Raw genomic sequence first — 56708 nt, 5'->3', positions numbered from 1 at the left:
GGCCGATGCGGTTCAAAGGCAAGCACCTGAGGGCGATGGACTCCACCGTGATGGACGATGCGGTGGCCACCCAGGACACCGTCACCCAGATCATCGGCTGCCGTCCTCGCGGTGATCCGCGCGGCCGAGGCCGCTGCCGTGCAATGCACCGCGCACGTCTACACCGCCCCTGGCAAACCCCGGGTCGCCTGGAACGACGAACAGTCCCGCGCCCAACTGGTCGACGGTCTGGTCAGCGACGCGCTGCGGCTGCTCGGTCACCTGGCCTTGGTCGCCAGCCAGGACGTGGAGCCGGCGGAGTACTCCGACGGGCGGTAGAGGCGGTTACGCCAGCGCAGAACCATCGCGATCAGCTGCGCGGACTGACCGAGCGCAGCAAGACGACAACCAGTCAGGCCCGGCGACCGCCCGAACGGGGACGCCAGGTTGAACGCGCGATTGTCGGGGTGCCACAACCATCGCTCCCCTGTAAACGCATTGCGATACACAGACCGCACATGCCCGATTGGCCCGAATTCCAAGGTCAGTAAAAACAGGAAACCCCCAGGTCAGAGGCCTAACCTGGGGTTCACCATGGAGCCGCCTTCGGGATTCGAACCCGAGACCTACGCATTACGAGTGCGTTGCTCTGGCCATCTGAGCTAAGGCGGCGCGCTGCCTGCACTATGGTGCGATCAGCAACGACGGTAAGTCTACACAGTTTCCGAGGGTGCTCCGCACCAGCCCCGGAGGCAGCCGTTCCGGGGCTGGGGGCAGGGTTATGAGCAGCGCTTTCCGTCCGTGGGCGGGGTGCCTCGGAGGAGGTAGGCGTTGATCGTCCGGTCGATGCAGGAGCTGCCGCGGCCGTAGGCCGTGTGGCCGTCGCCCTCGTAGGTGAGTAGGCGTGCCGAGGAGAGCTGGCCGGACAGGGCCTGCGCCCAACGGTACGGGGTCGCGGGGTCCCGGGTCGTGCCGACCACGACGATGGGCGCCGCGCCCTTCGCCTCGATGCGGTGCGGCTCGCCCGTGGCGTGCACCGGCCAGTACGCGCAGTTCAGCGCGGCCCACGCGAGGCCCTCGCCGAAGACCGGCGACGCCTTCTCGAACTCGGGCAGCACCTTGCGCACCTGGTCGGGGGTGTCGAAGGAGGGGGGCAGGTCCAGGCAGTTCACCGCCGCGTTGGCGAACATCAGGTTGCTGTAGGCGCCGTCGGCGTCCCGCTCGTAGTAGCCGTCGGACAGGAGAAGGAGTCCGGAGCCGTCGTTCTCCTTCATCGCGGACGTCAGCGCCTCGCGCAGCTGGTCCCAGGCACCCTCGTCGTACATGGCCGCGATCACGCCCGTCGTGGCGAGCGACTCGGTGAGCTTGCGGCCGTCGGCGTTGCCGGTGCGGACGGGCCGCGCGTCCAGCTTTTCGAAGAACGCCTTGAGGTTTTCGCCGACCTTCTCGGGCGAGGTGCCCCGGCCGCCCAGCGGACAGTCGGCCTGCCGTACGCAGTCCTTCGCGAACGACCGGAACGCCGTCTCGAAGCCCGCCGTCTGTTCGAGGTTCAGACGCCGGGCCGGCAGCGACGGGTCCATCGCGCCGTCCAGCACCAGCCGTCCCGCCCGCTGTGGGAAGAGCCCGGCGTACGTTGCCCCGAGGAAGGTGCCGTACGAGGCGCCGACGAAGTTCAGCTTCTCGTCGCCGAGCACCGCCCGCACGATGTCCATGTCCCGGGCCGCCTCCACCGTGGACACATGGCGCAGCAGCCGGGGCGCGTCCGCGCCGCAGCCCTCGGCGAACGTCCGGTACGCCGCGACCAGCCCGTCCGTCTCCTTCCCGTCGTCAGGCGTGGCGTCCGTCTGCGTGTACGTGTCCATCTCCGGCCCGTCCAGACACTCGACGGGCTCGCTGCGGGCCACGCCGCGCGGGTCGACCGCCACCATGTCGTAGCGGGCACGCACCTCGGCCGGGTAGCCGATGCCCGCGTACGCCTGGACGTAGCCGATCGCCGAGCCGCCCGGCCCGCCGGGGTTCACGAGCAGGGAGCCCAGCCGCTTGCCGGGCCCCGTGGCCTTTTTGCGGGTGAGGGCGAGCCGGACGTCGCCCGAGGACGGCTTGGCGTAGTCCAGCGGCGCCTTGAGGGTGGCGCACTCGAAGCCGGGGACACCGCAGCCGCGCCAGGCCGGCTTCTGCCCGTAGTACGACGAGAGCGCCGCGGGCGTGGCCTGCGGCAGTGCGACCAGTGCCGCCTCCGGCGCCGCGGGGGCGGCTGACGTCGTCGCGCTTCCGGAGGAGCAGGCGGAGACGAGCAGCGCGGCCGTGGCGAGGAGACCGGCGGCGGTCTTGGCACGGTTTCGTGTCTTGCGGTGGAGGCCGCCCGAGCCGGAGGCGGAGCGGGGGGTGCGCCGTGTGTACATCCAGCGAGCGTAACTCTGCGCGACGAAATGGGTGCCGTGCGTGCGTGTCGTGCCTCGTACGAGTTACGGCGTCAACGTAGGTCCGAACCGCTGTCCTGCCGGCCTTGTCAGCCCGCTCTGAGCGCCATCGTCATCGCCTCCACCGCGAGCAGCGGCGCCACGTTGCGGTCGAGGGCGTCGCGGCAGGCGGCGATCGCCTCGATGCGGCGGAGCGTGGACTCCGGGGAGCTGCCGCGGGCGAGGCGCTCCAGGGCGTCCTGGGCGTCCGCGTTGGCGATGGCCACGCGTGAACCGAGCTGGAGGGCGAGGACGTCGCGGTAGAAGGCCGTCAGGTCGGTCAGGGCGATGTCGAGGCTGTCACGCTGCGTGCGCGTTCTGCGGCGCTTCTGCTTGTCCTCCAGGTCCTTCATCACACCCGCGGTGCCCCGGGGCATGCGGCCGCCCTGGACAGCGCCGAGGGCGGCCTTCAGCTCCTCGGTCTCCTTGGAGTCCGTCCTCTCCGCGAGCTGCTTGGCGTCCTCGGCGGCCGCGTCGACGAGTTCCTGGGCGGCCTTGAGCGCGCTGCCGATCTCCTCGACGCGCAGCGGCAGCCTCAGCACGGCGGCGCGGCGCTCACGCGCGGCCGGGTCGGTGGCCAGGCGGCGCGCCCGGTCGACGTGGCCCTGGGTCGCGCGGGCCGCCGCGGCGGCGACGTCCGGCTCGATGCCCTCGCGGCGGACGAGCATGTCGGCGATGGCGTCGACCCTCGGCGTGCTCAGGTTCAGGTGGCGGCAGCGGGAGCGGATGGTCGGCAGGACGTCCTCGATGGAGGGGGCGCACAGGAGCCATACCGTGCGGGGCGCGGGTTCCTCCACGGCCTTGAGGACGGCGTTGGCCGATTTCTCGTTCAGCCGCTCGGCGTCCTCGACGAGGATGATCTGCCAGCGCCCGTTCGCCGGCGATGTGAACGACTTGCGGACGGTGTCGCGCATGTCGTCGGCGAGGATCTGCGTGCCGACGGCCGCGACGGTGGTGACGTCGGCGTGCGTGCCGATCAGTGCCGTGTGGCAGCCGTCGCAGAAGCCGCAGCCGGGGGAGCCGCCGAGGGCGCGGTCGGGGCTGACGCACTGCAGCGCCGCCGCGAACGCCCGCGCCGCCTGGTTGCGCCCGGCTCCCGGAGGGCCCGTGAACAGCCACGCGTGCGTCATCTTCGACGCCTCGGGTGGCGGGGCGTGGGTGGAGGCCGCCGTGACCAGGGCGTCGGCGTCCCGGGCGGCAGCGGCCAGCTGCTCGCTCACCCTCTCCTGCCCGACGAGGTCGTCCCACACGGTCATGGGTCACGCCGCCCTTCCGTCACGTTCCGCGTTGCCAGATCCATTGTGGGGGCGACCACTGACAACGCCTGCCGCCCCCACCCGACCTCGCAGTCCGGGGCCCGGGCTCCTACGTCCGTCCGCCGGGAGGCGTCAGCGGCCCCGGCCGCCCCTGCCCCGGCGTCCGCGCCCCTCGTCCGGCTCGTCGTCGTGCGGTCCGAGCAGCTCGTCCGCCAGCGAGGGCAGGTCGTCCAGCGGCGTCTCCTCGGCCCAGTCGGACCGGCGGCGGCGCGGCGCCCCGTCGGCGTCGACCTGGGGCATCTCCCGCGTACGGTCCTCGGTGCCGTCGGGGCGGGTGGCCGGGGTGTCCTTCCGGAAGTACCCGGGCGGAACCCGGTCCGCCGGTTCGTCCCCGCGCACCGGCGGGAGTACGGCCGTGTCCTCGGCGTCTGCCGGCGGGACCGGAGGCAGTACCGCCGTGTCCTCGGCGTCCCCCGGCCGGACCGGTGGCAGCACCGCCGTCTCGTCGCCCGCACCGGAGGCGTCCCGGTCGCGTACCCGCGGCAGCACCTCGGTCTCGTCCCCGGCGCGAGGCGAAACCGGCGGCAGGACTTCCGTCTCCTCCGGCGGAACCGGCGGTTTCGGCAGCTCGGCCGTCACCTCGGCATCGGATTCACCGGAGGTCCGGCCCCGGCCCGAGCCCTGCTCCGCGTCCCGCACCGGGCGCAGCACGGTCGTGTCGTCCCCCGCGCCACCCGGTGTCACCACCGGCGTGGGCACGGTCGCCGCGTCCTGAGCGGCCGCAGAAGGCGCGGCACCCTTCGGAGGGGAGGTCCTGGGAGCGGAGCTCTTCGGCCCGGCCTCGGCAGCTGCGGCCGCCGCCTCCGCGAGGCGCCGCGCCTCCTCGGCCCGCAGCAGCGCCTGCTCGGCCTTGCGCTGCTTGTCCAGGCGGAGCGCCTCGGCCTCGGCCCGCAGTCGCGCCTCCTCCTCGGCCTGCTTGCGGCGCCGCTCCTCGTCCGCCTTGCGGCGGGCCTCCTCCTCGGCGCGGGCCTTCTCCTCCGCGAGGAGCCGGGCCCGCTCCTCCTCGGCCTTCTTGCGCGCTTCCTCGGCCCGGCGCCGGGCCTCCTCCGCCTGCCGTTCGGCCTCGCGCCGCTGCGCCTCCTCCAGCTCGCGCCGCTTGCGCTCCTCCTCCTCGGCGCGCAGCTTGGCCAGCTGCTCCTGGCGCTCCCGCTCCAGGCGCTCCTCCTCGGCCTTGCGGGCGGCCTCCTCCTCGGCCTTGCGGCGGGCTTCCTCCTCCGCCTTCTTCCGCGCCTCCTCCTGGGCCTTGATCTCGGCCTCGGACAGCGGCAGCACCTGGTCGAGCCGGTGCCGGATGACCGTCGTGACGGCCTCGGGCTCCTGGCCGGCGTCCACCACCAGGTACCGCCCGGCGTCGGCGGCGGCCAGGGTGAGGAAACCGGCCCGCACGCGCGCGTGGAACTCGGCGGGTTCCGACTCCAGCCGGTCCGGTGCCTCGGTGAACCGCTCACGCGCGGTCTCCGGCACGACGTCCAGCAGGACGGTCAGATGCGGCACCAGCCCGTTCGTCGCCCAGCGGTTGATACGGGCGATCTCGGTCGGCGACAGGTCGCGGCCCGCTCCCTGGTAGGCCACGGAGGAGTCGATGTACCGGTCGGAGATGACGACCGCGCCGCGCTCCAGGGCGGGCCGTACGACGGTGTCGACGTGCTCGGCACGGTCGGCCGCGTACAGCAGCGCCTCCGCGCGGTGGGACAGGCCCGCGCTCGACACGTCCAGCAGGATCGACCGCAGCCGCTTGCCCACCGGCGTCGCCCCCGGCTCGCGCGTCAGCACGACCTCGTGGCCCTTGGCGCGGATCCACTCGGCGAGCGCCTCGGCCTGCGTGGACTTGCCGGCCCCGTCGCCGCCCTCCAGCGCGATGAAGAAGCCGGCGGCCGCGGTCCCCTGCTCCGGGTCGTCGCCGCCGAGCAGCGCGTCCTTGAGGTCCTGACGCAGCGGCACACCGGAACGGTCGTCGACCTTGGCCAGCACCAGCGCGGCGACCGGCAGCAGCAGGGCGCCGGTCAGCATCAGCGTGAAGGCCGCGCCGCCGTGCGCGAAGACGAACTTGCCGCTCTCCAGCCGGTGCGGCCCGATCGCCGCCGCCACCAGCGGGGCGAGCACCGCGCCGAGCGCCACGCAGACCCGGACGACCGCGTGCAGGTGCTCCGTCGTGCGGGAGCGCCGGTACTCCTCGGTCTCCTGGTCGAGCAGGGTGTGCCCGATGTTGGCGGACATGCCCGCGCCGACGCCGGCCAGCGCGAGGATCAGCAGCACGGTGGTGACGTCCGGGACCAGCCCGGCGGCCAGCAGGGCGACCCCGGTGAAGGCGATCGTCAGCGCGAGCAGCCGGCGGCGCGACAGGGCGGGCATGAGGGCGGGCGCCATACGGATGCCGACGACGACACCGCCGGTCAGCGCGGCCACGAACAGGCCGTAGAGCACCGGGCCGCCGCCCAGGTCCTTGGCGTGCAGCACGGCCACGGCGACGGCGGCGGACACCGCGGCGGCGACGGCCGCGCAGGACAGGACCAGCAGCGGCATCGCGCCGGTGCGGCCCTTGTCGGTGCCGCTGCCGGTCTTGGGGCGGCGCAGCCCTTCGAGCGGCGACCGCGCGCGCGGGGTGCGCGTGCCGGGCAGCTCCAGGAAGGTCAGCACGGACAGGGACGCGGCGAACAGCCCGGCGGCCACGTAGGAGGCGAGGGCCGCCTGGTGCTGGCCGAACCAGTCGATGCCGGTGCCCAGCAGGTTGTTGAACAGGGCCGCGACGACCAGTGCGACGGCCGCGAGGGGGATCGCCACGAAGCCGGTGCGCAGCGACAGGCGGCGCAGGGCGTCCATGTGGTCGGGCAGCGGCCGGACCGTCGCGCCCTCCGGCGGCGGGGCGGGGAGCAGCGCGGGGGCCGCGCTCTCGCGGCACACCGTCCAGAACCGCTCTGCGACCCCCGTCACGAAGGCCGTGACGAGCAGGATGGCCAGTGCGTTCTCGGGCGTCCAGTCGATCCACAGGGGCGCGACGATGAGCAGCACCGCGCGCAGCCCGTCGGCTCCCACCATGGTCCAGCGGCGGTCGAGCGGGCCGTCCTGCGAGGTGAGCGCGGTGAGCGGGCCGAGCAGAACGGCGCCGAACAGGAGCGTCGCGAGGATGCGCACCCCGAAAACGGTCGCCACTGCGAACGCCACGCCTCGGTAGCCGCCCCCGAACGAACCCTCGGCGACGGCCGTCTGGAGGGTGAGGAGGACCAGCACGAGGAGCGCGAGGGTGTCCCCCACGCCGCCCACGAGTTGTGCGCTCCACAACCGCTTCAGCTGCGGTCGTCGCAGCAGGGCGCGGACGGCACGCTCGCGGGAGTCCGCGACCAGGGCGTCGTCGGGGGCGGGCTGAGGGGCCGTTGGGTGGTCGGCTCGCGTCATGCGTTCAGCCTATCGGGAGCCGCCGACACCCTGGGGGGCGCGGGCTGGCATGCGCACGCCCCGACACCGAAGTGTTGCCGGGGCGTTCGCTTTCCGAACCCTGGGCGAAGATCCGTACGCGGCGGTCCGGGTCCCTCACAGGGCTCGAACGGCCTCAGTCCTCCGCGGACTTGGTAGCGGTCGCCGTCTTGGCGGCCGTCTTCTTCGCCGTGGTGGTCTTCTTCGCCGTCGTCTTCTTCGCGGTCGTGGTCTTCTTCGCCGCGGTCTTCTTGGCCGTCGTCGTCTTCTTCGCCGGCGCCTTCTTGGCCGCCTTCTTCGCGGTCTTCTTCGCCGGCGTCTTGGCTCGCTTCTCGGCGAGCAGCTCGAAACCGCGCTCCGGGGTGATCTCCTCGACGCTGTCGCCGGAGCGCAGGGTCGCGTTGGTCTCGCCGTCGGTGACGTACGGGCCGAAGCGGCCGTCCTTGACCACGACCGGCTTCTCGCTGACCGGGTCGGTGCCCAGTTCCTTCAGCGGCGGCTTGGCCGCGGCCCGGCCACGCTGCTTGGGCTGGGCGTAGATCGCCAGCGCCTCCTCCAGCGTGATCGTGAAGAGCTGCTCCTCGGCCTGGAGCGAGCGCGAGTCCGCGCCCTTCTTCAGGTACGGACCGTAGCGGCCGTTCTGCGCGGTGATCTCCTGGCCCTCGGCGTCGGCGCCGACCACGCGCGGCAGCGACATCAGCTTCAGGGCCTCGTCGAGGGTCACCGTGTCCAGGGACATCGTCTTGAACAAGGACGCCGTGCGCGGCTTGACCGCGTTCTTGCCCGTCTTCGGGGTGCCCTCGGGGAGGATCTCCGTCACATACGGGCCGTAACGGCCGTCCTTGGCGACGATCGTGTGGCCGGTGGCCGGGTCCGTGCCCAGCTCGTAGTCACCGCTCGGCTTGGCGAGCAGTTCCTCCGCGAGGTCGGCGGTCAGCTCGTCGGGCGCCAGGTCGTCGGGGATGTCGGCGCGCTGGTGCTGCTCGGTGTCCTTCTCGCCGCGCTCGATGTACGGCCCGTAGCGGCCGACGCGCAGCACGATGCCGTTGGCCACCGGGAACGACGACACCTCGCGCGCGTCGATCGCGCCCAGGTCCGTCACCAGCTCCTTGAGGCCGCCGAGGTGGTCCCCGTCGCCGTTGCCGGCGTCGGCCGCGGCGCCGCCGACCCCCGCGGCGGAGCCGCTGTCGGGCTCTGTCTCGCCGAAGTAGAACCGCTTCAGCCACGGCACGGACTTGGCCTCGCCGCGGGCGATGCGGTCGAGGTCGTCCTCCATCCTGGCGGTGAAGTCGTAGTCGACGAGCCGCCCGAAGTGCTTCTCCAGGAGGTTGACCACGGCGAAGCTCAGGAAGGACGGCACCAGGGCCGTGCCCTTCTTGAAAACGTAGCCGCGGTCGAGGATCGTGCCGATGATCGACGCGTACGTCGACGGGCGGCCGATCTCGCGCTCTTCGAGCTCCTTGACCAGAGAGGCCTCGGTGTAGCGGGCCGGGGGCTTGGTGGCGTGCCCGTCGACCGTGATCTCCCGAGCGCTCAGGGCGTCGCCCTCGGAGACCTGGGGCAGCCGGCGCTCGCGGTCGTCCAGCTCGGCGTTCGGGTCGTCGGCGCCCTCGACGTAGGCCTTGAGGAAGCCGTGGAAGGTGATCGTCTTGCCGGACGCGCTGAACTCGACGTCCCGGCCGTCGGCCGCCGTGCCGCCGATCTTCACCGTGACGCTGTTGCCGGTCGCGTCCTTCATCTGGGAGGCGACGGTCCGCTTCCAGATCAGCTCGTAGAGCTTGAACTGGTCACCGGTCAGTCCGGTCTCGGCGGGAGTGCGGAAACGATCACCCGAGGGGCGGATCGCCTCGTGGGCCTCCTGCGCGTTCTTGACCTTCCCGGCGTACGTCCTCGGCTGCGGCGGCAGGTAGTCGGCGCCGTACAGCTGCGTGACCTGGGCGCGGGCGGCGGCGACCGCCGTGTCGCTCAGGGTCGTGGAGTCCGTACGCATGTAGGTGATGTAGCCGTTCTCGTACAGCTTCTGCGCGACCTGCATGGTGGCCTTCGCGCCGAAGCCGAGCTTGCGGCTGGCCTCCTGCTGCAGCGTCGTCGTACGGAACGGGGCGTACGGCGAGCGGCGGTACGGCTTGGACTCGACGGAGCGCACCGCGAACCGCGTGTCCTCGAGGGCGGCGGCCAGGGCGCGGGCGTTCGCCTCGTCGAGGTGGAGGGTGTTCGCGCTCTTCAGTTGTCCCAGGGAGTCGAAGTCGCGGCCCTGCGCGACCCGCCTGCCGTCGACGGTCTGCAGGCGCGCGACCAGCGACGACGGGTCCGACGAGTCTCCCTCGCGGCCGGTCGCGAAGGTGCCCGTCAGGTCCCAGTACTCAGCCGAGCGAAAGGCGATGCGCTCGCGTTCCCGCTCCACGACGAGTCGTGTGGCGACCGACTGGACACGGCCCGCGGACAGCCGCGGCATGACCTTCTTCCACAGGACCGGCGAGACCTCGTAGCCGTAGAGGCGGTCGAGGATGCGGCGGGTCTCCTGGGCGTCGACGAGCTTCTGGTTCAGCTCGCGCGGGTTGGCGACGGCGGCCTGGATCGCGGCCTTGGTGATCTCGTGGAAGACCATCCGCTTGACCGGGACCTTGGGCTTGAGCACCTCCTGGAGATGCCACGCGATGGCCTCGCCCTCGCGGTCCTCATCGGTGGCGAGGAAGAGCTCGTCGGACTCCTTCAGCAGGTCCTTGAGCTTCTTGACCTGCGCCTTTTTGTCCGCGTTGACCACATAGATCGGCGCGAAGTCGTGTTCGACGTCCACACCGAGGCGGCGCACCTCGCCGGTGTACTTCTCGGGCACCTCGGCGGCGCCGTTGGGAAGGTCGCGGATGTGCCCGACGCTCGCCTCGACGGTGTATCCGGGGCCGAGATAGCCCTTGATCGTCTTCGCCTTGGCAGGCGACTCGACGATGACGAGTCGGCGGCCGCCGTTCGCGGTCTCGCTGGTCGGGGACAACTTCGCTCTTCTCTCCGGTCGACGCTGGGGCTCCCCGGAGTCGCTTACCGGGGCTGAGTACGTGGTGACGCTGCGGAGTGTGACGGTACATCCCGCCCCCGTGTCAAACGGGAAAAGCCCGCAACGGCCACTCGAACGGTAACCCGACTACCACCAATCCTGCCGCCCGGAGTAGCGGGAGCCTGCCCGCCCCTGTGCGGAGTGCGACGCCCCGGTCACCCGCGGATACGTCGCCGGAGGGGTCCTCACAGGCGGGTGAAGCACCACGTTCCGGCCGCCAGAGCGAGCACCCCGACGACGCCGGCGAGGGTCGCCGATGCGACCGGCCTCGCCCCCTCGGCGACGGGCCGCTCCTGACACACACGCGTCACGGTCCACGCCAGCAGCCCGCCTCCGAACAGGGAGAACACCGCTCCCGCGAAGATCGCCGGTTCGCTCTCCATGACCCGCCGCGCCCCTCTTCCCCTGTCCGCGCATCTCCAGCCACGGGAGGCTGACACGCACGGGCGGCGGGCAGGCGAACCCGAGGTGAACGCCGGGGCGACAGGACGGTGGATCAAGGGCGTCCGGTTCCTCATGACCCGTTTCAGGCGAGGTGTTCAAATCGACTCGAATTTGTTGGCGAGCCGCCTCGACGGGCCCGCGGCAGGCTCCTCCCCGGCCATCCCGGCGGCTGTCTCAGCGGACCGGCTCCAGGAACCCCTGCTCGACCAGCAGCCGGATCTGGGCCGGTGTGCGGTCGCGCAGCAGCACCGGGTCCTCGCCGATCAGCTGGGCGATGGCGTCGAGGATGCGGCCCGCGCTCATCGTGCCGTCGCAGACGCCCGCGAAGCCCGCGCCGACCGTGTCCACCCGGGTGGCCCTGCGCATGCCGCGGTTCTGGCGAAGCACGACATGCTCGGGGTCCTCCGCGCCGGGCAGCCCGACCTGCTCCTGCACGATCTCGGCGGCGAGCCGGAAGTGTCCTGCGAGCAGGGCGGCGTCATCGCGGTCGCGCAGGTGGTCGAGCCGGTCGAAGTGGGCCCGGATCGTGTCGCCGAGCGGCTGCTCGACCGGGTGGGGCCACTCCTCCACCGTGAGCGAGGGCACGGCGGCGCTCGTCCTGCGCAGGGTGATCCAGCCGAAGCCGACGGCCTTCACCTTGCGTGCCTCGAACTCGTCGAGCCATGCGTCGTACCGCGCCTGGTACTCCGCCGCGTCGCCCTGGTGGTCGCCGGCGTCACGCAGCCACAGCTCGGCGTACTGATTGACGTCCTGCACCTCGCGCTGCACGATCCACGCGTCGCAGCCCCGGGGCACCCATGACCTGAGCCTGTCCTGCCAATCCTCCCCTTCCACGTGCTGCCAGTTGGCGAGGAACTGCGCGAACCCGCCCTCGTTCAGCCGTTCCCCTGCCTCCTGAACGAGCGTGCGGCACAGATCGTCCCCGCCCATCCCGCCGTCGCGGTAGGTGAGCCGGGCGCCGGGCGAGATCACGAAGGGCGGGTTGGAGACGATCAGGTCGTACGTCTCGTCGCCCCGCACCGGCTCGAAGAGGGAGCCCTCGCGCAGATCGGCGGCCGCGGTGCCGGACAGCGCCAGCGTGAGGGCGGTGATGTGCAGGGCGCGCGGGTTGAGGTCGGTGGCCGTCACGCGCGTGGCGTGCTGCGCGGCGTGCAGGGCCTGGATGCCGGAGCCTGTGCCGAGGTCGAGCGCGGCGGCGACGGGCGTCCGGACGGTGATGCCGGCGAGGGTCGTGGAGGCGCCCCCGACTCCGAGGACGACCCCCTCGTCACGCCGGCCGATCCCGCCGGCGCCGCCGACCGCGCAGCCGAGGTCCGACACGATGAACCAGTCCTCGCCGCCGGGCCCGCCGTAGGGCCGGACGTCCACCGTGGCGGCGAGTTCGTCCTCGCCGGTCCTCGCCAGCCAGCCGCTCTCCAGGCAGGCGTCCACGGGCAGGACCTCGGCCACGCGCGCGTGCGGCACGGGCTGCTGGAGCAGGAACAGCCGGACGAGCATTTCCAGCGGCGTGTCCCCGCGGGTCGCCCGGAGCGCGGGCACGGTCTCGCTCCGGGCCAGTGCCGCGTACGCGGGTGCGCCGAGCAGTTCGAGCAGTCCGTCGGCGGTGAAGGAGGCCGCGAGCAGGGCGTCCCGGAGCCGGGCGGCGACATCGGGACGGTCGGAGGCGGGCAGCGGGGGCAGGGGTGACTGACTGGCGTTACTCACGTCCCCCATTGTGGCCGCCGGGGCCGTTGCCGCACGTGCCCGTGCCGGGGTTCGCGTCAGGCACAGCGCTGACCGCCGCGCCGAGCCGCCTGCTACGGCGAGCTGCCAGCAGCTCGTTCTCGGCTTCTCAGCTCTGCGTGGCCCCAGCCGACGCCGTGGCCGCCTTGCAGCTGGACTGCTGGGCCATCGCCTGGCCGACCTCGCCCTCCTCCAGGTTCCTGAGGGCGTCGTTCCCGCTCTGGCTCAGCTTGTCCAGCTCGGTGGCGATGTCCTTCAGGCCGTCGGCGAACTTGCCCTGGTCCTTGGTGTCGAGCCCGTCGACCTGCTTCTTCAGCGAGGCGTACGAGGCGGAGATCGAGTTGAGCTCCTTGACCGCGTCCTGCTGCTTCTTCTGGCCGTTCTCCACGTCCGGTGCCCCGGCCTTGTTCACGGCGGTCCCGATCGCCTTGTAGGCGTCGGACATGTCCTGGAAGGCCTGTGCGTCGGTCTTCTGGACGTCCTCCGGCGTGCTGTTGTCCGAGGTCTCCTTCTGGATCGCGGCATTGGCCGACTCGATCTTCTTGGCCTGCGGCTGCACGGCGTCACAGACCTGCTTGGCCCAGGAGTCCAGTTTGTCGTTGCTGTCGTCGCCGCCACAGCCCGACAGCGCCAGTACCAGTACCGCACCGCCGGACAGTGCGGCCGCGAGCTTCTTGTTCACCGGTTTGGTCCCTTCCATGGCTCTCGGCCCCGGAACATACACGCCGGATGCACGGCAACAGCACGCCGAACGTCTATTAAGACCGTTTTGTAACCTTTTGCACCAAGCGAGAGAAGGCTCACGCGGGAGCGTGTACCCACACAGCGCGGGCGGGCGACGCGTCAACGCGCGCCGCCCGCCCGCACCTTGCTCCGGGGCTCGGAAACCCTCCCTACGAAACCACCGCCGGATCCGCCGACTTGGGCTCCGACCCGGCATTGTCCTCGTCACCCATGGCGATTCCGCGCCGCTTTGACACGTACACCGCCCCGGCGATCACGAGGAACGCCAGGGCGGCGATCAGAATCCGCACCCCGATGCTCTTGTCCGGGCCGTAGGAGAACTTGATCACCGCGGGCGCGATGAGCAGCGACACCAGGTTCATGACCTTCAGCAGCGGGTTGATCGCGGGGCCCGCGGTGTCCTTGAAGGGGTCGCCGACCGTGTCACCGATCACGGTCGCCGCGTGGGCCTCGCCGCCCTTGCCGCCGTGGTGGCCGTCCTCGACGAGTTTCTTGGCGTTGTCCCAGGCGCCACCGGAGTTGGCGAGGAACACCGCCATCAGCGTGCCCGCGCCGATCGCGCCCGCCAGGAACGCGCCGAGCGGTCCGACGCCGAGCGTGAACCCGATGAAGATGGGCGCCATCACAGCCAGCAGACCGGGCGTGGCGAGCTCCCGCAGGGCGTCCCTGGTGCAGATGTCGACGACCTTGCCGTACTCCGGTTTCTCGCTGTAATCCATGATCCCGGGCCTCTCGCGGAACTGCCGCCGCACCTCGTAGACCACGGAACCCGCCGAACGCGACACGGCGTTGATCGCCAGCCCCGAGAAGAGGAAGACGACCGCCGCGCCGGCGATGAGACCCACGAGGTTGTTGGGCTGCGAGATGTCCATCATCAGACTCATCGGGGCGCCCTCCCCGCTGAGTTTCTCGCCCACGTCCCGTGCGCCGGTGATGATCGCGTCACGGTACGACCCGAACAAGGCCGCCGCCGCGAGCACGGCCGTGGCGATCGCGATGCCCTTGGTGATCGCCTTGGTGGTGTTGCCGACCGCGTCCAGGTTGGTGAGCACCTGCGCCCCCGCGCCCTCGACGTCGCCGGACATCTCCGCGATGCCCTGCGCGTTGTCGGAGACCGGCCCGAAGGTGTCCATCGCGACGATCACACCGACCGTGGTGAGCAGGCCGGTGCCGGCCAGCGCCACCGCGAACAGCGCCAGCATGATCGACGTACCACCGAGCAGAAACGCCCCGTATACGCCGAGGCCGATCAACAGGGCGGTGTAGACGGCGGATTCGAGACCGACGGAGATACCGGCGAGGACGACGGTGGCCGGGCCGGTGAGCGAGGACTTGCCGATGTCCCTGACGGGCCGGCGGCTGGTCTCGGTGAAGTAGCCGGTCAGTTGCTGGATCAGGGCGGCGAGCACGATACCGATGGCCACCGCGATGAGCGCGAGGACCCTCGGGTCGCCGTCCTTGCCGAGGATCGCGGTGTCGGTGACCCCGTCGAGCTCGGAGTACTTCCCCGGCAGGTAGACGAAGACGGCCACCGCCACCAGCACCAGCGAGATCACCGCGGAGATGAAGAACCCGCGGTTGATCGCGCTCATGCCGCTGCGGTCGGCGCGCCTGGGCGCCACGGCGAAGATGCCGATCATGGCGGTGATCACACCGATCGCCGGCACGAGCAGCGGGAAACCGAGCCCCGCGTCGCCGAAGGCCGCCGAGCCGAGGATCAGCGCGGCGACCAAGGTGACGGCGTACGACTCGAAGAGGTCGGCCGCCATGCCCGCACAGTCGCCGACGTTGTCGCCCACGTTGTCGGCGATGGTCGCGGCATTGCGCGGGTCGTCCTCCGGAATGCCCTTTTCGACCTTGCCGACCAGGTCGGCGCCGACGTCGGCGGCCTTGGTGAAGATGCCTCCGCCGACCCGCATGAACATCGCGATCAGCGCGGCCCCGAGGCCGAAGCCCTCGAGCACCTTCGGCGCGTCGGCCGCGTACACCAGCACCACGCAGGAGGCGCCGAGCAGGCCGAGGCCCACCGTGAACATGCCGACCACGCCGCCCGTGCGAAAGGCGATCTTCATCGCCTTGTGCGAGACGGTGGTCAGATCCTTTTCCGGCTCGCCTTCCGCCGGGGTGGCTTCACGCGCCGCCGCGGCGACACGCACATTGCTGCGTACGGCGAGCCACATGCCGATATAGCCGGTGGCCGCCGAGAACGCCGCTCCGATCAGGAAGAACACCGAACGTCCGGCACGCTGATTCCAGTCGTCCGCGGGCAGCAGCATGAGCAGGAAGAACACGACCACGGCGAATACGCCGAGTGTGCGCAGCTGGCGGGCCAGATAGGCGTTCGCGCCTTCCTGTACCGCTGCCGCGATCTCCTTCATGCTGTCGGTGCCCTCGCCGGCCGCGAGTACCTGGCGCACCAGGACGCCCGCGACCGCCAGTGCCGCCAGTGCGACGACCGCGATGACCACGATGAGGACGCGGTTGCCATCGGTCAGTACGGCGGCTGCGAGGTCTGTGGGATGGCCCGACTGTTGTGAGAGGGAAAGCCCCGCCATTCGTCCTCCTTGACGCTTGGGCTGAGCTCAAGATGTGGACGGGATTGTAGGTACCGGAACCTGATCAAAACAGAGCGCGATTAACGGAATTAATCTTCCGAGGTAATGCCCTGAAAGCATTCTGACGCTGCCGGCGAGCGCGCGAATGATCGTGAACGAATTCACGCGATGAACGGCACAGGAACTACTGTAAAGGCGAGCACTGACACCCGCACATGACGAAGGGCCCCACGGGTGGGGCCCTTCGTCAAGAACGGTGTGTGCGGCGGCGGGGTCAGACCAGAATCGTCGGCGGCGGCGTGGTCGGCCAGGTCATCTTGATCAGTCCGCCGTGCTCTCCGGCGCTGACCTCGACGTCGTCGACGAGTCCGCTGATGACCGCGAGGCCCATCTCGTCCTCGTCGGTTTCCCCGTCGGGGTCGCCCGGTCCGGCGCCGGGGGCGCCGGCCACCGCGTGCGGGGCCTCGTCGCCGACCTCGATGGAGAACTGCTTCTCCTCCTCGATCAGCAGCACCTTCACCGGTGCCGAGATCCCGCCGGTCTGGTGCAGCCCGACGGCTCGGGTGCACGCCTCGCCGACGGCGAGCCTGACCTCGTCGAGGACGGCCTCGTCCACTCCGGCCCTGCGCGCCACCGCTGCCGCCACCAGCCGGGCGGTCCTGACGTGCTCGGGCAGCGCGCTGAAGCGGAGCTCAACGGTGGCCATGCATCCCCCTCGCAACTTCGGGCGTGCTGTCGGGAGGCTCCGGGCCTCCGAAAGCCCGGGCCCCCTCGGTCTTCACTTCTGCCGAACGTCGTCCGGCCCGGGCACGGAGCCCGGGACCGGTGTCAGTCGGTGGCCGCAACCGCTTCCTCGACCGAGGTGTGAATCGGGAACACCTTGGTGAGGCCGGTGATACGGAAGATCTTCAGAATGCGCTCCTGGTTGCACACCAGGCGCAGGGAGCCCTCATGGGCCCGCACACGCTTCAGGCCGCCGACCAGTACGCCGAGCCCGGTGGAGTCGAGGAAGTCCACGCCCTCCATGTCGACGACAAGGTGGAAACTGCCGTCGTTCACCAGCTCGACCAACTGCTCGCGCAGCTTGGGCGCGGTATATACGTCGATTTCGCCACCGACCCTGACGATCGTGCGATCGCCCATGGTTTCGGTCGACAGGGACAGGTCCACGGATCCTCCAGCACCTTGCTATCGAGCGGTCGCCCTAGGGGCATTCGGCTTCAGCCCCTGGACGCTTCGCCAGCCGCGATGGCATTCAATCACTTACCGGCAGGCGTGCACGACGCCTTGGCTCCATTGTCCGTCACGCCAGTGACACACTCGGTGCCGATGGCCAAGAATCACCGATCCGATCGAACCCCGACGGACCCCGCCTCCCGACCCGCGCCGGGCGCGGTCCTGGACCGGCTCGCGTCCGGTCCGGGCAGGGCTTCGCGCATTACTCATACGGAGCACTTGCCCCCACGTGAGGGTCGGCATGCCGTCTGGCCGGACCGGATCCGCGCGGAGGTCGTCGCGGCCGTGCGAGCCGCGGGCATCGAACATCCCTGGGCCCACCAGGCACGCGCGGCCGAGCACGCCCTGGACGGCGAGTCGGTCGTCGTCGCCACCGGCACGGCCTCCGGCAAGTCCCTGGCCTACCTCGTGCCGGTCCTGTCCACCCTTGTGGAGGGCGCGGAGGCACCGAACGGCCGCGGCGCGACCACCCTCTACCTGGCTCCGACCAAGGCTCTCGCGGCGGATCAGTGCCGTTCCGTGAAGGAACTTTCACAACCTTTGGGCAATTCCGTCCGCGCGGCCGTGTACGACGGCGATACTCCGTTCGAGGAACGCGAGTGGATCCGCCAGTACGCCAACTACGTCCTGACCAACCCGGACATGCTGCACCGCGGCATCCTGCCGTCCCACCCCCGCTGGTCCTCCTTCCTGAAGTCGCTGAAGTACGTCGTCATCGACGAGTGCCACACCTACCGCGGTGTCTTCGGCTCGCACGTCGCCCAGGTGCTGCGCCGACTGCGCCGACTGTGTGCCCGCTACGGCGCGTCGCCCGTGTTCCTGCTGGCCTCCGCTACCGCTGCCGAGCCAGCGGTGGCCGCCGGTCGCCTCACCGGTGTGCCGGTGCTGGAGGTGGCCGACGACGCCTCCCCACGCGGTGAACTGGTGTTCGCCCTCTGGGAACCGCCGCTGACCGAGCTGCACGGCGAGAAGGGCGCCCCCGTCCGCCGCACGGCCACCGCCGAGGCAGCCGACCTGCTGACCGACCTCACCGTGCAGGGCGTGCGCTCGGTCGCCTTCGTCCGCTCCCGGCGCGGCGCGGAGCTGATCGCGGTCATCTCCCAGGAGCGTCTGGCCGAGGTCGACCCGTCTTTGGCCCGGCGTGTCGCGGCGTACCGAGGCGGCTATCTCCCCGAGGAGCGCCGCGCTCTCGAACAGGCCCTCCATTCGGGTGAACTGCTGGGCCTCGCCGCGACGAACGCCCTCGAACTCGGCATCGACATCTCAGGCCTCGACGCGGTCGTCATCGCCGGCTACCCGGGTACGCGCGCCTCCCTGTGGCAGCAGGCGGGCCGGGCCGGACGGTCCGGGCAGGGCGCCCTGGCCGTCCTGGTCGCCCGCGACGACCCGCTGGACACCTTCCTCGTCCACCACCCCGAGGCCCTGTTCGACCAGCCCGTCGAATCGACCGTCCTCGACCCGGACAACCCTTACGTGCTGGCCCCGCACCTGTGCGCGGCCGCCGCGGAGCTGCCCCTGACGGACGAGGACCTCGACCTGTTCGGCCCGGCCGGCGCGGGCCTCCTGCCGCAACTGGAGGCCGCGAAGCTGCTGCGCCGCCGCACCAAGGCCTGGCACTGGACCCGCCGCGAGCGCGCTGCCGACCTGACCGACATCCGCGGGGAGGGCGGACGCCCGGTCCAGGTCGTCGAAACCGGCACGGGCCGGCTGCTCGGCACGGTCGACGCGGGCGCCGCGCACTCGACGGTCCATGAGGGGGCGGTCCACCTCCACCAGGGCCGCACGTACCTGGTGCGGTCACTGGACCTGGAGGACTCCGTCGCCCTCGTCGAGGAGGCCTCCCCGCCGTACTCCACGGTCGCCCGCGACACGACGTCGATCTCCGTCCTGGAGACGGATGTCGAGATCCCGTGGGGCGACGGCCGCCTCTGCTACGGCTCCGTCGAGGTCACCAACCAGGTCGTCTCCTACCTCCGCAGACGGCTCATCACCGGTGAAGTGCTCGGTGAGACCAAACTCGACCTCCCTCCTCGTACGCTGCGCACCCGCGCCGTGTGGTGGACCGTCACCGAGGACCAGCTGGACCGGGCCCGGATCAACCCCGAGATCCTCGGCGGCTCCCTGCACGCCGCCGAGCACGCGTCGATCGGCCTGCTGCCCCTCTTCGCGACCTGCGACCGCTGGGACATCGGCGGCGTGTCGATCCCGCTCCATCCCGACACGCTCCTGCCCACGGTCTTCGTCTACGACGGCCATCCGGGCGGCGCGGGCTTCGCAGAGCGCGCCTTCCACACCGCCCGCACCTGGCTGACCGCCACCCGGCAGGCCATCGCCTCCTGCGAGTGCGACGCCGGCTGCCCGTCCTGCATCCAGTCCCCCAAGTGCGGCAACGGCAACGACCCGCTGCACAAGAGAGGGGCGGTGCGGCTCCTCACGGTGCTCCTGGAGGGGGCTCCGGAGGAGAAGGAGCGGGCGGACCAGGCGCCCGAGCAGCCGCCGTCAGATCCGGCGGAGTCGTCGCAGGCCCCGCCCGCGCCCTGACCTCCGCCGTGAACGGCCCCCGTCCCGACGCCGCCGTCACGTCCGAGATCTCCCCGGCGACCTGACACCGCACGAGCCGCACGCCCTGTGCCCGGGCCACCCGGCCGGCCCGGGCACAGGCCGCCGTACCGCCGTCGGCCCAGTGGTCCGCCGCGGCGAGCGCCGCCAGATCCGCACCGCCTGCCGCACGATGCCGGATGACGACGGCCTGCCCGAGCGCGAGGACGACACCGAACACCACGCACAGGACGGCGATCGCCCCGACGCTCCAGACACTGGCGGACCCCCGGTCCGAACCGACGCTCCAGACACGGGCGGACACCCGGTCCGAGCCGACGCTCCAGACACCGGCGGACCCCCGGTCCGAACCGGCGCTCCGGACGGCGGCCGGCGCCCGTCCCGAGCCGGCCTTCCTCCGGTGCCGTCTCATCTGCCCACCGCCTCCTCCACCGACGCCACGGCCTCCTCACGCACGGCGAAGGACAGACCGCGCAGCACCGGCGGCCGGGCCACGACGACCACCCGGACGTGCTCAGCGTCCCGGCTGACGGTCACCTTCGCGCCGGGCGGCGCCGCCTCGCGGGTCAGCTTCACGACCGCGCCGGGCGGGTCCTGGCGGGCCGCCGCACGCGCGCCGGTCCGGGCCGCGTCCACGCACTGGATCTGCGCGGCCACGACCAGCAGCCCCCACACCAGCGCCATCGCGAACATCACCAGCACGGGCAGCACCACGGCCGACTCCGCCGTGACGAACCCCCGGTCCGCGCCCCGCTCACATCCGCGCATTGAGGGCTTCCGTCACGATGTTCTGGAGCTCCGCGCTGACCGGGCCGCTCGTGACGACCTTGTAGAGCACCACCGCGAACGCCACCGCCGCGACGATCCCCATCGCGTACTCGGAGGTCACCATTCCCGCGTCCCTCCGCGCCGCACGCATCCCGCACACCAGGGCACGCAGCCGTGCCCGTACCGCCTGATACATCTCAACCCCCGTAGGAAAGAGTCCGAACTTCTCTTGGTTGTCGCTCACTTGCTTCCGATCCGTCGCCGCGTCATCCACCACCCCCTCCGAGCACCCCGCCCGCGAGCCCGATCACCACGGGCAGCACGCCGACCGCGATGAACGCGGGCAGGAAGCACAGCCCGACCGGCGCGCTGACCATCACGCCCGCCCGGCGGGCCCTGGCCGTCGCGGCACGGCCCCAATCGGCCCGGGCCTCCGCGGCGAGCCGCGCGACCGGTTCCGCGGCGGGCATCCCGGACACATCGGCCCGTTCGAGCAGCCGGGCCAGACCTCCGGCGCCCGGGACGGCACCCAACCTCCGCCAGGACGCGCCCGGTTCGCCGCCCAGCCGTACCTCCGCCGCACCCCGGGCGAGGGCGTCCCCGACCGGGCCTCCCAGGGCCTCTCCCACCGCCTGCGCGGCGATCACCGGGCCGGCGCCCGCCGCGATGCAGGCCGCCAGCAGGTCGGCGGCAAGGGGCAGTTGCCGCGCCGCCTCGGCGAGGCCGGGCGCTCCCGGGCCCGTGGCGGCCGCCTCCTGCCTCAGCCGCCACCGCCACCGCCACCACCCCACCGCTCCGGCCAGTCCCACGGCGGCCCCGGTGAGACCTTCGAGAAGCACCCATCCGGCGCACGCCACGCCGACAGGGACCAGCCAGGTCCGCGCGGCCCCGCGCAGTGCCGGCCGCGGGACGGGAGCAGCCGCTTCTCGGGCCCCCGACAGCCCTGTCAGCCGACGGCGCATCCTCCGGCGGCGCCGCGCCTCCACCAGCCACCGCGCCAGCCATCCGCAGGCCAGCACGAGCCCCACGGCCACCCCCAGCCTGTGGACAACTTCCGCGCTGCTCATGCCGCCGCCTCCGCGCCCCGCACGATCCGTTGCACCCACCACAGCCCCAGGCCCTCCAGGACCCCGCCGGCCACCAGACAGCCCAGCCCCGCCCCGGTGTGCAGCAGCACGTGGAGGGGGCGAGCCCCGAGCGCGGTGCCGATGAGCAGCCCCAGGGCCGGCAGCCCGGCGAGCATCACCGCCGTGGCCCGGGCGCCCGCCAACTGGGCCCGCAGATCGGAGCGCTGGTCCCGTTCCGCGCGCAGGGCGGCGGCGAGCCGGTCGAGGCCGGCCGCGAGCCCCGCGCCCTGGTCCACGGCCACCCGCCAGCACGCCGCGAGTCCCCGCAGTCCCTCGGCACCCGGTTGCCGTGCCGCCGTCGCGAGTGCGTCCGGCACATCGCCGCCGAACCGCGCCGCCGCCAGCACCGTCGCCTGCGCGTCCGCGAGTCCGCCGCAGTCCCGCGCGGCCCGCAGCAGCGCCTCACCCGGCTGACGTCCGGCCCGCACCTCGCCGGCGAGCGTCCCGCACAAGGCGATCACCGCGTCGGCCCGGCGCTCCCGGTCCCGCCGGGTCCGGCCGGCCAGCCGGGCCCGGCGCAGCAACGGCACCCCGGCCGCCCCCAGGACGGCCGGCAGCACCGACGCCCCGAGTACCGCCAGCACCAGCCCCGCCACCGGTGACCACCACTCGGCCCGCAGCCGCCCGCAGACGCCCCGCAGCCCACCGGTCATCCGCCGCCACCCGGGCGGCCCGTCCCCTGCGGCTGCGCTGCCCGCGAGGAGCAACCGCGCACGCCGCGCCGCGTCCTGACGCTCACCCAGCATCCAGACAGCCGCCCCCATGCACGCCACGGCCCCAGCCATCGACATCTCAGGCATCCCCGTCATGACTCGCCTCCTCCACCTCGGCCTCGCCCGGGCCGCCGTTCCCATTCGCCTCGCCCCGAAGCAGCCCCCGCAGCCGCTCCCACCCCCGCTCGCGCACGAAGGCCTGCGCCCCCCACCGCAGCGCCGGCACCGTCCGCACCAGCCCCGACGGGCCCCGCTCCAGCACATGCACCTCAGCGACCCGCCGCCGCCCGGCCCGGTCGCGCACCAGATGCAGCACCACGGAGAGGGCGGCCGCCAACTGGCTGTGCAGCGCGGCCCGGTCGAGCCCGGCGGCCGTGCCGAGCGCCTCCAGCCGGGCCGGTACATCGGCGGCGGCGTTGGCGTGCACGGTCCCGCAGCCGCCCTCGTGGCCGGTGTTCAACGCGGCCAGCAGATGCACCACTTCGGGTCCGCGCACCTCGCCCACGACCAGCCGGTCCGGCCGCATCCGCAGCGCTTGGCGCACCAGGTCCTCGAGGGTGACGAGGCCCGCGCCCTCCTGGTTGGCGGGTCTGGTCTCCAGCCGCACGACGTGCGGATGGTCGGGCCGCAGTTCCGCCGAGTCCTCGGCGAGGACGATCCGCTCGTCCGGTCCCACCAGCCCCAGCAGGGCACTGAGCAGCGTGGTCTTGCCGGTGCCGGTGCCGCCGCTGACGAGGAAGGACAGCCGGGCCTCGAGCAGGGCGCGCAGCACGCGGTCCCCGCCCGGCGGCACCGTGCCCGCCGCGACCAGCTCGCCGAGCGTGAAGGCACGCGGCCGTACGACCCGCAGGGACAGGCAGGCGCAGCCCACGGCCACCGGCGGCAGCACCGCGTGCAGCCGGGTCCCGTCGGGCAGCCGGGCGTCGGCCCAGGGCCGGGCGTCGTCCAGGCGGCGTCCGGCGACGGCGGCGAGGCGCTGGGCGAGCCGCCGCACGGCCGCCGCGTCCGCGAACCGCACCGGCGTCAGCTCCAGTCCGCCGCCCCGGTCGACCCAGACCCGGTCCGGGGCCGACACCAGCACGTCCGTCACCGACGGATCGGCGAGGAGCGGCTCCAGCGGCCCGCTGCCCACCAGCTCGGACCGCAACTGCGTGGCGGCCCCCAGGACTTCGGCGTCCCCGAGGACCCGTCCCTGCTCCCGCAGGGCCTGCGCCACGCGCGCGGGAGTCGGCTCGGCCCCGCTCTCGGCCAGCCACCGCCGCACCCCGTCGAGCAGCGCCGCGCCCTCGAGTCCGGCCAGGGTGCTCATGCCGCACCCGCCTCGACGAGGGCCCGCTCCCAGAACTCCCTGCAGAACCGGGCGAGGGGTCCGCGGGGGACGGCACCCGGTGGCGCGGTGTCCTCGTCCGGGCGCGACAGCCCCGGCTCGGCCGGCACCTCGCCGACCAGGGGCAGTCCGAGCAGCCGGGCCACCTCACGGTCGTCGAGCCCCGGTGGGTAGGGCCCGCGGACGGCCACCCGCAGATCCCGCAGGACCATGCCGACCGCGGAGGCCACCCGCCTCGCGGCCGCGACGGCCCGCAGTTCGGCGGGCACCACCAGCACGCCCACGTCAAGCTGGGTGAGGACCTCGGCGACGCCGTCGTCGATCCGGCGCGGCAGGTCGACCACGACCGTGCCGCCCCGGCGCCGGGCCGCCGCGAGCACGGCGCGCACCGCCTGCGGCGGGACCGCGATCCGGTCGCCGCGGTCCCAGCTGAGCAACCGCAGTGAGTGCAGCTCGGGCAGCGACTCCTCCAGGGCTCCCCCGCCGACCCTGCCGCGCGAGGAGGCGAAGGCGGGCCAGCGCAGTCCTTCGGCCGTCTCACCGCCGAGGAGTACGTCGAGTCCGCCGCCCAGCGGATCGGCGTCCACGAGGAGGGTGCGCAGTCCCTCCCGCGCGGAGGTGACGGCGAGGGCGCACGCGAGCGTGGACGCTCCGGCCCCGCCCCGGCCGCCGATGACGCCCACGGTGAGGGCGGGCCGTCCGACGCCCTCGGCCACGTCGGCGATCCGGTCGACCAGCCACTGCTCGCCGTCGGGCAGCATCAGGACGTGCTCGGCGCCGATCTCGACGGCCCGCCGCCACACCCCGGAGTCGTCCTGGTCCCGGCCGACGAGCACCACGCCCCTTCTGCGCACGGCCCCGCGCACCCGCCGCGCGGCGTCGTCGCCGACCAGGACGAGCGGCGCGGCCTCCCAGCTGCCTCTGCGCTCCGGCACCCCGTGGTGCACCTCGGGTGTGGCGCCCGCCGCCGCGCACAGGCGCAGCAGATCGTCGAGGAGTTCGGTGTCCTCGGTGACGATCAGCGGTCCGCCCTGCCGCCCTCCGGCGGCCGGCGGCGGGTCGTGTGTGACGGTTCCGGCCACGGTTTCCATCCCCCTTCGCTGCATGACTCGCACGGCCCCTGCGGCCCCGCGATTCCCAAACGTGGGAGGAACCGACAAGCGGCCTCCCTGTGAACGGCCGACAGAAACCGGCCGAACGCACCCGGGTACTCGGAACCGGCCATGAACTCGCCGCGAGCGGGACGCGTTGGAATCACGGTGCAGCGATCCCGGAAATCGTGTGGATCTTGGTCGATAACTGTGGACGTCCCGGGGGTTGTGAATATCGGCGTCACCCATACCGGTGAGCCACTGAGGCTCTCTGTGCGACTTCCACAGAGCAGTCCGACAACTACGCACCGTCACAAGCCATGGGCATGACAACACATCACTCGAGGCCGTAACCGAGCGGCTGTCAGGCCGTGCGAAGAAGGAGAAAACGCATCCGGACATGCGACGACCCCCGCCGGGGGGGAGAGCGGGGGTCGTCCCCACGGCCGACTCGGGGGGGGAGGAGTCGGGCCGGGTTAGCACGGTCGCGAACGATCCGTGACTTCCATGGTGTACCCGAGAGCCTTCTCAGGCAAACCCACGCGCCCCACCTTACGCCGAATGGGCTGCCCCTATGCTCTGGGGCGTGGAAAACCACTCGTTGCCCCGCACAGCCGCCTTCTTTGACCTGGACAAGACGGTCATTGCGAAGTCGAGCACGCTCACGTTCAGCAAGTCGTTCTACCAAGGCGGTCTGATCAACCGCCGGGCCGTCTTGCGTACCGCATATGCCCAGTTCGTCTTCCTGGCCGGCGGCGCCGACCACGACCAGATGGAGCGCATGCGCGCATATCTGTCCGCCCTGTGCCGCGGGTGGAACGTGCAGCAGGTCAAGGAGATCGTCGCCGAGACGCTGCACGACCTGATCGACCCGATCATCTACGACGAGGCCGCCTCCCTCATCGAGGAGCACCACACCGCCGGCCGCGACGTCGTGATCGTGTCCACCTCGGGCGCGGAGGTGGTCGAGCCGATCGGCGAGCTGCTGGGAGCGGACCGCGTGGTCGCGACCCGCATGGTGGTGGGCGACGACGGCTGTTTCACCGGCGAGGTGGAGTACTACGCGTACGGCCCGACCAAGGCCGAGGCCGTCAGGGAGTTGGCCGAGTCCGAGGGGTACGACCTCAGCCGCTGCTACGCCTACAGCGACTCGGCGACCGATGTGCCGATGCTGGAATCCGTCGGCCACCCGCATGCCGTGAACCCGGACAGGGCGCTGCGCCGAGAGGCCCTCGCGCGCGGGTGGCCGATCCTGGACTTCCACCGTCCGGTCCGGCTCAAGCAGCGGATCCCCGCGTTCTCCGTACCGCCGCGCCCGGCGCTCGTCGCGGTCGCCGCGATAGGCGCCGCCGCGGCCACCGCGGGACTCGTCTGGTACGCGAACAGGCGCCGGGCGACGGTCGCTTGACCTGCGGCCGGCGCCGTCCTATTTGAACCCAAAAGTAAAGAAGTACAGCCTGGACTTCCGCTTACTCCGGGGCAGGAGTACAAAGGACTCAACGGCCCGCGAGACCAAGGACATCCGAGAGGATCACCTTTTAACGCATTTGGCCCCACGGACCGAGCATGAACACCGGGCACCCACGCGACGTCGACCCGTCGAATACGGGCCAGCCGCACCAGGGACGGGCAAAGCTCCCGACCTGATGGGCATATTTCGAGGACGCTTGGTAACTCGATGCTCATGCCAGCGGCGGTACGAGAACTCGTACCGCCGCATTACTTTTCCGGCCGGGCGACGTCACGCCGCTCCGCGCTGCAGCGCCTCGCACACCGCCATCGACTCGCGGGCCCCCAGTTCGAGCGCCCTGCCGCAGTGGGCGATCCAGGCGGCGACGCCCTCCGAGGTACCCGCGACGTACCCGGCGAGGGCTTCCAGGTAGGCGTCGCGTCCCAGCTCGGCGTGGCCGACCTCGGCCGCGCAGACCGACTTGGGATCCAGGCCGCTGCCGACCAGGACGATGCGTTCGGCCGTGCGGGCGACCAGTCCGTTGTGGGAGGTGAAGGGGCGCAGCGCGAGGAGTTCGCCGTGCACGACGGCCGCCGTCACCAGCGCCGGTGCGGAGCCGCCCGCGATGATCAGCCCGGCCAGTCCGTCCAGCCTGCCGTGCGCCTCGGTGGCACTCGGCAGCGGCAGCCCGACGAGCGGCTCGTCGACCTGCTCGCCCTCCTTACGGGGCCGCCCCACCTGGTCGCCCTGGTCCGCGGCCGCCACCAGGTGCAGCCGGGCCAGCACCCGCAGGGGGGACTGCCGCCAGATCGACAGCAGCTGGCCCGCCTCCGCGGTGAGCCGTAGGGCGGCGCCCACGGCGCGGGCCTCGTCGTCGCCGCTGAAGTCCGTACGCCGGCGTACCTCCTCCAGCGCCCAGTCGGCACCGGACAGCGCGGCCGAGCCGCGGGCGCCGCGCAGAGCGGCCTCGGAGGTGATCGCGTTGCTGCGCCGCCGCATGACCCGGTGCCCGTAGACCCGGTCCACGGCCTTGCGTACGGACTCCACGGAATCGGCCACTCCGGGCAGCGCCCCCAGGGCCGCGAGGGGATCGGCGCTCGCGCCTGCTGTACTCATGAGTACGACCCTACGCACCCTGGGGCCCCGTCCCCCGGCGGAGTGGCCTTCTTCACGCGCGCGTGCGCCCGGTGGTGTCCGCCCGGAGGGTTACCCCCTGGCCGCCGGAGCCCCGGGCACGCCCCTGGGTGCCGGGGCGGGCCGGTCCGACAGGAAGGACGCCCAGCCCTGCTTGGGCGCCTCGCCGACCCGCAGGGTGCGCAGCTTCTCCAGCGTCTTCGGGTCCTGCGCGTCCAGCCAGTCCACGAGCTGCCGGAACGAGACGCAGCGCACCTCTTCCTTGGTGCACACCCTCTCGATGACCTCCTCGACGGCCCGCATGTAGGTGCCGCCGTTCCAGGACTCGAAGTGGTTGCCGATGATCAGGGGCGCGCGGTTGCCGTCGTAGGCCCGCTGGAAGCCCTTGAGCAGGCCGTCGCGCATCTGGTCGCCCCAGAAGTCGTGCATGGCGGGGTTGCCCTGGGTCTTGGTGCCCGACTGGTTGACCATGAAGTTGTAGTCCATGGTGAGCTGCTCGAAGGAGTGGCCGGGGAACGGCACGAGCTGCATGGACACGTCCCACAGCCCCTGCTTCTTCTTCGGCCAGACCTGGTCGCTGACGCCGCTGGTGTCGTAGCGGAAGCCCAGGTCGCGGGCCGCCCTCATGAAGTTGCGCTGACCCTCGAGACAGGGCGTGCGGGCGCCGATGAGCTCCTTGTCGTAGTCGAAGGGCAGCGGGGACGCGTGCTTCAGGCCGGTGTTGGTCTTCCAGGTCTTCACGAACCGCTTGGCCTGGGAGATCTCGTCCTTCCAGTCCTCGACCGACCACTCACCGACGCCGCCGCCACTGCCGCAGAAGTGGCCGTTGAAGTGGGTGCCGATCTCGTTGCCCTCCAGCCACGCCAGGCGCAGCTGCTTCACCGTGGCGGCGATGCCGCGGCGGTCGTTGAAGCCGATGTCGGAGCGGCCCGGGGAGTGCTGCGGCGGCCGGTACTGGTCACGTTCGTCGTCCGGCAACATGTACACGCCGCTCAGGAAGTACGTCATGGTCGCGTTGTTGTCCCTGGCGACCTTGCGGAAGTGGGAGAACAGCTTCTGGCTGTCCTCGCCCGCGCCGTCCCAGGAGAAGACGACGAACTGCGGGGGCTTCTGGCCGGGCCGCAGGCGTTCTGGCCTGGGCAGGTGCGGCTGGGCGCCGGTGTAGGCCGTGGAGCCGTCTCCGATCAGCCGGACCGCGCTCTTCGGCGCCTGTGCCGGCGTCGCCTTCTGCGGGTCGGGGTTCTCCTGCCGGGGGGTGCCGGTCGCGCAACCGGCGAGCGATGCGGCGCAGACAGCGGCGATCACGGAGCCCGCGGCGATCCTGTGGGTGGCGGCCATGTTCCGCCCACCTTCTTCCTTCTCTCGGGTGCGGACAGCGCCGCCAAATTCGCACGAGACCGAGAAGGAATAAGTACGACAAGCCGATCAAATGGCCACTTCACTCTTCGGGGTGATTTATTCGCCCATTTGCCCGTAAAGTCTATGCTCGCCCTTTACTCTGCATTACGATCCGTTTACCGAGCGTTGATTCATCCCGCCGATTTACGCCGTGACCGCCGCGACCGAACCCCGCCCCGAGCGGGGCCCCACAGTTACGCGACCGCGCAGCCCCGGAGGAGACGGGAAACCATGTCAGCCTGCGTCCCCACACGCGCCGCCGACCCCAATCGCACCGAGCGCACCCATCCGCCCCACAGTCCGCCCCCGGCCGGGCCCCGCCGATTCCGGATCGCGGGTGCCGATGTGTCGGCCTCGATCGCGGTCTTCCTGATCGCCCTGCCCCTGTCCCTGGGCATCGCCCTCGCCACCGGCGCCCCCCTCCAGGCCGGCCTCGTCGCCGCCGCCGTGGGCGGGCTGGTCGCCGGGCGGCTCGGCGGCTCCCCGCTCCAGGTGAGCGGACCGGCCGCCGGTCTCACCGTCGTGACCGCCGACCTGATCCAGCGCTACGGCTGGCGGACGACCTGCGCCATCACCATCCTGGCCGGCCTCGCCCAACTCGGCCTGGGCTGCCTGCGCGTCGCCCGCGGCGCCCTCGCCGTCAGCCCCGCCATCGTGCACGGCATGCTCGCCGGGATCGGCGTCACCATCGCCGTCGCACAGCTGCACATCGTGCTCGGCGGCACACCGCAGAGTTCCGTCCCGGACAACCTCCGTGCGCTGCCCGCCCAGTTGGCGCAGATGCGCCCCGCGGCCGTGTCGGTGAGCGTGCTGACCCTGGCGCTGCTGCTGCTCTGGCCGAGGCTGCCCGGCCGGGCCGGACGGCTGCTGCGCAAGGTCCCGGCCGCGCTCGTCGCCGTCACCGGAGCCACCGCGGCCGCCGCCCTCGCCGGGCTCCGCCTACCCAAGGTCGACCTGCCGTCCTGGAGCAACCACGCCCTGGCCGGACTGCCCGAGGGCCCCGTGCTCGGCCTGATCGCCGCCGTGCTCACCACCACGCTGGTGTGCAGCGTGCAGTCGCTGCTCGGCGCGGTCGCCGTGGACAAGCTGGTGGCCGGCCGCCCGGGACTGTCCGCCCGTGTCGGGCGCTCCCGCCTCGACCGCGAACTGCTCGGGCAGGGCGCCGCCAACATCGTCTCCGGCTCGCTCGGCGGACTGCCCATCGCGGGTGTGGCCGTGCGGAGTTCGGCGAATGTGCACGCGGGTGCGATCAGCCGGAACTCCACGATGCTGCACGGCGTTCTCGTAGTGATCGCCGCGCTGCTGATGGTCCCGATCCTGGAGCTCATCCCGCTCGCCTCGCTCGCCGCCCTGGTGATGGCCGTCGGCATCCAGATGGTGTCCCTGAACCACATCCGCACGGTGACCCGCCACCGAGAAGTCTGGGTCTACGCCGTCACCACCCTCGGCGTGGTCTCCCTCGGCGTCCTGGAGGGCGTGGCGCTCGGCATCGCCACGGCCGTCGGCGTCGCCCTGCACCGCCTCACCCGCACCCGCATCACGCACGAAGACAGGGAAGGAGTCCATCACGTACACGTCAGAGGACAGTTGACGTTCCTTGCGGTGCCACGGCTCAGCCGGGCCCTGCATCTCGTGCCCCACGGTGCCGACACCGTCGTCGAGCTGGACGGGTCGTTCATGGACCACGCGGCGTACGAGACGCTGCAGGACTGGCAGAAGACCCACACCGCGCAGGGCGGCACCGTCGAGATCACCGGCCGGCATCCCGGCACCCGCATCTCCGAGCCCCAGGTCGGCGGTGACTGCCGTTGTCGGCCCTGGACACCCTGGCGCAACCACCAGTGCGACGGCCCCCAGTCCCTACCGGTCGCCGGGAAGAACCCGGACGGGTCGAACCGCTCCGAGCCGGACCCGACGGGCACCGGCGGTGCCAGCGGGCACGAACTGGCGCGTGGCATCAGCGCGTTCCAGCGCAACACCGCGCCCCTGGTCCGCAGCGAGCTGGCCCGGCTGGCGCGTGAGGGGCAGCGGCCTTCGCAGCTCTTCCTGACCTGCGCCGACTCCCGGCTGGTCACATCGATGATCACCTCCAGTGGTCCGGGTGACCTGTTCGTCGTGCGCAACGTGGGCAACCTCGTCCCGCGCCCGGGCGAGGAGAGCGGCGACGACTCGGTGGCGGCCGCCATCGAATATGCCGTGGACGTGCTGCGGGTGCGGTCCATCACGGTGTGCGGGCACTCGGGATGCGGCGCCATGCAGGCGCTGCTCAACTCCGAGCCCGGCGGCGCCCGGACCCCGCTGAAGCGGTGGCTGCGGCACGGGCTGCCGAGCCTGGAGCGCATGGCCGACAAGAGCCTGCCCTGGGGCAGGCTGGCCGGGCGGTCACCCGAGGACGCGGTCGAGCAGCTCTCTCTGACCAACGTCGTCCAGCAGCTGGAGCACCTGCGCGCCCACGACTCGGTGGCCCGGGCCCTCGACGAGGGCACCCTGGAGCTGCACGGGATGTACTTCCACGTGGGCGAGGCCGAGGCCTACCTGCTCACCGAGACGGACGACGGCGGCGTCTTCGACCGTGTACGGGAGTCGGACCTGACGGCATGAGCCGGGCGCCGGGCCAGGGTGTCTTCCTGCCCGGCACCGGTTGAGGGTGTGCCCCCGATCGAGCCCGGGGCACACCCAGTGGCCCCCCGCCGCGGACGGGCCGGACCCTGGGCCGGGGAGGCTGCCGACCGCCCGGCACCCCCGCCTGACCGCTCCGCCCCTCCAGAACGCCGTCGTGGCTCTCCTCCGCTCCTCTGCGACCCGCGTGACGGGCAGCACACACACTGAACTTTCCCTGGTCGGCGTCCGTGGGTACGGATGACCCCGGTCCCCGACAGCACCGCCCAACAGGTCTAAACCAATTGGCGGTCGGCCCTTGTCATCGCACCCCCGGGTCTGATGAGCTGTGGCCTGGGACACAACGGACACCCTGGGAAAGGCAGATGCCGTGAGCAACGAAAGCCTGGCCAACCTGCTCAAGGAAGAGCGCAGGTTCGCACCCCCCGCCGACCTGGCCGCGAACGCCAACGTCACCGCGGAGGCGTATGAGCAGGCCAAGGCTGACAGGCTCGGCTTCTGGGCCGAGCAGGCCCGTCGGCTGACCTGGGCCAAGGAGCCCACCGAGACCCTCGACTGGTCGAACCCGCCGTTCGCCAAGTGGTTCAAGGACGGCGAACTCAACGTCGCCTACAACTGCGTCGACCGGCACGTGGAGGCCGGCCACGGCGACCGGGTCGCCATCCACTTCGAGGGCGAGCCCGGCGACAGCCGCGCTATCACCTACGCCGAGCTGAAGGACGAGGTCTCCAAGGCCGCCAACGCCCTGCTGGAGCTGGGAGTCCAGGCGGGCGACCGGGTCGCCGTCTACATGCCGATGATCCCCGAGACGGCGATCGCGATGCTGGCCTGCGCCCGGGTCGGCGCCGCCCACTCGGTCGTCTTCGGCGGCTTCTCCTCGGACGCGCTCGCCACCCGCATCCAGGACGCCGACGCGCGCGTGATCATCACCTCCGACGGCGGCTACCGGCGCGGCAAGCCCTCCGCGCTGAAGCCGGCCGTCGATGAGGCCGTCGAGAAAGCGGGCATCGTCGAGCACGTCCTGGTCGTGCGCCGCACGGGCCAGGAGGTCGCCTTCACCGAGGGCCGCGACGTCTGGTGGCACGACCTGGTGGGACGGCAGAGCGTCGAGCACACCCCGCAGGCGTTCAACGCCGAGCACCCGCTGTTCATCCTCTACACCTCGGGCACCACGGGTAAGCCGAAGGGCATCCTGCACACGTCCGGCGGCTACCTCACGCAGACCGCCTACACCCATCACGCCGTCTTCGACCTCAAGCCGGAGACCGACGTCTACTGGTGCACCGCCGACGTCGGCTGGGTCACCGGCCACTCGTACATCGTCTACGGCCCCCTGGCGAACGGCGCCACACAGGTCATGTACGAGGGCACGCCCGACACCCCTCACCAGGGCCGCTTCTGGGAGATCGTGCAGAAGTACGGCGTGACGATCCTCTACACCGCGCCGACCGCGATCCGTACGTTCATGAAGTGGGGCGACGACATCCCCGCCAAGTTCGACCTCAGCAGCCTCAGGGTGCTGGGCTCGGTGGGCGAGCCGATCAACCCCGAGGCGTGGATCTGGTACCGCAAGAACATCGGCGGCGACCGCACCCCGGTCGTGGACACCTGGTGGCAGACCGAGACCGGCGCGATGATGATCACCCCGCTGCCGGGCGTGACCGCCACCAAGCCCGGCTCGGCACAGACGCCGCTGCCCGGCATCGCCGCGACGGTCGTCGACGACGAGGCCAACGAGGTACCCGCCGGCGGGGGCGGCTACCTGGTGCTGACCGAGCCGTGGCCGTCGATGCTGCGCACCATCTGGGGCGACGACCAGCGGTTCATCGACACCTACTGGTCGCGCTTCGAGGGCAAGTACTTCGCCGGTGACGGCGCCAAGAAGGACGACGACGGCGACATCTGGCTGCTCGGCCGGGTCGACGACGTCATGCTCGTCTCCGGCCACAACATCTCCACCACCGAGGTCGAATCCGCGCTGGTCTCCCACCCCTCGGTCGCCGAGGCCGCCGTGGTCGGCGCGGCGGACGAGACGACCGGTCAGGCGATCGTCGCGTTCGTGATCCTGCGCGGTACGGCCACCGAGACCGAGACCCTGGTCGGCGAACTGCGCGCCCACGTCGGCAACACGCTGGGCCCGATCGCCAAGCCCAAGCGGATCCTGCCGGTGGCCGAGCTGCCCAAGACCCGCTCCGGCAAGATCATGCGCCGTCTGCTGCGGGACGTCGCCGAGAACCGCCAGCTGGGTGACGTCACCACGCTGACCGACTCCACGGTCATGGCCCTCATCCAGGACAAGCTGCCGGCCGCGCCCAGCGAGGACTGAGCGGCATAGCGGAACGGACGAAGGGCACCCGGCAGACGGCACGCCGGGTGCCCTGGTGACGCCCGTGGTGAGTTTGCCGGGCGCCCTTGTGACGCCCGTGGTGAGATCGCGTACGATCAGCCGCACGTTTAGCTAAACTAAGCAAAACAACTGCTCCATGGTGCGCCGGGAAGTCTGGTCGGCATGTGTTCGGTCCTGCCCACCGACCGGAGGTCTCCCCCGTGACCGCGCCCCGCTCCACCACCCCCCGCAAAGTCCTCGGCCGGCTGTCGCTGCCCGAGCGGACCTACGTGGCGAACGCGCTGCGTACGGAGACCGTGGGCGGGGTGCTGCTGCTCGCCGCCGCGGTGATCGCGCTGCTCTGGGCGAACATCCCCGCGCTGCGCGGCAGCTACGACAGCGTCTCCCACTTCCACCTCGGCCCCGCCGCCCTCGGCCTCGACCTGTCCATCGCGCACTGGGCCGCCGACGGACTGCTGGCGGTCTTCTTCTTCGTCGCCGGGATCGAGCTCAAACGGGAACTCGTGGCGGGCGACCTGCGCGACCCGAAAGCCGCCGCGCTCCCGGTCGTCGCCGCGCTCTGCGGCATGGCCGTACCGGCGCTCGTCTACACCGTCACCGTCGTCGCCGGCGGTGGCTCCCTGGCCGGCTGGGCCGTGCCGACCGCGACCGACATCGCCTTCGCGCTCGCCGTGCTCGCCGTCATCGGCACGTCCCTGCCGAGCGCGCTGCGGGCCTTCCTGCTCACGCTCGCCGTCGTCGACGACCTCTTCGCGATCCTGATCATCGCGGTGTTCTTCACCGCCGAACTGAACTTCGCCGCGCTCGGCGGCGCCGTCGCGGGACTGGTGGTGTTCTGGCTGCTGCTGCGCAAGGGCGTACGCGGCTGGTACGTGTACGTGCCGCTCGCCCTCGTCATCTGGGCGCTGATGTACAACAGCGGCGTCCACGCCACCGTCGCCGGCGTCGCCATGGGCCTGATGCTGCGCTGCCACCGCCACGAGGGTGAGGACCGCTCCCCCGGCGAGCGCATCGAGCACCTCGTACGGCCCCTGTCCGCGGGGCTGGCCGTCCCGCTGTTCGCGCTGTTCAGCGCGGGCGTCGCGGTGTCCGGCGGGGCGCTCGCGGAGGTGTTCACCGAGCCGGAGACCCTCGGCGTCGTCCTCGGGCTCGTCGTCGGCAAGGCGCTCGGCATCTTCGGCGGGACGTGGCTGGCGGCCCGTTTCACCCGCGCCTCGCTCAGCGACGACCTCGCCTGGGCGGACGTGTTCGCCGTGGCGACCCTCGCCGGCATCGGCTTCACCGTGTCGCTGCTCATCGGCGAACTCGCCTTCGCCGGCGACCAGACGCTGACGAACCAGGTCAAGGTTGCCGTCCTGCTGGGATCGCTCATCGCCGCGACACTCGCGACCGTCCTGCTGAAGTTGCGGAACGCCAAGTACCGCCGCCTGTGGGAGGACGAGGAGCGCGACGAGGACGCCGACGGCGTCCCGGACGTCTACGAGGAGGACGACCCGGCGTACCACCTGCGACTCGCCGCCCTCTACGAGCGCAAGGCCGTCGAACACCGCCGCATCGCCCAGGAGAAGGCAGCGGCGCGCCACGGGCTTGCCGAAGTACCGGGCGGGGCAAGCGAGGACCACCACCGTCCGGCATGATCTGACGAGACGGTACAAAAGACGGGACCGTACGCAGTCATGCCGTGCGCAGTCGGACGACTGGGCACGAGTCAGACAGAAGACGCGGACATCGGACCGTACGCAGAAGAGGGAGACCGCGATGAGCGCACCCGACGGCAGCCCGGTCGGCGCCGAACGCAGCATCGGCCAGCTGTTCGCCTCGGCGACGGCGGAAATGTCGGCGCTGGTGCACGACGAGATCGCGCTGGCGAAGGCGCAGCTCAAGCAGGACGTGAAGCGCGGCGCGACCAGCGGCGGCGCCTTCTCGGCGGCCGGCGCGGTGCTGATCTTCTCCCTGCCGATGCTTAACTTCGCGCTGGCGTACGGCATCCGCACCTGGAGCGACTGGAACCTCGCGGTCTGCTTCCTGCTGTCGTTCGCGGCGAACGTGCTGGTCGCGCTCGTCCTCGCGCTGGTCGGCATCGTCTTCGCGAAGAAGGCCAAGAAGAGCAAGGGCCCGCAGAAGGTCGCCGCCTCGATGAAGGAGACCGCGGGCGTTCTGCAGAAGGCCAAGCCGCACCCGCGGCCGGAGCTCCCGCAGGACCGGGTCCCCGAGGCCATCGAGGCTGTGGCACGCTCGTCATCATGACGGACCCCGCCACACCTTCGGCACCACCGGCTCCGGCCGTCCTGCTGGACGGCCCCTGGAGCCATCGCGACGTCGCCGCCAACGGCGCCCGCTTCCACATCGCCGAGCTGGGCGACGGTCCACTGGTGCTGCTGCTGCACGGGTTCCCGCAGTTCTGGTGGACCTGGCGGCACCAGCTCGTGGCACTCGCCGACGCGGGCTTCCGGGCCGTCGCCATGGACCTGCGGGGCGTCGGCGGCAGCGACCGCACGCCGCGCGGCTACGACCCCGCCAACCTCGCGCTCGACGTCACGGGCGTCATCCGCTCCCTCGGTGAGCCGGATGCCGCGCTGGTCGGCCACGACCTGGGCGGATACCTCGCGTGGACGGCGGCCGCGATGCGCCCCAAGCTGGTGCGGCGGCTGGCCGTCGCGTCCATGCCACACCCGCGGCGCTGGCGCTCGGCCATGCTGAGAGACGTCAAGCAGACCCGCGCCGGTTCACACATCTGGGGGTTCCAGCGGCCCTGGATCCCGGAGCGGCAGCTCACCGCCGACGACGGGGCGCTCGTGGCAGAGCTGATCCAGGAGTGGTCCGGGCCGCGCCCGCCCGAGGACGAGGCGCTCGAGACGTACCGCCGCGCCATGTGCATCCCCTCCGCGGCGCACTGCGCGGTCGAGCCGTACCGCTGGATGGTGCGCTCCCTGGCCCGCCCGGACGGCATCCAGTTCAACCGGCGGATGAAGCGGCCCGTGCGGGTGCCGACCCTCCATCTGCACGGCTCGCTCGACCCCGTGATGCGCACGCGCAGCGCGGCCGGGTCCGGCGAGTACGTCGAAGCCCCCTACCGGTGGCGCCTGTTCGACGGCCTCGGCCACTTCCCGCACGAGGAGGACCCCGTCGCGTTCTCCTCGGAACTCATCAACTGGCTGCGGGATCCCGAACCCGACCGGTGATCGATCGCCCCCGCCCGGTACCGGCACGTGAACGCTTGTCCTACGAACGGCCAATTGCCCGGCGCATAGGCCAATTGGACGCCCGGGGAGCGGTTATCGACCATGGGGCGGGGGCACACGTCGGGGTATGGGCTGGACGCACGACTACAGTGACGCAACCCGCAATCGCCGCTCGGCGGGCGGTGCGAACCCCCACCGGCGAAGCGGCGCACCGCAGATGGTGACCGCGGACCCCAGGGTCGGGATTCCGCGTATCCTCCGCCGCCGGGCCCGCTGGGTCTCCGTACGTCTGCGTCCCACACGCGACTGAGGCGTCACCCGCGCGAGTGACGCCCCGACACCTCCCGCTCCAGGACCGCTCCTAGAGCGCGCAGCTGTCGCTGCCCACCTGCCGGTTGGCGGTGCGCCCCTTGGTGATGTCCTCCTGGATCTCGTCCACGGTCAGCGCGTATCCCGTCTCGGCGTCGTCGAGCGACTTGGCGAAGACGACGCCGTAGACCCTGCCGTCGGGTGTGAGCAGCGGGCCGCCGGAGTTGCCCTGGCGGACGGTCGCGAAGAGGGAGTAGACGTCGCGGCGGACCGTGCCGCGGTGGTAGATGTCCGGGCCGTTGGCCGTGATGCGGCCACGCACGCGCGCGGCCCGCACGTCGTACGCCCCGTTCTCCGGGAAGCCCGCGACGATCGCGCTGTCGCCGCTGCTCGCGTCCTTCTCGGTGAACCGCAGCGCGGGCGCCTTGAGATTCGGCACGTCGAGGACGGCGATGTCGCGCCGCCAGTCGTAGAGCACGACCTTGGCGTCGTACTTCCTGCCCTCGCCGCCTATCTGCACGGTCGGCTCGTCGACTCCGCCCACCACGTGCGCGTTCGTCATCACGCGGCGGTTCGAGAAGACGAAGCCGGTGCCCTCCAGGACCTTGCCGCAGCTCGGGGCCGTGCCCATGACCTTGACGATGGAGCGCTGGGCGCGGCTCGCCACCGGGCTGTCCGCCAGCGCTCGGTCCGGGGGCCGGACGTCGGTGATCGGCTCGTTGGAGAACGGGCTGAAGACCTGCGGGAAGCCGTTCTGCGCGAGGACGGAGGAGAAGTCCGCGAACCAGGTGGCCGCCTGGTCCGGCAGGGCCTGCGAGACGCCCAGCAGCACCTTGGAGTTGCGGACCTCCTTGCCGAGCGTCGGCAGCGTCGTGCCCGCGAGGGCCGAGCCGATCAGCCAGGCGACCAGGAGCATCGCCACGACGTTGACCAAGGCGCCACCGGTGGCGTCGAGGGCCCGGGCCGGGGACCATGTGATGTGCCGGCGCAGCTTGTTGCCGAGGTGGGTGGTGAGGGCCTGGCCGACGGAGGCGCAGACGATGACGACGACGACCGCGACGACGGCGGCGGTCGTGCTCACCTCCGCGTTGTCCGTCAGCGCGTCCCAGATGACGGGCAGCACGTATACGGCGACGAGGCCGCCGCCCAGGAAGCCGATCACCGACAGGATGCCGACGACGAACCCCTGGCGGTACCCCACGACCGCGAACCACACGGCGGCGACCAGCAACAAGATGTCCAGCACGTTCACGGAGGCCACCCTGTCATGCGCGCCAGTCGAGCGGGACCTGCTTCTCGCGGTCCCAGGGCCGCTCCCAGCCCGCGAAGTGCAGCAGCCGGTCGATGATGCCGGCCGTGAAACCCCACACAAGGGCTGATTCGACCAGAAATGCCGGACCTCGGTGGCCGCTGGGGTGGACGGTCGTCGCCCGGTTGGCGGGATCCGTGAGATCCACCACGGGGACGGTGAAGACCCTGGCGGTTTCGTTCGGGTCGACGACGCCGACCGGGCTCGGTTCCCGCCACCAGCCCAGCACGGGAGTGACGACGAAGCCGCTGACCGGGATGTAGAGCCGGGGCAGGACGCCGAAGAGCTGGACGCCGGAGGCATCGAGGCCGGTCTCCTCCTCCGCCTCGCGCAGGGCGGCCCGCAGCGGGCCGTCGCCCCTCGGGTCACCGTCCTCCGGGTCGAGGGCGCCGCCCGGGAACGAGGGCTGCCCGGCGTGCGAGCGCAGGGAGCTCGCGCGCTCCATGAGCAGCAGCTCCGGCCCGTGCGTGCCCTCGCCGAACAGGACCAGCACGGCGGACTGGCGCCCGGCGCCGTCCTCCGGCGGCAGGAACCGGCTCAGCTGGCTCGGGCGGACCGTCTCCACGGCGTGCACCACCGGGTCCAGCCAGCCGGGCAGCCCGTCCTTGCTCAGCGCCACCCGGCCGCCCTGTGTGTCGCTCGCCCGCGTCATCGCCACCCCCGTCGTCCTGCCGCATCCAACGCGCGACGGCCCTGAGATCGTTCCGCGAACGCCCGGGATCCCCTGAACGGGCGGCGCGTCGGGCTCTTCGGGTGGCGCAGCGGATGCTTCGGGCGGCTCGGGCAGCTCATCCGGCCCCCAGCGGCGGCGCCGGTTTGCCGCCCGCGTCCAGGTAGGCCTGTGGGGGCTTCAGACGCTGGCCGGGGAAGCCGCCCTTCTCGTATTTGAGGAGCTTCTTCGCCTTCTCCGGGTCGGTCTCGCCCTCGCCGTACGCCGGGCAGAGCGGGGCGATCGGGCAGGCCCCGCACGCGGGCTTGCGGGCGTGGCAGATGCGGCGGCCGTGCCAGATCACGTGGTGCGAGAGATCCGTCCAGTCGCTCTTGGGGAAGAGCGCGCCGATGGCGGCCTCGATCTTGTCCGGGTCGCTCTCGCCGGTCCACCGCCAGCGGCGCACCAGGCGCTGGAAGTGCGTGTCCACGGTGATGCCGGGGCGGCCGAAGGCGTTGCCGAGCACGACGAACGCGGTCTTGCGGCCGACGCCGGGCAGCTTGACCAGGTCCTCCAGCCGGCCGGGCACCTCACCGCCGAAGTCCTCCACCAGGGCCTTCGACAGCCCTGTCACCGACTTCGTCTTGGCCCGGAAGAAGCCGCACGGGCGGAGGATCTCCTCCACCTCCTCGGGGTTGGCGGCGGCCAAATCCTCCGGGGTCGGGTACTTGGCGAAGAGGGAGGGTGTCGTCTGGTTGACGCGCAGGTCGGTCGTCTGGGCGGACAGGACTGTGGCGACGACCAGTTGGAAGGGGTTCTCGAAGTCCAGCTCGGGGTGCGCGTACGGAAAGACCTCGGCGAGTTCGCGGTTGATACGGCGGGCCCGGCGGACCAGGGCGGTACGCGACTCGTCACCCGGTGGGTGGACGACGGTCTTTGCGGGGGCGGTGCCTTTGAGGCGGGCGGTGGCCTTCTTGGGCGCGACCACGACCTTCCTGGCCGCGGGCGCCTTCTTCACGGCGGCACCCTTCGAGGCCTTCTTGGCGGCAGAGGCCGCCGAGGTCTTGGAAGCAGCCTTCTTCGCAGCCGTCGTCTGCTTCGTGGACGCGGCCTTCTTCGCGGCCGTCGTCTGCTTCGTGGACGCGGCTTTCTTCACTGGTTCCGTCTTGTTCTGTTTCGCCGTTTTCCTACCGCCATCGGGGCTCTGTTCGCCCACAGCGGAATCGCGACGTACAACCACCCGCGCAGCCCCCTCGGCCTGTGCTCTCACCGGCGATTTGGACACCCGGCCAGCCTAAGGCCCGGCACGGACATCCGCCCCGGCCCCTGAAGATCGGCGCCCAATTGGACCCCTGCCGCGTACCCCGGGACACGTGTGCGGCATCCTTGTGACAGATCACACTGTTTGGACCGCCCGACAAAATGGGCACCACGGTCCCTCGGTACACGGGGGAGCAAGATCCCCTGAGCAGGTCGAATAGGAGAGAACTCGTGGACGACGTTCTGCGGCGCAATCCGCTCTTCGCGGCGCTCGATGACGAGCAGGCCGCGGAGCTCCGCGCCTCCATGAGTGAGGTGACCCTCGCCCGCGGTGACTCGCTGTTCCATGAGGGCGACCCCGGTGACCGCCTGTACGTGGTCACGGAGGGCAAGGTGAAACTCCACCGCACGTCCCCCGACGGCCGCGAGAACATGCTGGCCGTGGTCGGTCCCAGCGAGCTCATCGGCGAGCTGTCGCTGTTCGACCCGGGCCCGCGCACGGCGACCGCCACGGCACTGACCGAGGTCAAGCTGCTCGGCCTCGGCCATGGCGACCTCCAGCCCTGGCTGAACGCCCGCCCGGAGGTGGCCACGGCGCTCCTGCGCGCCGTCGCGCGCCGCCTGCGCAAGACCAACGACGCGATGTCCGACCTCGTCTTCTCGGACGTCCCGGGCCGTGTCGCCCGTGCCCTGCTCGACCTGTCGCGCCGGTTCGGCGTGCAGTCCGAGGAGGGCATCCACGTCGTGCACGACCTCACGCAGGAGGAGCTGGCCCAACTGGTCGGCGCGTCCCGCGAGACGGTCAACAAGGCCCTCGCGGACTTCGCCCAGCGCGGCTGGCTGCGCCTGGAAGCCCGCGCGGTGATCCTCCTGGACGTGGAGCGCCTCGCCAAGCGCTCACGCTGAACACACACCTGGCCGTACGTCATCGGGCCCCGTCTCCTCACGAGACGGGGCCCGACGTCGTTTCGGCGCGCGGTCAGATGAGCCCGTGCTCCTCCAGGTAGTCCAGCTGGGCCCGTACCGACAGTTCCGCCGCCGGCCACAGGGAGCGGTCCACGTCCGCGTAGACGTGGGCGACGATCTCCGTGGGGGTGCGGTAGCCGTCCTCGACGGCCGTCTCGACCTGGGCGAGGCGGTGGGCGCGGTGGGCGAGGTAGTACTCGACGGCGCCCTGGGCGTCGTCCAGGACCGGGCCGTGGCCGGGCAGGACCGTGTGGACGCCGTCGTCGACCGTGAGGGAGCGCAGGCGGCGCAGGGAGTCCAGGTAGTCGCCGAGGCGGCCGTCGGGGTGGGCCACGACCGTCGTGCCGCGGCCGAGGATCGTGTCGCCGGTGAGGACCGCCCGGTCGGCCGGGAGGTGGAAGGAGAGGGAGTCGGCGGTGTGCCCGGGGGTCGCTACGACGCGCAGCTCCAGCCCACCGGTGGTGATCACGTCTCCGGCGGCCAGGCCCTCGTCGCCCAGCCGCAGTGCCGGGTCGAGGGCACGCACGCGCGTGCCGGTCAGTTCGGCGAACCGGGCGGCGCCCTCCGCGTGGTCGGGGTGGCCGTGGGTCAGCAGGGTCAGGGCGACGCGCTTGCCGGCCTGCTCGGCCGTGGCGACGACCTGGCGCAGGTGTCCGTCGTCCAGCGGACCCGGGTCTACCACCACGGCCAGGTCGGAGTCGGGCTCGGAGAGGATCCAGGTGTTCGTGCCGTCCAGGGTCATCGCCGACGCGTTGGGCGCCAGGACGTTGACGGCCCGCGCGGTGGCGGGTCCCGGGAGGACGCCGCCGCGGGGCTGGCCGGGAAGGGCTGCTGCGTCCGTCATGCGGTGGCTCCACCGGTCGGGATGTGCTTGGTGAACTCGTCGTGGCCGGGCCAGGAGAGCACGATCTCGCCGTCCACCAGGCGGGCGGTGGCCAGGACGGGCGTCAGGTCACGCCCCGGGGCGGCCTCGAGCGCCCGGGCGGCCGTCCCGTACTCCGTCAGCTGGCGCAAGGTGGCGATCGTCGGCGGCATCATCAGGAGCTCGCCCTTGTCGTACCCGGCCGCCGCCTCGCGCGGGGCGATCCACACCGTGCGGTCGGCCTCGGTGGAGGCGTTGCGGGTGCGCTGCCCCTCGGGGAGCGCGGCGACGAAGAACCAGGTGTCGTAGCGGCGGGACTCGAACTCCGGGGTGATCCAGCGGGTCCAGGCGCCGAGCAGGTCGGAGCGCAGGACCAGGCCGCGACGGTCCAGGAACTCCGCGAAGGACAGGTCCCGGGCGACCAGGGCGGCCCGGTCCGCCTCCCAGTCGTCGCCGGTGGTGTCACCGACGACCGCGTCGGGGGCCGGCCCGGCGAGCAGCACGCCCGCCTCCTCGTACGTCTCGCGTACGGCCGCGCAGACGATCGCCTGGGCCGCCGTCTCGTCGACGCCGAGCCGGTCCGCCCACCACGCGCGCGTGGGGCCCGCCCAGCGGACGTGATGGTCGTCGTCGCGCGGGTCGACACCGCCGCCCGGATACGCGTACGCGCCTCCGGCGAAGGCCATGGAGGCGCGTCTGCGCAGCATGTGGACGGCGGGGCCACTGCCGGTGTCCTTCAGGAGCATGACGGTGGCCGCGCGCTTCGGGGTCACCGGGGTGAGGGTGCCTTCCGCGAGTGCGCGGATGCGGTCCGGCCACTCCGGGGGGTACCACTGACCGTTCGCCATGAGCGCGAGGCTATCCCGTGACGGGCGGATGTTCGAGTGGCCCCGGGGGCGGATTCCGCAGCTGGGGCCGTGGAAGAGGGTGCTACGCGAGCTCCACCTGGATCTCGACCTCGACCGGTGCGTCCAGCGGGAGCACCGCCACGCCCACCGCGCTGCGCGCGTGCACGCCCTTGTCGCCGAGGACCTCGCCGAGCAGCTCGCTCGCGCCGTTCAGCACCGCGGGCTGGCCCGTGAAGTCCGAGGCCGAGGCCACGAAGCCGACGACCTTCACCACGCGCGCGATGCGGTCCAGGTCACCGGCGACGGACTTCACTGCGGCCAGGGCGTTCAGCGCACACGTGCGTGCCAGCTCCTTGGCCTCCTCCGGGGTGACCTCGGCGCCGACCTTGCCGGTGACCGGAAGCTTGCCCTCCACCATCGGGAGCTGCCCGGCGGTGTAGACGTACGGTCCGGACTGCACGGCCGGCTGGTACGCGGCGAGCGGCGGGACCACGTCGGGCAGGCTCAGGCCGAGCTCGGCCAGCTTCGCCTCGACGGCGCCCACTACTGCTTCTCCCGCTTCAGGTAGGCCACGAGCTGCTCGGGGTTGTTCGGCCCGGGCACGACCTGGACGAGCTCCCAGCCGTCCTCGCCCCAGGTGTCCAGAATCTGCTTCGTGGCGTGGACGAGCAGCGGCACGGTTGAGTATTCCCACTTGGTCATGCGGCCGACTCTAGCCGCTGCCCCGCAGGGGTCACGCGGCCGACCACGGCACGGGTTATCCACAGCCTCCCGCGTAGCCCGGGCGCGGACTGGTTAGGCTCGAATACGTGAGCAGGCTCCAGGTCGTCAGCGGCAAGGGCGGTACCGGCAAGACCACGGTGGCCGCGGCCCTAGCGCTGGCCCTGGCCACGGAGGGGAAGCGGACGCTTCTCGTCGAGGTCGAGGGCCGTCAGGGCATCGCGCAGCTCTTCGAAACGGAGGCGCTGCCTTATGAGGAACGGAAAATCGCGGTAGCACCCGGGGGCGGGGAGGTGTACGCACTCGCCATCGACCCCGAACTGGCCCTTCTGGACTACCTCCAGATGTTCTACAAGCTGGGAAGTGCCGGGCGGGCCCTGAAGAAGCTCGGCGCGATCGACTTCGCCACCACCATCGCGCCCGGCCTCAGGGACGTCCTCCTGACCGGCAAGGCGTGCGAGGCGGTGCGCCGCAAGGAGCGCAGCGGGCGGTTCGCGTACGACTACGTCGTCATGGACGCCCCGCCGACCGGGCGGATCACGCGCTTCTTGAACGTGAACGACGAGGTGGCGGGCCTGGCCAAGATCGGCCCGATACACAATCAGGCTCAGGCCGTGATGCGGGTGCTGAAGTCACCCGAGACGGCCGTGCACCTGGTGACGCTGCTGGAGGAGATGCCGGTCCAGGAGACCGTGGACGGCATCGCCGAGTTGCGTTCGGCCCGGCTGCCGGTGGGGCGGCTCATCGTGAACATGGTCCGGCCGGAGGTGTTGGACGAGACCGATCTGGAACTCGTACGGACGGTCCCGCGTTCCACTGTCGCGCGGTCCCTGTCGTCCGCGGGGCTCGGCGGAGCGCGGCGCGGCGGGCACGCCGAGCGGCTGGTGGACCCGCTGCTCACGCAGGCCGAGGAGTACGCCGAGCGGTACACGCTGGAGCACGAGCAGCGGGCGGTCCTGGCCGACCTGGGCCTGCCGCTGCACGAACTGCCGCTGTTCACCGAGGGCATGGACCTCGCGGGGCTGTACGAGCTGGCCCGCGAGCTGCGCGAGCAGGGCGTGTCATGAGCCAGGACGGACAGGCAAGGCCCGTCATGAGCCAGGACGGACAGGCAAGGCCCGTCACGAGTCGGAAGCAGGGGATGTCATGAGTCGTCCGGACCCGGCCCACCACCGTCTGTCGCCGGCGCGTCTGCTCGACATAGATCCGCTGCTGGAGGACCCGAAGACCCGCATCGTGGTCTGCTGCGGCTCGGGCGGGGTCGGCAAGACCACGACCGCGGCGGCCCTGGGCCTGCGCGCCGCCGAGCGGGGCCGCAAGGTGGTCGTCCTGACCATCGACCCGGCCCGTCGGCTCGCCCAGTCCATGGGCATCGACTCCCTCGACAACACCCCGCGGCGGGTGAAGGGCATCGACGACTCCGCGGGTGGCGAGCTGCACGCGATGATGCTCGACATGAAGCGCACCTTCGACGAGATCGTCGAGGCGCACGCGGACCGCGAGCGGGCGGCCGCCATCCTGGGCAACCCCTTCTACCAGTCGCTCTCGGCGGGCTTCGCGGGCACGCAGGAGTACATGGCGATGGAGAAGCTCGGGCAGTTGCGCGCCCGGGACGAGTGGGACCTGATCGTCGTCGACACGCCGCCGTCCCGCTCGGCGCTGGACTTCCTGGACGCGCCCAAGCGGCTCGGTTCGTTCCTGGACGGGCGGCTGATCCGGCTGCTGACGGCCCCGGCGAAGCTGGGCGGCCGGGCCGGGATGAAGTTCCTGAACGTCGGGATGTCGATGATGACCGGCACCCTCGGCAAGCTGCTCGGCGGTCAGCTCCTCAAGGACGTCCAGACGTTCGTGTCCGCGATGGACACGACCTTCGGCGGCTTCCGCACCCGCGCGGACGCGACGTACAAGCTGCTCCAGGCGCCCGGCACGGCGTTCCTCGTGGTCGCGGCGCCGGAGCGGGACGCGCTGCGCGAGGCCGCGTACTTCGTGGAGCGGCTGGCCGCGGAGGACATGCCGCTCGCCGGTCTGGTGCTCAACCGGGTGCACGGCAGCGGCGCCGACCGGCTGTCGGCCGAGCGGGCGCTGGCCGCCGCGGAAAATCTTGAAGAGCCCCGCATTGTGGATCAGGAGGGCGGGAAAGCAGTACTTCGTAACTCCCCCGACGCACAGGACAGTTCAGACTCTCCCACGCCCGGAACACCAGCTCAGGCTGCGGCATCGGCTCCCGAGGACGGCTCCCCCACCGAGCACGCCGAAGACGCCGAGGCCACCGGGCACCCGGAGGACACCGAGCCGGCCGAGGACGCGGAGCGGTCCGTCGACCAGCTCACGGCAGGCCTGCTGAGACTGCACGCCGACCGCATGCAGCTGCTCTCCCGTGAGCAGCGCACGCGTGACCGCTTCACCGCGCTCCACCCCGAGGTGGCCGTGACGGAAGTGGCCGCGCTGCCCGGCGACGTGCACGACCTCGCGGGACTGCGCGACATCGGCGACCGGCTCGCGGCCGACGAACGCGAGCTTCCCGACCCCGCCGACCAGCCAGAGCCGCCCGAGGCGACTGCCTAAGGGCAACCCGGCCGGAGCGCAGGGCTCCTGAGCGACGTGGAAGAACTCGTAGGCGGCGGCGAAGGGCCCAAAAGGGGGCCCTCAGACCTGGACCTGCGGAATTCCCGGAGGGACTCCTCAGCTCACCGCCGCGTAGTTCTCGTAGATCTCGTCGTCGTCGAGGGGCAGAACACCGCACCCCCGCTCGTACTCCGTGCGCGCCGTCTCCAGCAGCCGACGCCAGGAGGTCACAGTGGGACGCCTGCGCAGCAGTGCGCGGCGCTCCCGCTCCGTCATGCCTCCCCACACGCCGAACTCGACGCGGTTGTCGAGCGCGTCGGCCAGGCACTCCGTGCGCACCGGGCATCCGGTGCACACCGCCTTGGCCCTGTTCTGCGCTGCTCCTTGAACGAACAGTTCATCCGGATCGGTAGTGCGGCAGGCCGCCTGCGCACTCCAGTCGACTACCCAGCCCATACCGGCGCCGTCCTCTCCCGAATCGAGGCTCCCCCACGGCGGCAAGCGGCATATTCACCGCCGCCAGTTGAGGACGTTACGGAAGGTGGGCACAGCGCAACACCCCCAGCGGGCCCAATCTTGAATGGCCCGAACGGACTATGGGTAAGCGGCAGATCACCCGGGGGAGTGAGCTGGCGACATACGCAACCTTCCCGGCAAACCGGGACAGTTCAGTTGCGTCACAACGGACGCCGTATGACACACAAGGCGGATTCGGACACGGTCCCACCAAAAAAGTTGGGGAACACCCGGAACGATTCGGGGTCGCCGGACGTATTGATACGTGACCTCACTGCTGTGACAGTTGAGAGCAGCTTAGGCCAAGGCCTATACGCCTGTCCGGCGAATGAGAACGTAGGCTGCCCTCATGCCAAAGAAGCGCTCGGGCGGTGGTCTGTCTCCCACGCAGCAGGCCGCCAAGTTCCTCGGTGTCAGTGTCCTCGCGGGAGCCGTGCTGGCCGGCATCGCACTCCCGGCGGTGGGCGCGCTGGGACTCGCGGCCAAGGGTTCGGTCGAGAGCTTCGACGAGCTCCCGGCCAACATGAAGACCCCGCCGCTGAGTCAGCGCACCACGATCCTCGACGCCGACGGCGGCCAGATCGCCACGGTCTACTCGCGCGACCGCACGGTGGTCCCCCTCAAGGATGTCTCGCCGTACATGCAGAAGGCGATCGTCGCGATCGAGGACTCGCGCTTCTACCAGCACGGCGCGGTCGACCTGAAGGGCGTCCTGCGCGCCCTCAACAAGAACGCGCAGACCGGCGGAGTCTCCGAGGGCGCCTCCACCCTTACGCAGCAGTACGTGAAGAACGTCTTCGTCGAGGAGGCGGGCGACGACCCGACGAAGGTCGCGGAGGCCACCCAGCAGACGATCGGCCGCAAGATCCGCGAGCTCAAGTACGCGATCCAGGTCGAGGAGGAGCTGGGGAAGAAGAAGATCCTCGAGAACTACCTGAACATCACGTTCTTCGGTCAGCAGGCCTACGGCGTCGAGGCCGCGGCCCAGCGCTACTTCTCCAAGTCCGCCAAGGACCTCAGCCTCGAGCAGTCGGCCCTGCTCGCCGGCATCGTCCAGTCGCCGAGCCGGTACGACCCGGTCAACGACGAGGCGGAGGCCACCAAGCGCCGCAACACCGTGTTGCAGCGCATGGCGGCCGTCGGCGACATCTCCCGGGCGCAGGCCACCGAGGCGATGAAGGCGCCGCTCGGACTGAAGGTCAGCAAGCCCAAGAACGGCTGCATCACGGCGGTCAAGGGCGCGGGCTTCTTCTGTGACTACGTGCGCGAGATCTTCCTGAACGACCCCGTCTTCGGCAAGACCAAGGAGCAGCGCGCGAAGGTCTGGAACCAGGGCGGCCTCACCATCCGCACCACCATGGAACCGCAGGCCCAGGACGCGGCGCAGCGGTCCATCAAGGAGCACGTCTACAAGAGCGACGAGGTGGCCACCGCCGTCTCCCTCGTCCAGCCCGGCACCGGCAAGATCCTCGCCATGGGCCAGTCGCGTCCGTACGGCTTCAAGAAGAACGAGACGCAGATCAACCTCTCCGTCGACCAGTCGATGGGCGGCGGCATGGGCTACCAGCCCGGTTCGACGTTCAAGCCGATCGTGGCCGCCGCGGCCATCGAGGACGGCATGCCGGCGAACAAGGTGTACTCGTCGCCGTACCAGATGGCGTACCCGAGTCCGGTCTCGGCCTGTGACGGCAAGCGGTGGGTGAACGACCGCGGCAACCCGGCCAAGCTCGAGAACGAGAACTCCTCCGAGGTCGGCCCGTACGACATGCGGGAGGCGACCGCCAAGTCGGTCAACACCTACTACGTGCAGATGATCAGCGACATCGGCATCTGCCCGGTGACGACGATGGCGAAGAAGATGGGCGTGGTGCGGGCCGACGGCGACAAGATGCCGCAGGTGCCCTCGATCGCCCTCGGCACCCAGGAGATGTCCCCGCTGACCATGGCGAACGCGTACGCGACGTTCGCCTCGCGCGGCATGTACTGCACGCCGGTCGCCATAGAGTCGGTCAGCCGGCGGGTCGGTGACAAGACCACCTCGCTCCAGGTCCCGAAGTCGACCTGCTCGCGCGCGATGTCGGAGAACACCGCGGACACCATCAACACGCTGCTGAAGGGCGTCGTCGAGGACGGCACGGGCAAGAAGGCCGGCCTCGGCAGCCGCCCCAGCGCCGGCAAGACCGGTACGACGGACGAGCGCTACGCGGCCTGGTTCGTGGGCTACACGCCGAACATGGCCGGTGCCGTGTGGGTCGGCGACCCCGCGCACAAGCGGAAGATGTCCGGCATCACCATCGGCGGCCGGTCGTACGGCAAGGTCTTCGGTGGCGAGGTTCCCGGCCCGATCTGGGGCGACATGATGACCGGCGCGCTGGAGGGCAAGCCCGTCGAGAACTTCAACACCGTCCACATCCCCGAAAGCAAGCCCCGGGGCGGCGGTGACAGGGACGACGGCGACCGTGACGACGGGGGCAACGGCGACAATGGCGGCAACGGTGGCAACGACGGCTTCATCGGCGGCCTGGTCGGCGGCAACGACGGCGGAGGCGGCGGCGGCGAGCCCACGCCTTCGTTCTCCATCCCGGAGGGCTTCTTCCGGGGCCAGGGCAACGGCGGCGGGAACGGCAACGGCGGCCGGTTCGGCTGAGCCACCGGCGTGACGGACGCAAGCGGCCCCCTCTTCCCGTACGGGAGGAGGGGGCCGCCTCTGTTACTGAGCCGAGAGCCGCTCAGCCGTGTCTGTGGACGATCACGGGGCCGATCGGCCTGCCGCGGCCGGGGCGCTGCCAGGGCCTGCCGACCGGACGCGCTCGGGGACGATCACCGTGGCGACCGGTCAGCCGCGCCCGGACGATGCGCGGGTCAGCCGACCGGGACGCGCCCGAGGACGATGGCCAGGTCAGCCGGCCAGCAGCTTCTTCACCGCTGCGGCGACGCGGCCGCCCTCGGCCTGCCCGGCCACCTTCGGGTTCACGATCTTCATGACCGCGCCCATGGCCCGGGGCCCCTCCGCACCGGCCGCCTTCGCCTCCTCGACGGCCTGGGCGACGATCTGCTGGAGCTGCTCGTCCGACAGCTGCTGCGGCAGGTACGTGGCGAGGACCTCGCCCTCCGCCTTCTCCCGCTCGGCCTGCTCGGCACGACCACCCTGTGCGAAGGCGTCGGCCGCCTCACGCCGCTTCTTCGCCTCCCGGGTGATCACCTTCTGCACCTCGTCGTCGGAGAGCTCGCGCTTCTGCTTGCCCGCGACCTCCTCCTTGGTGATCGCGGCGAGCGTCAGCCGGAGCGTCGAGGAGCGCAGCTCGTCGCGCTCCTTGATCGCAACGTTGAGGTCATCCTGCAGCTTCGACTTGAGCGTGGTCATGGGGTCGATTGTCGCAGGTGCGGGAGGAAGAACGCCCCTCGATTTAAGGGGGCCATGGCCGAAGGGCCGGTGCGGTCAGGCGATTTCGCGCACCGCCCGGGCACGGACAACGCCCCGGGTCTGACACGATGGTCGTATGCGCGCGCGATACGGAGTCCCCCTGGGAATCGCGGCGGCTGGCGCCGCCGGTCTGTTGTACGCGGCGGGCTTCGAGGCCCGCTCCTTCCGCCTGCGCCGGGTGACGGTCCCGGTCCTGCCCGCGGGGATGCGCCCCCTGCGCGTGCTCCAGGTCTCCGACATCCACATGGTCGGCGGCCAGCGCAAGAAGCAGCGCTGGCTGCGGTCCCTGGCGGGCCTGCGCCCCGACTTCGTGATCAACACGGGCGACAACCTCTCCGACCCGGAGGGCGTCCCGGAGGTCCTGGACGCGCTCGGCCCCCTGATGGAGTTCCCGGGCGCGTACGTCTTCGGCTCCAACGACTACTACGGCCCCAAGCTGCGCAACCCCGCCCGCTACCTGTTCGAGAAGGCCCAGGGCCGCCACGGGCTCAACGGCAACTCGCCGGCCGAGGGCGTGGTGCACAACCCGTGGGAGGACCTACGGGACGGCTTCGACGCGGCGGGCTGGCTCAACCTGACCAACGCGCGCGGCGAGCTCAAGCTCGAGGGCGGCTCGGTGGAGCTCACGGGCCTGGACGACCCGCACATCAAGCGGGACCGCTACGCGCAGGTGGCGGGCGGCCCGTCCGAGTCGGCGGACTTCTCCATGGGCGTCGTACACGCCCCGTACCTGCGCACCCTGGACGCCTTCACGGCCGACGCCTACCCCCTGGTCCTGGCCGGCCACACTCACGGCGGCCAGCTGTGCGTCCCCTTCTACGGCGCCCTGGTCACCAACTGCGACCTGGACACGGACCGCGTGAAGGGCCTGTCCACGCACACGGCGGAGGGCCGTACGTCGTACCTGCACGTGTCGGCGGGCTGCGGCACGAACCGCTACACACCGGTCCGGTTCGCGTGCCCGCCGGAGGCTACGTTGCTGACGTTGGTGGGACGCGAGGCGCCGGGGCGGTAGCCGGGGACACGGAGGCAAGCGCGAGGCCGGCCCGGCCTGGGTCCAGACCACGGGGCCAACCCGGGGCAGACACGGAGCCGCCCCGGGGGACACGGAGCTGGCCCGGGGGCACGGAGCCGGCCCGGGGGACACGGAGCCGGCCCGGGGGCACGGAGCCGGCCCGGGGGACACGGAGCCGGCCCGGGAGCGGTAACAGGGGCGGTAACCCACACAGCCCTGCCCACATCGCCCCCTATGTCCGTTTCTGTCAGCGTGGGGGCATGACCGCCCCGATACCCCGGGACATCCCGGACCTCCCAGCGATCCCGTCCCCGCCGGCACTGAAGCCCTCCCCGGTGCCCGCCACAGCCGTCGTCACCCCGGTTCGCCGCCCCGCGGCCGCGGCCTACCGCCTCCTGATCGCCGTTGCGGCGGCCGCGGGTGTGACGCTCGAACTTCTCGTCGGCGACCCGTCCCGGGCCCTGAGCTACTTCGCGATCCAGAGCAACATGCTGCTCGCGCTGGTCATGGCCCTCTCGGCCCGCCGCGCGTGGACGGCCAGCCGTCCACTGCCGGGTGCCGTGCTGGGTGCGACGCTGCTCTACGTCGTCATCGCGGCCCTGGTGCACCACCTCCTCCTGGCGAACGAGGCGAGCCCGTTCTCCCTCACGGGCGTGGCCGCCGCCCCGACGGGCTGGCAGGCCCTCTCCCACTCGGTGCTGCACACGGTGACCCCCGTCGCGGCGGTACTGGACTGGCTCCTCCTCACGGCCCCCGGCCGCCTGCACCTCCGCCAGGCCAGCACCTGGCTCCTCTACCCCCTGGCCTACCTGGCCTTCTGCCTCACCCGAGGTGAGCTGCTCCTCCCGGGCACCCCCGACCGCTACCTCTACCCGTTCCTGGACGTCGGCCAGGACGGCTTCAAGCGCGTCCTCGGCAACGCCCTCCTCCTGGGCCTCTCCTTCTACGCCCTGGCCGTGCTCCTCGTGGCCCTCGACCACGCCCGCCCGAACCCCATCCGCCACCGCGGCAAAACCGGATTTCGTCTCTAGCCACCGGTGGGCTAAAGTAAACGTCGTCGCCGCGACAGCAGCGACATCGGGGTGTAGCGCAGCTTGGCAGCGCGCTTCGTTCGGGACGAAGAGGTCGTGGGTTCAAATCCCGCCACCCCGACAGCTAAGTAGCAGATCAGAGGGCCCTTACCGAGTCGGTAAGGGCCCTCTGGCATTGCTGCGCATCTATCTGCGTGACTACCGCTCTGAATCCCGCTTGAAGATGCCGTCCATGACCACCGCACCGGTCTGGATCACGGGCCGGATCTGCTTCCGGTACACCTCCTCGGTCACGGCCGTGCCGGAGTGGCCGACGAGCCGAGAGATCTCTTCCAGCGGGACGCCGCGGTCGGACAGCAGCGACACGAAGCTGTGCCGGAGCTCCCTCGGTGTCCACTCGTCGGCGTTGATCCCTTCTGCGTCCTTGAGCGCCTGGCGGAAGGCCCGCCGGACATTGGTCGCGTCGAGCGGCTTGCCGACGGCCGAGGAGAAGACCAGCCCGTGTTCCTCCCAGCTGTCGCCAGCGGCAAGCCGCTCCCAGCCCTGGTCCTCGAACTGCTGCCACAGGACCTCGACGCAACGCGCCGGCAGAGCGAGCGTTCGCCGGGACTTCCGGGTCTTGGTGTCCCCGCCGCGCCGGACCGAGCGCCACACGGCGATGTGCGGGGGCTGCGGCGGATCGGCGTCCGGCCTGCCCTTGAGGAAGACGTGGTCCCAGGTCAGCGCCCGCAGCTCCTCAGTGCGGGCACCGGTCAGCAGGGCGACGACGATGTACGCGTGCATCGAGGTTCCCTCGGCCGCCTTGAGTACCGCCTCGGCCTGGGCCAAGGTGAGCGCCTTGGACGGTCGCCCAGCCTGGCCCTGGGGCACGGAGCACAGCTCGACGACGTTGCGCTTCACCTTGTCCCGCGCCATGGCCCGCTTGACCGAGCGGTTCAGGCAGGAGTGGACGGACTGCAGCGTGCGGGTGCTGAGGGTCTTGGCCTTGGCGGCCAGCCAGCGGTCGACGTCCTCCGCACTGAGGTCGCGGAGCTTCCGGGCGCCCAGATCGGGGATCACGTGGTTCTGGCTCAGGATGGTGCAGGTCTCGACGGTGCCCGGGTCGCGACCCGCCAGGCCGTAGGCAAGCCAGTCGTTCACGGCGTCGGCAACGGTGTAGCCCGTGGGCGCGATCGCAAGACCGTCTTCGTGGTCCCGCAGCACCTCCTTGAGCTTGTTCTTCGCCTCTGTCTTGGTCCTGCCACTCCCCCGCTTCACGATCCGCTTGCCGCTCGGATCGAAGCCGAGGTTCGCCGTGGCGATCCAACGCTGTCTCTTCTCGTCCCAGTGGAGCCCACCGTCGCCGCGGCTGCGTCGCTTGGTCATCAGGCGGCCTCCTCCAGCTGGTGCTGGATGAAGTCGCGTACCGCGTCGGCGGGTATCCGGCGAGCTCCGTCAATCTTGATGGAGGCCAGCCGGTGAGTACGGATCAGGTCGTAGACCTTGGAGCGTCCGACCTTGAGCCGTGTCATGACGTCCGACACCGTCAACAGTTCAGTGGTGGCAGTGGTCATGCTGCGGCTCCTTCCAGGGCGAGTTGGTCGCGTAGGGCTTCGCGTGCGGTTTCGCGGTTGAGCTGGAGGTCGCGGGCGATGGTGGCCGCCAGGGCGGATTCGCCGGGCGTGTGGCCGTGGCCGGCGTACTGCCAGTCGGCCAGGACCAGGACGGTGTCCGGCTCTCGGTCATCCAGGCCGAGGGCGGCGTGTTCCTGGGCTGCGCGGTAGTCGGCGCGGGCCTGCCGGAGTTCGCCGAGGGTGGTGGAGTAGCGGCGGGACTTGGAGGAGAAGTGGCCGCGGAAGCCGAGCATGTGAGCCCAAGCCCACAGACGCCGGTCGGGGTAGCTCGGGTCGAGCTGCTTGCAGGCCTCGATGAGGCGGCGGGTGTGGTCGGGGACCTGGTGGCGGTCGAGTTCGGAGAGTTCGCCGATGCGGCGGTCGAGGGTTCCGGTGTTCTCGGCTGCCTTGGTGGCGTACTTGGCCACGTAGGAGGCGACGGCCTGCTCGGTGATCTGGGAGCCGTCCCCGAAGGCCTTTACCGGCCGGACGTCGAGCTGGGTGCCCCAGCGGAAGGTACGGGCGGGCTGGTCCTCGGCTGCCGGGACGGAGACCGAGGTGTAGGAGTGCGCGGCCGCTGCACGGATCGAGTCGGCCAGGAGATCGACCGTCGCCCAGGACGGCGGGGCAGTCTCGGGTCCGTCGGGGCCGTCGATGCGGATGACGGCATGGAAGTGCAGGGCGCCGCGTTTCTGGAACTCGGCGACCTTGCCGTACGAAAGGCGGGCGCACTCCTTCAGCTCCCGCTGTGTGATGCCGGCGCGGGCGGCGATCTCGCGGCGGAGCCGGTTGGTGAAGCGCTGCCAGAGCTGCCCGGCGTGGTTGTTGAACAGCACGGCACCCGCGTAGTCGTACGTCGCCGGATCGAGGGCCGTGCCCAATTCAGGGGCGTCCGGGGTGTGACGGGTGCCGCAGCGGCAGACGCCCCGGTCGGGACGGTTGTGGACCGGGCCGAACGAGGGAGCGGTGAGGGTGGCGAAGACCCGAGGGTGATCCCGGACGCTGGCGGGGATGTCGCGTCGGTCGTCTCCGGCGAGTCCGGCGCGGATGAGGTGGTAGGTGTCGCCCGCGTAGGTCCAGGCGCAGGAGGGGCAGCGGGACGCGCGGCGGTTGCCGCAGGCGACGCGGAGCCGTCCGCCCGGCTCGTTCGCGGTGGTGTAGTGGTGCAGGGTCTGGCCAGTGGTCTTGTCCTTGGTGAGGGTCCAGCCGGTGAGGTGGATGGGGTCGGCGCAGCCACCGGTGCGGCGGATCTGCTCGTGCCAGCGGTCGTAGTCAGAGGCCGAGGCCACCCTCAGCAGGTCGCCGAGGGTGGTCGGGTCGAGCAGGTCAGGCACGTGCAGCCTCCCGGGCACGGGCGGGGACGGTGCCCTGGCCGTGGCAGGCCGGGCAGTTGGCGGTGATGGTGTGCCGGTGGCCGTGCCGGTCGCGGCTGCCGGTGGTGATCGCGGCGGTGGCGAAGCCGTCGCAGTTCGGGCAGATGCGGGCCGTCGGTGTGGTGCGGTGCGTCATGCTGGGTGTTCCTTCCGGTTGCGAGATCGGACAGGGACGGCGCCCGGAGCGGACGAGACTTGGCGGTTGAGGCCGCTCCGGGGCCGGTCAGCGCCGCTTCGTCTCCGAGGCGAGCAGGGAGCGCAGGACGACGGCGCAGACGGCGACCGAGGCGCCGGTGATGGCGACCGCCAGGAGCATGGAGACCAGGACGGCGCCGACGACCAGGACCACGGCGGTACCGCCGCCGACGAGGGCCAGCGCGGTGCCCGGGGTGAGCTGCACCGTCGGCCGAGCAGGCGCGGGGGCCGGGGCCACCGGGGCGGGCTGCGAGACCTGAGCGGCCGGGACGACGGTGGTCGGCTCGACCACGGCAGGCGGGCTGACCTGCCCGGTCGGCGTGGGCATGGTCGGGATCTTCGGACGGAACATCGGCGGTTCTCCCTTCCGGGGCGGTTACTTGATGAAGGTGTCGATGGCGGGGGCCAGGACGCTGTCGGCGAGGAGGAAGCCGCCGAGCAGCAGGACGGCGATGAGCCAGGCGGGCGGGCGGATGAGCTTGACGCCGAGGTAGCCGACGGCGAGCAGCGCGAGCCAGAGCGGAACCTGCATGGCGGCCTCCTAGCGGACGCGGCAGCGGTGGGTACGGGCGGCGAGCTGGGCGGCGGACTGGCTGGAGTAGTCGGCGGACCAGCCGCAGCGGTCGGCGGTGCACACGGCGGCGTACTTGGTCTGGCCGTGGCGGTCGCGGTGGGTGCCGATCTGCACCGGGCCGATGCGCATCACGGAGTGGAAGTGGTCGCGGGCGGGCATGTCAGTCGGTCTCCTCTCGGGTCAGGGCCGGGTCGGGGAAGGCGGCGCGGATACCGGCGGCGGTGGCCGGGTCGGTGGTGCGGCGGGCGGCTTCCTCGGCGAGCAGGTGCGCGAGGAGGGGCCGGTTCGCGGCGGCCATCTCGCGGGCGGCGTCGAGGTGGTCGGCGGCGGTCAGGTCGGCCGGGTCACTGGTCATGGCGTGTCTCCCGTCGAGGTCAGGCGAGTTGGGCGGCGATGGCGTCGGCGAGCTGGGGCGGGACTCCGAGGCGGGCGCGCAGGGTGTCGGTGTCGATCGGCGTACCGGTACGGGTGCGGTGGTCGTCGGCGACCTTGCGGGCGTGGTCGACCAGCGCGGCCGGGACCGGCACAGCAGGAGCGGGCTCGGCCGGGGCGGGATCGGCAGCCGGGAGGGCCGGAGTGTCGTCGACCGCCGGGGCCAGCTCGGGCTCACGCTCTGGTTCGGTCTCGGTAACCGGCTCAGGGCGCGGCTCGGTGACCGGTGCTGCGGGTGCCGGCGGATCCGGCAATCGGTCCGTGGCGGAGTGGGCGAGGAGGGTGCCGCCCATGAAGGCCAGGGCGGGCCAGGCGGCGACGAGGATGCGCAGCCATGCCGGGACGTCGGTCAGGTCGAGGAGTCCGGCGGTGGCGACGTTGGCGCCGAGGGAGGCGACCAGGGCGATCACGAACCAGCACCAGGCCAGCCGGGAC

At 71.5% G+C, this 56708-nt stretch carries 51 protein-coding genes, 2 tRNA genes and 1 pseudogene (1 of these 54 cut by a window edge); 16 read left to right on the top strand and 38 right to left on the bottom strand.

What is annotated here, in order from left to right:
- Positions 1 to 17: 17 nt before the first annotated feature.
- Positions 18 to 312 (top strand): annotated as a pseudogene (locus tag CEB94_RS22305) (IS5/IS1182 family transposase); the annotation flags it as partial.
- A gap of 262 nt (positions 313 to 574) precedes the next feature.
- On the opposite strand, the gene CEB94_RS22300 reads toward CEB94_RS22305, so the two are convergent.
- The 11 genes from CEB94_RS22300 to bldG all read right to left on the bottom strand — a co-directional run bounded on the left by CEB94_RS22300 (position 575) and on the right by bldG (position 16852).
- Positions 575 to 651: transfer RNA gene (locus tag CEB94_RS22300), tRNA-Thr, on the bottom strand.
- Positions 652 to 758: 107 nt separating this feature from the next.
- A complete protein-coding gene (locus tag CEB94_RS22295; protein ID WP_175433897.1) occupies positions 759 to 2381 on the bottom strand; it encodes an alpha/beta hydrolase in 1623 nt (540 codons plus the stop codon).
- A gap of 107 nt (positions 2382 to 2488) precedes the next feature.
- On the bottom strand, positions 2489 to 3694 hold the full coding sequence (locus CEB94_RS22290) for a DNA polymerase III subunit delta' (RefSeq protein WP_175433896.1): 1206 nt from the start codon (positions 3692 to 3694) through the stop codon (positions 2489 to 2491).
- Positions 3695 to 3826: 132 nt separating this feature from the next.
- Positions 3827 to 7147: a dTMP kinase gene (gene tmk / locus CEB94_RS22285; RefSeq protein WP_175433895.1), complete on the bottom strand. Its 3321-nt coding sequence runs from the start codon at positions 7145 to 7147 to the stop codon at positions 3827 to 3829.
- A 154-nt stretch (positions 7148 to 7301) separates the two neighbouring features.
- Entirely contained in the window at positions 7302 to 10157 is a 2856-nt protein-coding gene (gene topA, locus CEB94_RS22280; RefSeq protein ID WP_175433894.1) for a type I DNA topoisomerase, read from the bottom strand.
- 245 nt (positions 10158 to 10402) lie between these two features.
- Complete coding sequence (locus CEB94_RS22275) at positions 10403 to 10600, bottom strand: hypothetical protein (RefSeq protein ID WP_175433893.1); 198 nt, start codon at positions 10598 to 10600, stop codon at positions 10403 to 10405.
- 235 nt (positions 10601 to 10835) lie between these two features.
- Positions 10836 to 12374, bottom strand: coding sequence for a DUF7059 domain-containing protein (locus CEB94_RS22270; RefSeq protein WP_175433892.1), 1539 nt, complete (start codon positions 12372 to 12374; stop codon positions 10836 to 10838).
- A 118-nt stretch (positions 12375 to 12492) separates the two neighbouring features.
- Positions 12493 to 13083 carry a small secreted protein gene (locus CEB94_RS22265; protein ID WP_175433891.1) on the bottom strand — a complete coding sequence of 197 codons (591 nt, stop codon included), beginning with the start codon at positions 13081 to 13083 and terminating at the stop codon, positions 12493 to 12495.
- Between the two features lie 193 nt (positions 13084 to 13276).
- Positions 13277 to 15682 (bottom strand): sodium-translocating pyrophosphatase, encoded by a 2406-nt coding sequence (locus tag CEB94_RS22260; RefSeq protein WP_175433890.1) that lies wholly within the window; start codon positions 15680 to 15682, stop codon positions 13277 to 13279.
- Positions 15683 to 15956: 274 nt separating this feature from the next.
- Positions 15957 to 16388, bottom strand: a complete 432-nt coding sequence (locus CEB94_RS22255) for an ATP-binding protein (RefSeq protein ID WP_175433889.1) — start codon at positions 16386 to 16388, stop codon at positions 15957 to 15959.
- Between the two features lie 122 nt (positions 16389 to 16510).
- On the bottom strand, positions 16511 to 16852 hold the full coding sequence (bldG, locus tag CEB94_RS22250) for an anti-sigma factor antagonist BldG (RefSeq protein WP_003991900.1): 342 nt from the start codon (positions 16850 to 16852) through the stop codon (positions 16511 to 16513).
- 78 nt (positions 16853 to 16930) lie between these two features.
- On the opposite strand from bldG, the gene CEB94_RS22245 reads away from it, so the two are divergent.
- Positions 16931 to 19459: a DEAD/DEAH box helicase gene (locus tag CEB94_RS22245; RefSeq protein ID WP_175433888.1), complete on the top strand. Its 2529-nt coding sequence runs from the start codon at positions 16931 to 16933 to the stop codon at positions 19457 to 19459.
- On the opposite strand, the gene CEB94_RS22240 is transcribed toward CEB94_RS22245, so the two are convergent.
- From CEB94_RS22240 to ssd, 7 genes are all read right to left on the bottom strand, one after another.
- Positions 19350 to 19889, bottom strand: a complete 540-nt coding sequence (locus CEB94_RS22240; RefSeq protein ID WP_425472478.1) for an Rv3654c family TadE-like protein — start codon at positions 19887 to 19889, stop codon at positions 19350 to 19352. The two genes, CEB94_RS22245 and CEB94_RS22240, sit on opposite strands and share 110 nt — an antisense overlap.
- Positions 19886 to 20245, bottom strand: coding sequence for a TadE family type IV pilus minor pilin (locus CEB94_RS22235; RefSeq protein ID WP_175433887.1), 360 nt, complete (start codon positions 20243 to 20245; stop codon positions 19886 to 19888). Before CEB94_RS22235 ends, CEB94_RS22240 begins: the two co-directional genes overlap by 4 nt.
- Entirely contained in the window at positions 20232 to 20441 is a 210-nt protein-coding gene (locus tag CEB94_RS22230; RefSeq protein WP_175433886.1) for a DUF4244 domain-containing protein, read from the bottom strand. Before CEB94_RS22230 ends, CEB94_RS22235 begins: the two co-directional genes overlap by 14 nt.
- 70 nt (positions 20442 to 20511) lie before the next feature.
- Positions 20512 to 21312, bottom strand: coding sequence for a type II secretion system F family protein (locus CEB94_RS22225; protein WP_175433885.1), 801 nt, complete (start codon positions 21310 to 21312; stop codon positions 20512 to 20514).
- Positions 21309 to 22181 (bottom strand): type II secretion system F family protein, encoded by an 873-nt coding sequence (locus tag CEB94_RS22220; protein ID WP_175433884.1) that lies wholly within the window; start codon positions 22179 to 22181, stop codon positions 21309 to 21311. The genes CEB94_RS22225 and CEB94_RS22220 overlap by 4 nt, the downstream gene beginning before the upstream one ends.
- Positions 22165 to 23394, bottom strand: a complete 1230-nt coding sequence (locus tag CEB94_RS22215) for a TadA family conjugal transfer-associated ATPase (protein ID WP_175433883.1) — start codon at positions 23392 to 23394, stop codon at positions 22165 to 22167. Before CEB94_RS22215 ends, CEB94_RS22220 begins: the two co-directional genes overlap by 17 nt.
- Complete coding sequence (gene ssd, locus CEB94_RS22210) at positions 23391 to 24503, bottom strand: septum site-determining protein Ssd (protein ID WP_175433882.1); 1113 nt, start codon at positions 24501 to 24503, stop codon at positions 23391 to 23393. Before ssd ends, CEB94_RS22215 begins: the two co-directional genes overlap by 4 nt.
- A 574-nt stretch (positions 24504 to 25077) precedes the next feature.
- Here ssd and CEB94_RS22205 point away from each other — a divergent pair.
- Positions 25078 to 25911, top strand: coding sequence for an HAD family hydrolase (locus CEB94_RS22205; RefSeq protein ID WP_175433881.1), 834 nt, complete (start codon positions 25078 to 25080; stop codon positions 25909 to 25911).
- Between the two features lie 333 nt (positions 25912 to 26244).
- Here the strand turns inward: CEB94_RS22205 and CEB94_RS22200 are convergent, their stop codons facing one another.
- Positions 26245 to 27069, bottom strand: a complete 825-nt coding sequence (locus CEB94_RS22200) for a Fic family protein (RefSeq protein WP_175433880.1) — start codon at positions 27067 to 27069, stop codon at positions 26245 to 26247.
- A gap of 90 nt (positions 27070 to 27159) precedes the next feature.
- A complete protein-coding gene (locus CEB94_RS22195) occupies positions 27160 to 28425 on the bottom strand; it encodes a polysaccharide deacetylase family protein (protein WP_175433879.1) in 1266 nt (421 codons plus the stop codon).
- A gap of 291 nt (positions 28426 to 28716) precedes the next feature.
- Here CEB94_RS22195 and CEB94_RS22190 point away from each other — a divergent pair, with 291 nt between their 5' ends.
- The 6 genes from CEB94_RS22190 to CEB94_RS41010 all read left to right on the top strand — a co-directional run bounded on the left by CEB94_RS22190 (position 28717) and on the right by CEB94_RS41010 (position 36943).
- Entirely contained in the window at positions 28717 to 31086 is a 2370-nt protein-coding gene (locus tag CEB94_RS22190) for a bifunctional SulP family inorganic anion transporter/carbonic anhydrase (RefSeq protein WP_175433878.1), read from the top strand.
- Positions 31087 to 31474: 388 nt separating this feature from the next.
- Positions 31475 to 33430, top strand: coding sequence for an acetate--CoA ligase (acs, locus tag CEB94_RS22185; RefSeq protein ID WP_175433877.1), 1956 nt, complete (start codon positions 31475 to 31477; stop codon positions 33428 to 33430).
- 221 nt (positions 33431 to 33651) lie between these two features.
- A complete protein-coding gene (gene nhaA / locus CEB94_RS22180; RefSeq protein WP_175433876.1) occupies positions 33652 to 35088 on the top strand; it encodes a Na+/H+ antiporter NhaA in 1437 nt (478 codons plus the stop codon).
- A gap of 121 nt (positions 35089 to 35209) precedes the next feature.
- Positions 35210 to 35698, top strand: a complete 489-nt coding sequence (locus CEB94_RS22175; protein ID WP_175433875.1) for a phage holin family protein — start codon at positions 35210 to 35212, stop codon at positions 35696 to 35698.
- Entirely contained in the window at positions 35695 to 36633 is a 939-nt protein-coding gene (locus CEB94_RS22170) for an alpha/beta fold hydrolase (protein WP_175433874.1), read from the top strand. Before CEB94_RS22175 ends, CEB94_RS22170 begins: the two co-directional genes overlap by 4 nt.
- Positions 36634 to 36760: 127 nt before the next feature.
- Positions 36761 to 36943: a hypothetical protein gene (locus tag CEB94_RS41010; protein ID WP_246111880.1), complete on the top strand. Its 183-nt coding sequence runs from the start codon at positions 36761 to 36763 to the stop codon at positions 36941 to 36943.
- Positions 36944 to 36994: 51 nt separating this feature from the next.
- On the opposite strand, the gene CEB94_RS22165 is transcribed toward CEB94_RS41010, so the two are convergent.
- From CEB94_RS22165 to nth, 3 genes are all read right to left on the bottom strand, one after another.
- Positions 36995 to 38194: a MarP family serine protease gene (locus tag CEB94_RS22165; RefSeq protein ID WP_175433873.1), complete on the bottom strand. Its 1200-nt coding sequence runs from the start codon at positions 38192 to 38194 to the stop codon at positions 36995 to 36997.
- 13 nt (positions 38195 to 38207) lie between these two features.
- Positions 38208 to 38903, bottom strand: coding sequence for an NUDIX hydrolase (locus CEB94_RS22160; protein ID WP_175437112.1), 696 nt, complete (start codon positions 38901 to 38903; stop codon positions 38208 to 38210).
- A gap of 136 nt (positions 38904 to 39039) precedes the next feature.
- Complete coding sequence (nth, locus tag CEB94_RS22155; protein WP_246111879.1) at positions 39040 to 40056, bottom strand: endonuclease III; 1017 nt, start codon at positions 40054 to 40056, stop codon at positions 39040 to 39042.
- A 335-nt stretch (positions 40057 to 40391) separates the two neighbouring features.
- On the opposite strand from nth, the gene CEB94_RS22150 reads away from it, so the two are divergent.
- Complete coding sequence (locus tag CEB94_RS22150) at positions 40392 to 41066, top strand: Crp/Fnr family transcriptional regulator (protein ID WP_020129286.1); 675 nt, start codon at positions 40392 to 40394, stop codon at positions 41064 to 41066.
- Positions 41067 to 41139: 73 nt separating this feature from the next.
- Here CEB94_RS22150 and CEB94_RS22145 read toward each other — a convergent pair whose 3' ends face one another.
- The 4 genes from CEB94_RS22145 to sp36 all read right to left on the bottom strand — a co-directional run bounded on the left by CEB94_RS22145 (position 41140) and on the right by sp36 (position 43538).
- Complete coding sequence (locus CEB94_RS22145; RefSeq protein WP_175433871.1) at positions 41140 to 41970, bottom strand: MBL fold metallo-hydrolase; 831 nt, start codon at positions 41968 to 41970, stop codon at positions 41140 to 41142.
- On the bottom strand, positions 41967 to 42836 hold the full coding sequence (locus CEB94_RS22140) for an NUDIX hydrolase (RefSeq protein ID WP_175433870.1): 870 nt from the start codon (positions 42834 to 42836) through the stop codon (positions 41967 to 41969). Before CEB94_RS22140 ends, CEB94_RS22145 begins: the two co-directional genes overlap by 4 nt.
- 82 nt (positions 42837 to 42918) lie before the next feature.
- The gene (locus CEB94_RS22135) at positions 42919 to 43380 is read right to left on the bottom strand and encodes a RidA family protein (RefSeq protein ID WP_175433869.1); all 462 of its coding nucleotides are present in this window, start codon (positions 43378 to 43380) and stop codon (positions 42919 to 42921) included.
- Positions 43380 to 43538, bottom strand: coding sequence for a Sp36 family protein (gene sp36, locus CEB94_RS22130; protein WP_097218487.1), 159 nt, complete (start codon positions 43536 to 43538; stop codon positions 43380 to 43382). The genes CEB94_RS22135 and sp36 overlap by 1 nt, the downstream gene beginning before the upstream one ends.
- 107 nt (positions 43539 to 43645) lie before the next feature.
- On the opposite strand from sp36, the gene bagA reads away from it, so the two are divergent.
- Both bagA and bagB read left to right on the top strand, forming a co-directional pair.
- Positions 43646 to 44623, top strand: coding sequence for an ATPase BagA (gene bagA, locus CEB94_RS22125; protein ID WP_175433868.1), 978 nt, complete (start codon positions 43646 to 43648; stop codon positions 44621 to 44623).
- A 79-nt stretch (positions 44624 to 44702) separates the two neighbouring features.
- Positions 44703 to 46121 carry an ATPase BagB gene (gene bagB, locus CEB94_RS22120; protein ID WP_175433867.1) on the top strand — a complete coding sequence of 473 codons (1419 nt, stop codon included), beginning with the start codon at positions 44703 to 44705 and terminating at the stop codon, positions 46119 to 46121.
- Between the two features lie 117 nt (positions 46122 to 46238).
- On the opposite strand, the gene wblA is transcribed toward bagB, so the two are convergent.
- Positions 46239 to 46577, bottom strand: coding sequence for a transcriptional regulator WblA (wblA, locus tag CEB94_RS22115; protein ID WP_030846174.1), 339 nt, complete (start codon positions 46575 to 46577; stop codon positions 46239 to 46241).
- Between the two features lie 409 nt (positions 46578 to 46986).
- On the opposite strand from wblA, the gene CEB94_RS22110 reads away from it, so the two are divergent.
- Positions 46987 to 49284, top strand: a complete 2298-nt coding sequence (locus CEB94_RS22110; RefSeq protein WP_175433866.1) for a transglycosylase domain-containing protein — start codon at positions 46987 to 46989, stop codon at positions 49282 to 49284.
- A gap of 252 nt (positions 49285 to 49536) precedes the next feature.
- On the opposite strand, the gene CEB94_RS22105 is transcribed toward CEB94_RS22110, so the two are convergent.
- On the bottom strand, positions 49537 to 50001 hold the full coding sequence (locus CEB94_RS22105; protein ID WP_175433865.1) for a GatB/YqeY domain-containing protein: 465 nt from the start codon (positions 49999 to 50001) through the stop codon (positions 49537 to 49539).
- A 136-nt stretch (positions 50002 to 50137) separates the two neighbouring features.
- Between CEB94_RS22105 and CEB94_RS22100 the strand changes: the two genes are divergently transcribed.
- The 3 genes from CEB94_RS22100 (at position 50138) to CEB94_RS22090 (ending at position 52228) form a co-directional block, all read left to right on the top strand.
- Positions 50138 to 51076, top strand: a complete 939-nt coding sequence (locus CEB94_RS22100) for a metallophosphoesterase (RefSeq protein WP_175433864.1) — start codon at positions 50138 to 50140, stop codon at positions 51074 to 51076.
- Positions 51077 to 51336: 260 nt separating this feature from the next.
- Positions 51337 to 52107, top strand: coding sequence for a Pr6Pr family membrane protein (locus tag CEB94_RS22095; protein ID WP_175433863.1), 771 nt, complete (start codon positions 51337 to 51339; stop codon positions 52105 to 52107).
- 47 nt (positions 52108 to 52154) lie between these two features.
- A tRNA-Pro gene (locus CEB94_RS22090) sits at positions 52155 to 52228 on the top strand.
- 77 nt (positions 52229 to 52305) lie between these two features.
- On the opposite strand, the gene CEB94_RS22085 is transcribed toward CEB94_RS22090, so the two are convergent.
- The 9 genes from CEB94_RS22085 to CEB94_RS22045 form a co-directional block, all read right to left on the bottom strand.
- Positions 52306 to 53472: a site-specific integrase gene (locus CEB94_RS22085; protein ID WP_175433862.1), complete on the bottom strand. Its 1167-nt coding sequence runs from the start codon at positions 53470 to 53472 to the stop codon at positions 52306 to 52308.
- Positions 53472 to 53660 (bottom strand): helix-turn-helix domain-containing protein, encoded by a 189-nt coding sequence (locus tag CEB94_RS22080; RefSeq protein WP_175433861.1) that lies wholly within the window; start codon positions 53658 to 53660, stop codon positions 53472 to 53474. The genes CEB94_RS22085 and CEB94_RS22080 overlap by 1 nt, the downstream gene beginning before the upstream one ends.
- Positions 53657 to 55033, bottom strand: a complete 1377-nt coding sequence (repSA, locus tag CEB94_RS22075) for a replication initiator protein RepSA (protein WP_175433860.1) — start codon at positions 55031 to 55033, stop codon at positions 53657 to 53659. The genes CEB94_RS22080 and repSA overlap by 4 nt, the downstream gene beginning before the upstream one ends.
- Positions 55026 to 55208 carry a hypothetical protein gene (locus tag CEB94_RS22070; protein ID WP_175433859.1) on the bottom strand — a complete coding sequence of 61 codons (183 nt, stop codon included), beginning with the start codon at positions 55206 to 55208 and terminating at the stop codon, positions 55026 to 55028. The genes repSA and CEB94_RS22070 overlap by 8 nt, the downstream gene beginning before the upstream one ends.
- 87 nt (positions 55209 to 55295) lie before the next feature.
- Positions 55296 to 55619 (bottom strand): SpdD-like protein, encoded by a 324-nt coding sequence (locus tag CEB94_RS22065; RefSeq protein WP_175433858.1) that lies wholly within the window; start codon positions 55617 to 55619, stop codon positions 55296 to 55298.
- 24 nt (positions 55620 to 55643) lie between these two features.
- A complete protein-coding gene (locus CEB94_RS22060) occupies positions 55644 to 55799 on the bottom strand; it encodes a hypothetical protein (RefSeq protein WP_175433857.1) in 156 nt (51 codons plus the stop codon).
- Positions 55800 to 55808: 9 nt separating this feature from the next.
- Positions 55809 to 56000 (bottom strand): mobile element transfer protein, encoded by a 192-nt coding sequence (locus CEB94_RS22055; RefSeq protein WP_161368208.1) that lies wholly within the window; start codon positions 55998 to 56000, stop codon positions 55809 to 55811.
- A 1-nt stretch (position 56001) separates the two neighbouring features.
- Positions 56002 to 56196 (bottom strand): hypothetical protein, encoded by a 195-nt coding sequence (locus CEB94_RS22050; RefSeq protein ID WP_175432619.1) that lies wholly within the window; start codon positions 56194 to 56196, stop codon positions 56002 to 56004.
- 19 nt (positions 56197 to 56215) lie between these two features.
- Positions 56216 to 56708: the 3' portion of a DUF2637 domain-containing protein gene (locus CEB94_RS22045; protein WP_175433856.1), read on the bottom strand. The gene runs 188 nt beyond the window's last position; only the last 493 of its 681 coding nucleotides appear in the window; its start codon lies off the right edge, out of view — the gene reads right to left on this strand; the stop codon is at positions 56216 to 56218.

The organism is Streptomyces hawaiiensis (genome assembly GCF_004803895.1).
GTDB lineage: Bacteria > Actinomycetota > Actinomycetes > Streptomycetales > Streptomycetaceae > Streptomyces > Streptomyces hawaiiensis.
This window is presented reverse-complemented; position numbering and strand designations above follow the sequence as displayed.

Coding starts and splice junctions, on each gene's coding strand:
- CEB94_RS22295 (WP_175433897.1), bottom strand. CDS start 2,381: ATGTACACACGGCGCACCCCCCGCTCCGCCTCCGGCTCGGGCGGCCTC.
- CEB94_RS22290 (WP_175433896.1), bottom strand. CDS start 3,694: ATGACCGTGTGGGACGACCTCGTCGGGCAGGAGAGGGTGAGCGAGCAG.
- tmk (WP_175433895.1), bottom strand. CDS start 7,147: ATGACGCGAGCCGACCACCCAACGGCCCCTCAGCCCGCCCCCGACGAC.
- CEB94_RS22275 (WP_175433893.1), bottom strand. CDS start 10,600: ATGGAGAGCGAACCGGCGATCTTCGCGGGAGCGGTGTTCTCCCTGTTC.
- CEB94_RS22270 (WP_175433892.1), bottom strand. CDS start 12,374: ATGGGGGACGTGAGTAACGCCAGTCAGTCACCCCTGCCCCCGCTGCCC.
- CEB94_RS22265 (WP_175433891.1), bottom strand. CDS start 13,083: ATGGAAGGGACCAAACCGGTGAACAAGAAGCTCGCGGCCGCACTGTCC.
- CEB94_RS22260 (WP_175433890.1), bottom strand. CDS start 15,682: ATGGCGGGGCTTTCCCTCTCACAACAGTCGGGCCATCCCACAGACCTC.
- CEB94_RS22255 (WP_175433889.1), bottom strand. CDS start 16,388: ATGGCCACCGTTGAGCTCCGCTTCAGCGCGCTGCCCGAGCACGTCAGG.
- CEB94_RS22245 (WP_175433888.1), top strand. CDS start 16,931: ATGGCATTCAATCACTTACCGGCAGGCGTGCACGACGCCTTGGCTCCA.
- CEB94_RS22240 (WP_425472478.1), bottom strand. CDS start 19,889: ATGAGACGGCACCGGAGGAAGGCCGGCTCGGGACGGGCGCCGGCCGCC.
- CEB94_RS22235 (WP_175433887.1), bottom strand. CDS start 20,245: ATGCGCGGATGTGAGCGGGGCGCGGACCGGGGGTTCGTCACGGCGGAG.
- CEB94_RS22230 (WP_175433886.1), bottom strand. CDS start 20,441: ATGTATCAGGCGGTACGGGCACGGCTGCGTGCCCTGGTGTGCGGGATG.
- CEB94_RS22225 (WP_175433885.1), bottom strand. CDS start 21,312: ATGAGCAGCGCGGAAGTTGTCCACAGGCTGGGGGTGGCCGTGGGGCTC.
- CEB94_RS22220 (WP_175433884.1), bottom strand. CDS start 22,181: ATGACGGGGATGCCTGAGATGTCGATGGCTGGGGCCGTGGCGTGCATG.
- CEB94_RS22215 (WP_175433883.1), bottom strand. CDS start 23,394: ATGAGCACCCTGGCCGGACTCGAGGGCGCGGCGCTGCTCGACGGGGTG.
- ssd (WP_175433882.1), bottom strand. CDS start 24,503: ATGGAAACCGTGGCCGGAACCGTCACACACGACCCGCCGCCGGCCGCC.
- CEB94_RS22205 (WP_175433881.1), top strand. CDS start 25,078: ATGCTCTGGGGCGTGGAAAACCACTCGTTGCCCCGCACAGCCGCCTTC.
- CEB94_RS22200 (WP_175433880.1), bottom strand. CDS start 27,069: ATGAGTACAGCAGGCGCGAGCGCCGATCCCCTCGCGGCCCTGGGGGCG.
- CEB94_RS22195 (WP_175433879.1), bottom strand. CDS start 28,425: ATGGCCGCCACCCACAGGATCGCCGCGGGCTCCGTGATCGCCGCTGTC.
- CEB94_RS22190 (WP_175433878.1), top strand. CDS start 28,717: ATGTCAGCCTGCGTCCCCACACGCGCCGCCGACCCCAATCGCACCGAG.
- CEB94_RS22175 (WP_175433875.1), top strand. CDS start 35,210: ATGAGCGCACCCGACGGCAGCCCGGTCGGCGCCGAACGCAGCATCGGC.
- CEB94_RS22170 (WP_175433874.1), top strand. CDS start 35,695: ATGACGGACCCCGCCACACCTTCGGCACCACCGGCTCCGGCCGTCCTG.
- CEB94_RS41010 (WP_246111880.1), top strand. CDS start 36,761: ATGGGCTGGACGCACGACTACAGTGACGCAACCCGCAATCGCCGCTCG.
- CEB94_RS22160 (WP_175437112.1), bottom strand. CDS start 38,903: ATGACGCGGGCGAGCGACACACAGGGCGGCCGGGTGGCGCTGAGCAAG.
- CEB94_RS22145 (WP_175433871.1), bottom strand. CDS start 41,970: ATGACGGACGCAGCAGCCCTTCCCGGCCAGCCCCGCGGCGGCGTCCTC.
- CEB94_RS22140 (WP_175433870.1), bottom strand. CDS start 42,836: ATGGCGAACGGTCAGTGGTACCCCCCGGAGTGGCCGGACCGCATCCGC.
- sp36 (WP_097218487.1), bottom strand. CDS start 43,538: ATGACCAAGTGGGAATACTCAACCGTGCCGCTGCTCGTCCACGCCACG.
- bagB (WP_175433867.1), top strand. CDS start 44,703: ATGAGTCGTCCGGACCCGGCCCACCACCGTCTGTCGCCGGCGCGTCTG.
- wblA (WP_030846174.1), bottom strand. CDS start 46,577: ATGGGCTGGGTAGTCGACTGGAGTGCGCAGGCGGCCTGCCGCACTACC.
- CEB94_RS22110 (WP_175433866.1), top strand. CDS start 46,987: ATGCCAAAGAAGCGCTCGGGCGGTGGTCTGTCTCCCACGCAGCAGGCC.
- CEB94_RS22105 (WP_175433865.1), bottom strand. CDS start 50,001: ATGACCACGCTCAAGTCGAAGCTGCAGGATGACCTCAACGTTGCGATC.
- CEB94_RS22100 (WP_175433864.1), top strand. CDS start 50,138: ATGCGCGCGCGATACGGAGTCCCCCTGGGAATCGCGGCGGCTGGCGCC.
- CEB94_RS22095 (WP_175433863.1), top strand. CDS start 51,337: ATGACCGCCCCGATACCCCGGGACATCCCGGACCTCCCAGCGATCCCG.
- CEB94_RS22085 (WP_175433862.1), bottom strand. CDS start 53,472: ATGACCAAGCGACGCAGCCGCGGCGACGGTGGGCTCCACTGGGACGAG.
- CEB94_RS22080 (WP_175433861.1), bottom strand. CDS start 53,660: ATGACCACTGCCACCACTGAACTGTTGACGGTGTCGGACGTCATGACA.
- CEB94_RS22070 (WP_175433859.1), bottom strand. CDS start 55,208: ATGACGCACCGCACCACACCGACGGCCCGCATCTGCCCGAACTGCGAC.
- CEB94_RS22065 (WP_175433858.1), bottom strand. CDS start 55,619: ATGTTCCGTCCGAAGATCCCGACCATGCCCACGCCGACCGGGCAGGTC.
- CEB94_RS22060 (WP_175433857.1), bottom strand. CDS start 55,799: ATGCAGGTTCCGCTCTGGCTCGCGCTGCTCGCCGTCGGCTACCTCGGC.
- CEB94_RS22055 (WP_161368208.1), bottom strand. CDS start 56,000: ATGCCCGCCCGCGACCACTTCCACTCCGTGATGCGCATCGGCCCGGTG.
- CEB94_RS22050 (WP_175432619.1), bottom strand. CDS start 56,196: ATGACCAGTGACCCGGCCGACCTGACCGCCGCCGACCACCTCGACGCC.